General features: G+C 34.1%; 55 protein-coding genes and 3 tRNA genes (1 of these 58 running past the window's edge). 29 read left to right on the forward strand and 29 right to left on the reverse strand.

Annotated elements, in window-relative coordinates; translation table 11 throughout:
• The first annotated feature begins 365 nt into the window (after positions 1–365).
• Positions 366–587 carry a bacteriocin-like protein gene (locus ACNQGX_RS07385; protein WP_417975282.1) on the forward strand — a complete coding sequence of 74 codons (222 nt, stop codon included), beginning with the start codon at positions 366–368 and terminating at the stop codon, positions 585–587.
• Between the two features lie 30 nt (positions 588–617).
• Positions 618–1,475 carry a hypothetical protein gene (locus ACNQGX_RS07390; RefSeq protein WP_417975283.1) on the forward strand — a complete coding sequence of 286 codons (858 nt, stop codon included), beginning with the start codon at positions 618–620 and terminating at the stop codon, positions 1,473–1,475.
• Here ACNQGX_RS07390 and ACNQGX_RS07395 read toward each other — a convergent pair whose 3' ends face one another.
• The 3 genes from ACNQGX_RS07395 to ACNQGX_RS07405 all read right to left on the reverse strand — a co-directional run bounded on the left by ACNQGX_RS07395 (position 1,476) and on the right by ACNQGX_RS07405 (position 3,384).
• A complete protein-coding gene (locus tag ACNQGX_RS07395) occupies positions 1,476–2,183 on the reverse strand; it encodes a tRNA1(Val) (adenine(37)-N6)-methyltransferase (RefSeq protein WP_417975284.1) in 708 nt (235 codons plus the stop codon).
• A 101-nt stretch (positions 2,184–2,284) separates the two neighbouring features.
• Positions 2,285–2,809, reverse strand: a complete 525-nt coding sequence (rimM, locus tag ACNQGX_RS07400) for a ribosome maturation factor RimM (RefSeq protein WP_417975285.1) — start codon at positions 2,807–2,809, stop codon at positions 2,285–2,287.
• A gap of 14 nt (positions 2,810–2,823) precedes the next feature.
• Positions 2,824–3,384 carry a 30S ribosomal protein S16 gene (locus ACNQGX_RS07405; protein ID WP_131915584.1) on the reverse strand — a complete coding sequence of 187 codons (561 nt, stop codon included), beginning with the start codon at positions 3,382–3,384 and terminating at the stop codon, positions 2,824–2,826.
• 201 nt (positions 3,385–3,585) lie between these two features.
• Between ACNQGX_RS07405 and ACNQGX_RS07410 the strand changes: the two genes are divergently transcribed.
• Positions 3,586–4,092, forward strand: a complete 507-nt coding sequence (locus ACNQGX_RS07410; protein WP_417975286.1) for a DUF6252 domain-containing protein — start codon at positions 3,586–3,588, stop codon at positions 4,090–4,092.
• Positions 4,093–4,223: 131 nt separating this feature from the next.
• Entirely contained in the window at positions 4,224–4,586 is a 363-nt protein-coding gene (locus tag ACNQGX_RS07415) for an RNA recognition motif domain-containing protein (protein ID WP_099713722.1), read from the forward strand.
• 114 nt (positions 4,587–4,700) lie between these two features.
• Here ACNQGX_RS07415 and leuB read toward each other — a convergent pair whose 3' ends face one another.
• The 4 genes from leuB to leuC form a co-directional block, all read right to left on the reverse strand.
• The gene (leuB, locus tag ACNQGX_RS07420) at positions 4,701–5,762 is read right to left on the reverse strand and encodes a 3-isopropylmalate dehydrogenase (RefSeq protein WP_417975287.1); all 1,062 of its coding nucleotides are present in this window, start codon (positions 5,760–5,762) and stop codon (positions 4,701–4,703) included.
• 80 nt (positions 5,763–5,842) lie between these two features.
• Entirely contained in the window at positions 5,843–7,450 is a 1,608-nt protein-coding gene (locus ACNQGX_RS07425) for an alpha-isopropylmalate synthase regulatory domain-containing protein (protein ID WP_417975288.1), read from the reverse strand.
• Positions 7,451–7,586: 136 nt separating this feature from the next.
• Entirely contained in the window at positions 7,587–8,183 is a 597-nt protein-coding gene (gene leuD / locus ACNQGX_RS07430; protein WP_417975289.1) for a 3-isopropylmalate dehydratase small subunit, read from the reverse strand.
• A gap of 143 nt (positions 8,184–8,326) precedes the next feature.
• On the reverse strand, positions 8,327–9,721 hold the full coding sequence (gene leuC / locus ACNQGX_RS07435; RefSeq protein WP_417975290.1) for a 3-isopropylmalate dehydratase large subunit: 1,395 nt from the start codon (positions 9,719–9,721) through the stop codon (positions 8,327–8,329).
• Between the two features lie 643 nt (positions 9,722–10,364).
• Here leuC and dnaE point away from each other — a divergent pair.
• The 6 genes from dnaE (at position 10,365) to ACNQGX_RS07465 (ending at position 18,228) form a co-directional block, all read left to right on the forward strand.
• Positions 10,365–14,900, forward strand: a complete 4,536-nt coding sequence (gene dnaE / locus ACNQGX_RS07440; protein WP_417975291.1) for a DNA polymerase III subunit alpha — start codon at positions 10,365–10,367, stop codon at positions 14,898–14,900.
• 179 nt (positions 14,901–15,079) lie between these two features.
• Positions 15,080–15,991 carry an outer membrane beta-barrel protein gene (locus ACNQGX_RS07445; protein ID WP_417975292.1) on the forward strand — a complete coding sequence of 304 codons (912 nt, stop codon included), beginning with the start codon at positions 15,080–15,082 and terminating at the stop codon, positions 15,989–15,991.
• Positions 15,992–16,319: 328 nt separating this feature from the next.
• The gene (gene trxA / locus ACNQGX_RS07450; protein WP_131915574.1) at positions 16,320–16,637 is read left to right on the forward strand and encodes a thioredoxin; all 318 of its coding nucleotides are present in this window, start codon (positions 16,320–16,322) and stop codon (positions 16,635–16,637) included.
• Positions 16,638–16,904: 267 nt separating this feature from the next.
• Positions 16,905–17,831: a DUF58 domain-containing protein gene (locus ACNQGX_RS07455; RefSeq protein WP_417975293.1), complete on the forward strand. Its 927-nt coding sequence runs from the start codon at positions 16,905–16,907 to the stop codon at positions 17,829–17,831.
• An 86-nt stretch (positions 17,832–17,917) separates the two neighbouring features.
• A tRNA-Asp gene (locus tag ACNQGX_RS07460) sits at positions 17,918–17,991 on the forward strand.
• Positions 17,992–18,154: 163 nt separating this feature from the next.
• Positions 18,155–18,228: transfer RNA gene (locus ACNQGX_RS07465), tRNA-Asp, on the forward strand.
• 231 nt (positions 18,229–18,459) lie between these two features.
• Here the strand turns inward: ACNQGX_RS07465 and ACNQGX_RS07470 are convergent.
• A complete protein-coding gene (locus ACNQGX_RS07470; protein WP_417975294.1) occupies positions 18,460–18,960 on the reverse strand; it encodes a DUF456 domain-containing protein in 501 nt (166 codons plus the stop codon).
• Positions 18,961–19,011: 51 nt separating this feature from the next.
• On the opposite strand from ACNQGX_RS07470, the gene ACNQGX_RS07475 reads away from it, so the two are divergent.
• Both ACNQGX_RS07475 and ACNQGX_RS07480 read left to right on the forward strand, forming a co-directional pair.
• Positions 19,012–19,401: a hypothetical protein gene (locus ACNQGX_RS07475; protein WP_417975295.1), complete on the forward strand. Its 390-nt coding sequence runs from the start codon at positions 19,012–19,014 to the stop codon at positions 19,399–19,401.
• Between the two features lie 42 nt (positions 19,402–19,443).
• Positions 19,444–19,920, forward strand: a complete 477-nt coding sequence (locus ACNQGX_RS07480; RefSeq protein WP_417975296.1) for a hypothetical protein — start codon at positions 19,444–19,446, stop codon at positions 19,918–19,920.
• Between the two features lie 116 nt (positions 19,921–20,036).
• On the opposite strand, the gene ACNQGX_RS07485 is transcribed toward ACNQGX_RS07480, so the two are convergent.
• Positions 20,037–21,152, reverse strand: a complete 1,116-nt coding sequence (locus ACNQGX_RS07485) for a glycosyltransferase family 2 protein (protein WP_417975297.1) — start codon at positions 21,150–21,152, stop codon at positions 20,037–20,039.
• A gap of 7 nt (positions 21,153–21,159) precedes the next feature.
• The gene (locus ACNQGX_RS07490; protein WP_417975298.1) at positions 21,160–22,146 is read right to left on the reverse strand and encodes a hypothetical protein; all 987 of its coding nucleotides are present in this window, start codon (positions 22,144–22,146) and stop codon (positions 21,160–21,162) included.
• 23 nt (positions 22,147–22,169) lie between these two features.
• Between ACNQGX_RS07490 and ruvC the strand changes: the two genes are divergently transcribed.
• The 6 genes from ruvC (at position 22,170) to ACNQGX_RS07520 (ending at position 26,330) form a co-directional block, all read left to right on the forward strand.
• Positions 22,170–22,724 (forward strand): crossover junction endodeoxyribonuclease RuvC, encoded by a 555-nt coding sequence (gene ruvC, locus ACNQGX_RS07495; protein ID WP_417975299.1) that lies wholly within the window; start codon positions 22,170–22,172, stop codon positions 22,722–22,724.
• Between the two features lie 60 nt (positions 22,725–22,784).
• Positions 22,785–23,918, forward strand: a complete 1,134-nt coding sequence (hemW, locus tag ACNQGX_RS07500) for a radical SAM family heme chaperone HemW (RefSeq protein WP_417975300.1) — start codon at positions 22,785–22,787, stop codon at positions 23,916–23,918.
• Between the two features lie 92 nt (positions 23,919–24,010).
• Positions 24,011–24,763, forward strand: coding sequence for a cyclase family protein (locus ACNQGX_RS07505; RefSeq protein WP_417975301.1), 753 nt, complete (start codon positions 24,011–24,013; stop codon positions 24,761–24,763).
• Positions 24,760–25,161, forward strand: a complete 402-nt coding sequence (locus ACNQGX_RS07510) for a GNAT family N-acetyltransferase (protein ID WP_417975302.1) — start codon at positions 24,760–24,762, stop codon at positions 25,159–25,161. The genes ACNQGX_RS07505 and ACNQGX_RS07510 overlap by 4 nt, the downstream gene beginning before the upstream one ends.
• A gap of 17 nt (positions 25,162–25,178) precedes the next feature.
• Positions 25,179–25,550: an MmcQ/YjbR family DNA-binding protein gene (locus ACNQGX_RS07515; protein ID WP_417975303.1), complete on the forward strand. Its 372-nt coding sequence runs from the start codon at positions 25,179–25,181 to the stop codon at positions 25,548–25,550.
• Positions 25,551–25,619: 69 nt separating this feature from the next.
• Complete coding sequence (locus ACNQGX_RS07520) at positions 25,620–26,330, forward strand: PH domain-containing protein (RefSeq protein ID WP_417975304.1); 711 nt, start codon at positions 25,620–25,622, stop codon at positions 26,328–26,330.
• Between the two features lie 59 nt (positions 26,331–26,389).
• Here ACNQGX_RS07520 and ACNQGX_RS07525 read toward each other — a convergent pair whose 3' ends face one another.
• Positions 26,390–27,235: an AraC family transcriptional regulator gene (locus ACNQGX_RS07525; protein WP_417975305.1), complete on the reverse strand. Its 846-nt coding sequence runs from the start codon at positions 27,233–27,235 to the stop codon at positions 26,390–26,392.
• 163 nt (positions 27,236–27,398) lie between these two features.
• Here ACNQGX_RS07525 and ACNQGX_RS07530 point away from each other — a divergent pair, with 163 nt between their 5' ends.
• From ACNQGX_RS07530 to ACNQGX_RS07550, 5 genes are all read left to right on the forward strand, one after another.
• Entirely contained in the window at positions 27,399–28,331 is a 933-nt protein-coding gene (locus tag ACNQGX_RS07530; protein ID WP_417975306.1) for a dihydrodipicolinate synthase family protein, read from the forward strand.
• A gap of 321 nt (positions 28,332–28,652) precedes the next feature.
• Positions 28,653–30,266, forward strand: coding sequence for an aldehyde dehydrogenase (NADP(+)) (locus ACNQGX_RS07535; RefSeq protein WP_417975307.1), 1,614 nt, complete (start codon positions 28,653–28,655; stop codon positions 30,264–30,266).
• Positions 30,239–31,249 carry a 4-hydroxyproline epimerase gene (locus ACNQGX_RS07540; protein WP_417975308.1) on the forward strand — a complete coding sequence of 337 codons (1,011 nt, stop codon included), beginning with the start codon at positions 30,239–30,241 and terminating at the stop codon, positions 31,247–31,249. Before ACNQGX_RS07535 ends, ACNQGX_RS07540 begins: the two co-directional genes overlap by 28 nt.
• 209 nt (positions 31,250–31,458) lie before the next feature.
• A complete protein-coding gene (locus tag ACNQGX_RS07545; RefSeq protein ID WP_417975309.1) occupies positions 31,459–32,694 on the forward strand; it encodes an NAD(P)/FAD-dependent oxidoreductase in 1,236 nt (411 codons plus the stop codon).
• Between the two features lie 200 nt (positions 32,695–32,894).
• Positions 32,895–35,054 (forward strand): S9 family peptidase, encoded by a 2,160-nt coding sequence (locus ACNQGX_RS07550; protein WP_417975310.1) that lies wholly within the window; start codon positions 32,895–32,897, stop codon positions 35,052–35,054.
• A 60-nt stretch (positions 35,055–35,114) separates the two neighbouring features.
• Here ACNQGX_RS07550 and ACNQGX_RS07555 read toward each other — a convergent pair whose 3' ends face one another.
• The 5 genes from ACNQGX_RS07555 to ACNQGX_RS07575 all read right to left on the reverse strand — a co-directional run bounded on the left by ACNQGX_RS07555 (position 35,115) and on the right by ACNQGX_RS07575 (position 41,066).
• Positions 35,115–36,335 (reverse strand): M24 family metallopeptidase, encoded by a 1,221-nt coding sequence (locus ACNQGX_RS07555; RefSeq protein WP_417975311.1) that lies wholly within the window; start codon positions 36,333–36,335, stop codon positions 35,115–35,117.
• Positions 36,332–37,324: a bifunctional Delta(1)-pyrroline-2-carboxylate/Delta(1)-piperideine-2-carboxylate reductase gene (gene lhpI, locus ACNQGX_RS07560; RefSeq protein ID WP_417975312.1), complete on the reverse strand. Its 993-nt coding sequence runs from the start codon at positions 37,322–37,324 to the stop codon at positions 36,332–36,334. Before lhpI ends, ACNQGX_RS07555 begins: the two co-directional genes overlap by 4 nt.
• 418 nt (positions 37,325–37,742) lie before the next feature.
• Complete coding sequence (locus ACNQGX_RS07565) at positions 37,743–38,843, reverse strand: DUF4407 domain-containing protein (RefSeq protein WP_417975313.1); 1,101 nt, start codon at positions 38,841–38,843, stop codon at positions 37,743–37,745.
• A gap of 153 nt (positions 38,844–38,996) precedes the next feature.
• A complete protein-coding gene (gene pckA / locus ACNQGX_RS07570) occupies positions 38,997–40,598 on the reverse strand; it encodes a phosphoenolpyruvate carboxykinase (ATP) (protein ID WP_417975314.1) in 1,602 nt (533 codons plus the stop codon).
• A 75-nt stretch (positions 40,599–40,673) separates the two neighbouring features.
• On the reverse strand, positions 40,674–41,066 hold the full coding sequence (locus ACNQGX_RS07575) for a DUF423 domain-containing protein (RefSeq protein WP_417975315.1): 393 nt from the start codon (positions 41,064–41,066) through the stop codon (positions 40,674–40,676).
• A 181-nt stretch (positions 41,067–41,247) separates the two neighbouring features.
• On the opposite strand from ACNQGX_RS07575, the gene ACNQGX_RS07580 reads away from it, so the two are divergent.
• Positions 41,248–42,618, forward strand: a complete 1,371-nt coding sequence (locus tag ACNQGX_RS07580; protein WP_417975316.1) for a saccharopine dehydrogenase family protein — start codon at positions 41,248–41,250, stop codon at positions 42,616–42,618.
• Positions 42,619–42,681: 63 nt separating this feature from the next.
• Here ACNQGX_RS07580 and ACNQGX_RS07585 read toward each other — a convergent pair whose 3' ends face one another.
• The 4 genes from ACNQGX_RS07585 to ACNQGX_RS07600 all read right to left on the reverse strand — a co-directional run bounded on the left by ACNQGX_RS07585 (position 42,682) and on the right by ACNQGX_RS07600 (position 46,867).
• Positions 42,682–44,364, reverse strand: a complete 1,683-nt coding sequence (locus ACNQGX_RS07585; RefSeq protein WP_417975317.1) for an energy transducer TonB — start codon at positions 44,362–44,364, stop codon at positions 42,682–42,684.
• Positions 44,361–44,732, reverse strand: a complete 372-nt coding sequence (locus ACNQGX_RS07590) for a BlaI/MecI/CopY family transcriptional regulator (protein ID WP_417975318.1) — start codon at positions 44,730–44,732, stop codon at positions 44,361–44,363. The genes ACNQGX_RS07585 and ACNQGX_RS07590 overlap by 4 nt, the downstream gene beginning before the upstream one ends.
• A gap of 6 nt (positions 44,733–44,738) precedes the next feature.
• Complete coding sequence (locus ACNQGX_RS07595; protein WP_417975319.1) at positions 44,739–45,089, reverse strand: hypothetical protein; 351 nt, start codon at positions 45,087–45,089, stop codon at positions 44,739–44,741.
• A gap of 389 nt (positions 45,090–45,478) precedes the next feature.
• A complete protein-coding gene (locus ACNQGX_RS07600; RefSeq protein ID WP_417975320.1) occupies positions 45,479–46,867 on the reverse strand; it encodes a dipeptidase in 1,389 nt (462 codons plus the stop codon).
• A gap of 108 nt (positions 46,868–46,975) precedes the next feature.
• On the opposite strand from ACNQGX_RS07600, the gene ACNQGX_RS07605 reads away from it, so the two are divergent.
• The 4 genes from ACNQGX_RS07605 (at position 46,976) to ACNQGX_RS07620 (ending at position 50,826) form a co-directional block, all read left to right on the forward strand.
• Positions 46,976–47,057: transfer RNA gene (locus tag ACNQGX_RS07605), tRNA-Leu, on the forward strand.
• Positions 47,058–47,614: 557 nt separating this feature from the next.
• Entirely contained in the window at positions 47,615–48,856 is a 1,242-nt protein-coding gene (locus tag ACNQGX_RS07610; protein WP_417975321.1) for a hypothetical protein, read from the forward strand.
• Positions 48,857–48,936: 80 nt separating this feature from the next.
• On the forward strand, positions 48,937–49,227 hold the full coding sequence (locus ACNQGX_RS07615) for a helix-turn-helix transcriptional regulator (protein WP_417975322.1): 291 nt from the start codon (positions 48,937–48,939) through the stop codon (positions 49,225–49,227).
• A gap of 114 nt (positions 49,228–49,341) precedes the next feature.
• A complete protein-coding gene (locus tag ACNQGX_RS07620; RefSeq protein WP_417975323.1) occupies positions 49,342–50,826 on the forward strand; it encodes a hypothetical protein in 1,485 nt (494 codons plus the stop codon).
• Between the two features lie 93 nt (positions 50,827–50,919).
• On the opposite strand, the gene ACNQGX_RS07625 is transcribed toward ACNQGX_RS07620, so the two are convergent.
• From ACNQGX_RS07625 to ACNQGX_RS07650, 6 genes are all read right to left on the reverse strand, one after another.
• Positions 50,920–51,795, reverse strand: a complete 876-nt coding sequence (locus ACNQGX_RS07625; protein WP_417975324.1) for a hypothetical protein — start codon at positions 51,793–51,795, stop codon at positions 50,920–50,922.
• Between the two features lie 208 nt (positions 51,796–52,003).
• The gene (locus tag ACNQGX_RS07630) at positions 52,004–52,507 is read right to left on the reverse strand and encodes a hypothetical protein (RefSeq protein WP_417975325.1); all 504 of its coding nucleotides are present in this window, start codon (positions 52,505–52,507) and stop codon (positions 52,004–52,006) included.
• 6 nt (positions 52,508–52,513) lie between these two features.
• On the reverse strand, positions 52,514–52,936 hold the full coding sequence (locus ACNQGX_RS07635) for a tetratricopeptide repeat protein (RefSeq protein ID WP_417975326.1): 423 nt from the start codon (positions 52,934–52,936) through the stop codon (positions 52,514–52,516).
• Positions 52,937–52,945: 9 nt separating this feature from the next.
• Positions 52,946–54,070: a hypothetical protein gene (locus ACNQGX_RS07640; RefSeq protein WP_417975327.1), complete on the reverse strand. Its 1,125-nt coding sequence runs from the start codon at positions 54,068–54,070 to the stop codon at positions 52,946–52,948.
• A gap of 3 nt (positions 54,071–54,073) precedes the next feature.
• Positions 54,074–54,256, reverse strand: a complete 183-nt coding sequence (locus ACNQGX_RS07645) for a hypothetical protein (protein WP_417975328.1) — start codon at positions 54,254–54,256, stop codon at positions 54,074–54,076.
• Positions 54,257–54,297: 41 nt separating this feature from the next.
• On the reverse strand, positions 54,298–54,705 hold the full coding sequence (locus ACNQGX_RS07650) for a hypothetical protein (protein WP_417975329.1): 408 nt from the start codon (positions 54,703–54,705) through the stop codon (positions 54,298–54,300).
• A gap of 159 nt (positions 54,706–54,864) precedes the next feature.
• On the opposite strand from ACNQGX_RS07650, the gene ACNQGX_RS07655 reads away from it, so the two are divergent.
• Entirely contained in the window at positions 54,865–55,083 is a 219-nt protein-coding gene (locus ACNQGX_RS07655) for a helix-turn-helix domain-containing protein (protein WP_417975330.1), read from the forward strand.
• Positions 55,084–55,214: 131 nt separating this feature from the next.
• Here ACNQGX_RS07655 and ACNQGX_RS07660 read toward each other — a convergent pair whose 3' ends face one another.
• The 3 genes from ACNQGX_RS07660 to ACNQGX_RS07670 all read right to left on the reverse strand — a co-directional run.
• Complete coding sequence (locus tag ACNQGX_RS07660; RefSeq protein ID WP_417975331.1) at positions 55,215–56,510, reverse strand: phage integrase SAM-like domain-containing protein; 1,296 nt, start codon at positions 56,508–56,510, stop codon at positions 55,215–55,217.
• Between the two features lie 242 nt (positions 56,511–56,752).
• Positions 56,753–57,466 (reverse strand): hypothetical protein, encoded by a 714-nt coding sequence (locus ACNQGX_RS07665; RefSeq protein ID WP_417975332.1) that lies wholly within the window; start codon positions 57,464–57,466, stop codon positions 56,753–56,755.
• Positions 57,453–57,671: the 3' portion of a DUF885 domain-containing protein gene (locus ACNQGX_RS07670; protein WP_417975333.1), read on the reverse strand. It continues 1,548 nt past the right edge of the window; the window shows 219 of its 1,767 coding nt (coding positions 1,549–1,767); the start codon falls outside the window, past its right edge; it ends in the stop codon at positions 57,453–57,455. Before ACNQGX_RS07670 ends, ACNQGX_RS07665 begins: the two co-directional genes overlap by 14 nt.

Here is a 57,671-nt window from a genome sequence, read left to right on the forward strand (position 1 = left end):
TTCCTTAATCACCAAAATTTTTGCATGTGCCATAATTACTGTTATAATATAGTCCAAATTTACCATAAAAAAACCAATTATCAAAATTGGTCTATATTATATTTTCGTTTGGTATTAGTACGGCTGAAACAATTAAAATGTTACTCCGCTTTAGCTAATAGTGTATCTTGAAATAGGAAAAGTAAACGTGTGAATATTAAATTTTCCTAGGAAATTTATTTTATAATTATTTTCTTATTATAATACTATATATTTGTAAATGTAAAACAATACATACTTTTTTTGAAAAAGTCAGTGCACGGGAAATAATCAAAAGTGGTTTGTATTTGATTTGTACAATATATTTATCATTTTAAATTAAAATCATGATAAATTTTAAAAAACTTTCAAGAGAAGAATTAAAAAATGTCCTGGGTGGTCAAGGTTGCAGTATTGCTGTTCAAGAATCTAATAAATCATGGACAACTAGACAAGGAGAATGTAAACAAGTATTTCAGAATCCAAGAGAGAAGTCAAACCTTGAGATTATGGTAGACTTGCTAAGTACTTTCGGTATAAGAAACGTTGTTATATTTCCTTACGGTTGATAAATGTACTTTTAGAAAAAACATAAAATTATGAGATCATTTCTTTTTACTGCTGTTTTCCTTGCGTTAGTGAGTTTTCTTGCCTCATCCTGTAATGGCTACATTACATATTACAATAAAGCCAACACTATTGATAGAAAATTTAAGGCTAATCATGATACCATTGCTTTTATAAAACGATACAAAAGACTATTTAAAAAATACCATCCACCCAAGAGCAATTTTGCCTTCAGCAAGTATGAAACCTACATTGTTTATGCTGACAAGTACGGCAAAAACTTTGGAGATAAGAAAAGCTTGTATATACTACTTGACTTAGTGGCGCCTTATAACGAACAGTACAAGAGATTGTTTCCTATTTGTGCAAAGTACGGTATAGACAGTTTAAGTGTGGAGCAAAAAATAGATAGGAGTAAAAAAACGATGAATAAACAACTCATCGATTCTTTTTCTGTTGCTTTTGTTCGTGATCAAGGACAAGGACAAGGACGTTCAAATTCTTTGACTATGGTGAAAAATGATAGAATAAATGCTAGACTTCTTAAATGGACGATAGAAAATTATGGGTATCCGTCACCGCAAAAAATTGGTATAACAGGAAATGATGGTGTGTTTATGCCGATGCTGACATTTTTGAGTCATATGGGGGGCAACGTGCCAGAATATTACCCCTATTTTAAAGATACATTATTGAAGTATGTAAAATCTGGAGAATGTTCTCCAAGGGAATATGCAACAATGATAGACCGACATGAACATGTAAATAAACGGGAAATCATCTACGGTGAATACTTGTTTAATTTTTCAGATCTTAAAAAAGTTAACCATAAAAGGAGAAGTATTGGTCTGAAAAGCTTGACCCATAATGTAAATAAGGAAGATAGATAATTAAGTTTTTAAATAAAACTCCTTAGTCAATGAAATATATTCTGGAGTATAAATATGTCGAGCGGTTTCGATGATCAATTCATCAACCATAAAATTGTCATTTTCATTTCGGCTGAAAGCCAATAAACTCCGCTTGATTTCGGTAGTTGGAGTGCCTTTTACCCTGGTTATTTTTAAAGGATATAATTCATATTCTTTGGCTAGAGCCAAGAAATTTTCTTCTTCTTTAAAAGGAATGATTACGGAAAAAATCCCGTTTTCCGAAAGTAACAAGTCGGCCGCTTCAATTAAATCTTCAAAAGGCATTGCGTCAGCAAAACGTGCTAAATCTCTTTGTTCAGTTGCTGATTTAAAATCATCGGTATAAAAAGGAGGATTGGAAACAATTAAATCATATTCGTCTTCAGGTTCTTCCGCAAACTCGTCCAAACCGGCATGAAAACAAAATAAGCGATCACTCCAAGGGGAATTTTCAAAATTATCCACTGCTTGTTCGTACGCTTCTTCGTCGATTTCTAAAGCATCAATTTGTTCGGCGTTGCTTCTTTGTGCCAACATCAAAGCGATTACGCCTGTTCCGGCTCCAATATCTAAAATGCTAAATGGATTATTTTCAATAGGGGTCCAAGCGCCAAGTAAAACGCCGTCGGTTCCAATTTTCATGGCACATCGATCTTGTTGAATTGAGAATTGTTTGAATGAAAACATGAAGAATTTTGATTTCAGATTGTAGATTAACGTCCCGATAGCTATCGGGATTGACTTCAGATTTTGAAATAACCGAAAAACAAATAACCGATTAAACTTTTCTAAAGATACATTTCAATAAGTCCTTCTGGTAAATCCATGATGACTTTTTTGTTTTCCCTGTCAATTTTCACAAGGAAATGGTCAATCATAGGGATAAGAATTTCTACATCGCCGTTTAGAACTTCAAAAAGAGGTTGGGCAGTAGTGTCATTTATGGATTGAATTTTTCCAACAACACCAAGGCGTTTGTCTTCAACTTCAAAATCAATTACTTCATGGAAGTAGAATTTGTTACCGGTAAGTTTTGGCAACATTTTTAAAGGAAGGTACAAGTCGTTACCTATAACGGCATCGGCATCTTCTTCAGTATTCATATCTTCAAAACGAATTCTAAGAAAGTCGTTTTTGTGCAGTGAGCTGCTTTCAATAAAAAAAGGAACCAAGTGTTTGTTGCATTCAACAAACACTGATTCCAAGTTTTCGTATAACTCAGGTTCGTCCGTGTCTAAATAGGCAAGAACTTCCCCTTTGAAACTAAATTTTTTAGCGATTTTACCTAAGTAGAAACAATCTTCTTTACGCATCTTCGCCTTCTAAATTATGCTTCAGTTGTTTCGTTATTTTCTTCTGCAGCTGGAGCTTCTTCAGCTTCAACTTCAGCAACTTCTTCTTCAACAGCAGGAGTTGCAGCAGCAATAGCATCAGCTTCTGCTTGTGCAGCAGCAGCTAAACGTTTTGCGTTTACTTCTTGTTCTGCTTTGAAAGCTTTTGCTTTATCAGCAGCTTGAGCTTTAGTCAAACCTTCTTTTTTAGCATCAACTTTTCCAGCTTTAGCTTCTAACCAAGTAGCTAATTTTGCATCAGCTTGTTCTTGAGTTAGAGCTCCTTTACGAATACCTCCATCAAGGTGGTGTTTCAATAAAGCACCTTTGTAAGAAAGAATTGCTTTAGCAGTATCAGTAGGTTGAGCGCCATTGTGCAACCATTTTACTGCGCTATCAAGGTTTAATTCGATAGTTGCTGGGTTAGTGTTTGGATTGTAAGTACCGATTTTCTCTAAGTATTTACCATCTCTTTTTGAGCGAGCATCTGCTGCTACAACCCAGTAAAAAGGTTTTTGTTTTTTACCGTGTCTTTGTAATCTAATTTTTACTGACATAATCTTGTGATTAAATTTTGAGGTACTCGACCTCGATTAATTAAGGGTGCAAAGATACATTTTTTATCGATAAATACTAATTCGATTGGTGTTTTAATGAATGGTAATGTTTTAGGTATGGCTATTGTTTTTATTTTTTAGTGCAATTTTATTTTTTTAAGGTCTAATGTCATACTTTTGTTTCTCTAAAAGATGCATTTTATGAAAAAATATTTTTTGTTTATTGTCGTGCTTTTTTCTTTAATCTCTTGTGAAGAAGATGTTAGTTTTAATAATCCTTCGCTACAAGGGATGAAGGATAATGTGTTTTGGAGAGGGGTGCAATCCAGAGCAACATTAGCTCCTAATGGGTCTTTGCTTATAGAATCCTTTACAGCAAATGAGACTTTATCCTTGAAAACCACTTCCACTACGGCTCAAACTTATTTTTTAGGAACCAGTGAGTCCAAAAAAGCGACTTATACGATCACTGATGCTACGAATGGTTTGGTTACTTTTTCTACAGGTTTTGGGATAGGAGAGGGGCAAATTGTGATAACAGAATATGACGCTGTAAATAAAACCGTTACTGGGACTTTTAAGTTTAATGCGGAAAATACTGACGATAGTTTATCGGCGAGTCAGATTGTAAATTTCCAACAGGGTGTTTTTTATAAAATTCCCGTAAGTCCAACAGTACTAACGGCTAAGGTAAATTTTGCTCATTAAAGTACTTCTGATTTAATGAAATTATATTTTTATTTTGTCCGTTGTTTAATAATAAAATCATAAATTAGCTAATCTATAGTAGATTAGAGGAAAATTAGAGTACATTTGTTTCATTATTTAAATAAGTACATATGAATATTTTTGTTGGAAGCCTTCCATTCAGTATTGAGGAAGCAGATTTAAGAGAGTCTTTCGAGGCTTACGGAGCAGTTGATTCAGTTAAAATTATTACTGATAAATTTACTGGAAGAAGTAAAGGATTTGGTTTTGTTGAGATGCCAAATGATGACGAAGCTCAAAAAGCAATTGACGAATTGAACGGAGCTACTGTTCAAGGACGTGCAATCGTAGTAAACAAATCTGAGCCTAAACCAGAAGGTGAAAGAAGAAGTTTTAACAATAACAGTCGTGGTGGAGATTCACGCGGTGGTTATGGTGGTGGAAACAGCCGTGGTGGAGATAACCGTGGTGGTGGAAACAGAGGAGGATATTAATATTTTTTTCTACAATATAAAAAAAGGTGTCAATTTATTGACACCTTTTTTGTTACCTATATATTTTTCTGTAGTAGAGATGCACTGTTGTGCATCTCTACAGAATTAATTATTTTACAAATTCGCAACCAACCAATCTCCCACTTCACTGGTTTTATAGGCTTTTGAGTCTTTAGAAGCTAAATCTTCAGTTACAATTCCTTGTTCCAATGATTTGTTAACGACTGCTCTAATAGCTTCTGCTTCTTCTTTTAATCCAAATGCATCTTCAAACATCATCGCAGCAGATAAAACCGTCGCTAATGGATTGGCAATATTTAAACCTGTGGCTTGTGGATACGATCCGTGAATAGGTTCATACAATGAAGTATGTTCTCCTACAGATGCTGATGGCATTAATCCCATAGAACCTGATATTACTGAAGCCTCATCGGTCAAAATATCACCAAATAAGTTTTCTGTAATCAATACGTCATACGAATTAGGCCATTGAACCAAACGCATGGCAACAGCATCAACAAATTCATAACTTACCGTTACTTCTGGATAGTCTTTTTCCATAGCTTGTACTGTTTCTCTCCACAATCGGGAAGTTTCCAATACATTGGCTTTGTCCACACAACACAATTTTTTTGAACGTGTCATAGCTAATTCAAAACCTTTTTTAGCCAAACGTTGTACTTCTGTTCTTGTATAAACACAATTATCAAAGGCAGTTTCGCCGTCGTCTCTTCTTCCTTTTTCTCCAAAATAAATTCCTCCGGTAAGTTCTCTCAAGAAAACCAAATCAGTTCCTTCAATGCGTTCTCTTTTTAAAGGAGAATTGTCAATCAAAGATGGGAATGTAAATGTTGGACGCACATTGGCAAACAAGCCTAATTTTTTACGCATCAATAATAAACCTTGTTCTGGACGAATGGGGGCACTTGGGTCATTATCGTACTTTGGGTGTCCAATGGCTCCAAACAAAACAGCATCTGCTTTCATGCAAATGTCATGTGTTTCGTCAGGATAAGGAACTCCAACGGCATCAATTGCACAAGCTCCAGTAAGTGCAGGTGTCCAAGTGATTTCATGGTTGAATTTTTTTGCAATAGCATCCGAAACTTTTACAGCTTCATTGATTACTTCGGGTCCAATTCCGTCTCCGGCTAAAAGGGCTATGTTAAATTTCATATTAATTGTGTTTTCCTCCCCCCAGCCCCCTCCGAAGGAAGGGGAGACTAGGTGGAATAGGATTGGGTTTATTGTTTGTGTTAAATCTCTTTAATTTTATTTAAAATTTGACGGTCTAATTTCGTCGTGGCTCCCTCCCCTTCGGGGAGTCCCGAAGCTTCGGGAGGGGAGGGGATTACATTCAACATTTTTTGGGTCGCTATGATTGCGGCAACTGTTTGGTCTGAATCCAGTCCTCTGGTTTTGAATTCTTTTTCATTATTCGTCCAGGTAATTATAGTTTCGCATAATGCATCAGAACTACTTCCTGGTGGAATTCGTACTGCATAATCGATCAATTTAGGTAATTCTAAATTTTTGCTTTTATATATTTTTGCCAATGCATTCATAAAGGCATCAAATTGCCCGTCACCTTGTGCATGCTCTTCAATCACTTCTCCGTCTATTTTTAAACACAAAGTGGTTGACGGACGCAATCCTTTGGCATGTGACAGTACGTAAGACTCAACAACAACTTTTTCTTGATAGGTTTGGCTATCCAAAACATCAGAAATGATATACGGCAAATCTTCTTTGGTAACGGTTTCTTTTTTGTCGGCCAGTTCAATGATACGTTGTGTAACTAATTTTAAGTCTTCAGGATTTAATTTTAAACCTAATTCCTGAAGGTTTTTCTCGATATTGGCTTTTCCAGATGTTTTTCCTAAAGCATATTTTCGTTTTCTTCCAAAACGTTCCGGAAGCAAATCATTAAAATATAAATTATTTTTGTTGTCACCATCGGCATGAATACCGGCCGTTTGCGTAAAAACATTGTCACCAACAATAGGTTTGTTAGCAGGAATTCGATAACCGGTAAAAGTCTCCACTAATTTACTCACAGAATATAAAGAAGATTCTTTTACACCGATTTCTATTTGTGGTAAAAAGTCATTGATTACGGCAACAGTGCTTTCAAGCGGGGCATTTCCGGCACGTTCTCCCATTCCGTTTACCGTAACGTGAAGTCCCTGAATACCAGCTTTTACCGCTTCCATTACATTTGCGATGCTTAAATCATAGTCATTATGGGCATGAAAATCAAAATGGGTATCTGGGTATCTCGCTATAATTTTCGAAATGAATTCAAAAGTTTCAGAAGGGATTAAAACGCCTAAAGTGTCCGGTAATAAGATTCTTTTTATAGGTTGTTTGGTCAAAAAATCTAAATATTGGAACACATATTCAGGTGAATTGCGCATTCCGTTACTCCAGTCTTCAAGATAAACATTCGTCTCTATATTATTTTCTTTAGCTAATGCTATTGTTTGTGCAATCTCGGTGAAATGTTGTTCAGGTGTTTTTTTTAATTGATGCGTTAAATGGTTGAGCGATCCTTTGGTTAATAAATTCTGGACTTTAGCTCCAGTTTTTTTCATCCAATCTATTGAAAGTCCACCATCTACAAAGGTTAAAACTTCTATTCTATTAGAATATTCTTTCTCATTAGCCCAAGTCATAATCCCTTTTACACCTTGAAACTCTCCTTCGCTTACACGTGCCGAAGCAATTTCGATTCTATCAATATTTAATTCTTCCAGCAATAATTGCGCAATGGTTAGTTTTTCTGCAGCAGAAAATGATACTCCTGAGGTTTGTTCACCATCACGGAGTGTCGTATCCATTATTTCAATTTTTCTTTTTTTCATTATAAATTTGATGCTAAAAGCGGTTTTGACTTCAGTAATTTGAAATCTTGTCGTTGTGTTTTATAAAAAGGTAAAGCAGTTATCTGGCTTAACAATACTATTGAGCATACGATAACTGCATTTTTATTGTTTGTTTCTAGTAAGGAAGTTGATTGGCAAACCCAACAATTTCTTCTTTGATGTTTTGTAAATAATCAATATCATCAAAACCATTGATCATATTGTCTTTTTTGTATCCAGAGATATCAAAAGATTCTTTTTGACCAGTTGCTTTTAGCGTAATGGTTTGTTCAGGAAGATTAATTTCTAATTCTGTTTTTGGATCCGCTTCAATAGCCTTGAAAATAGTTTCAGCAAATTCAGGACTCACTTGTACCGGTAAAACACCAATGTTTAAGCAATTTCCTTTGAAGATATCAGCAAAGAAACTTGAAACTACAGCACGAAATCCGTAATCGTAAACTGCCCAAGCCGCGTGCTCTCTAGAGGAACCCGAACCAAAGTTTTTTCCTCCTACTAATATTTTCCCACTGTAAGTTGCGTCATTCAATACAAAATCAGCTTTTGTAGTGTCATCTCCGTTGTATCTCCAGTCTCTGAAAAGATTGTCTCCAAAAGCTTCACGTTTGGTAGCTTTCAAGAAACGTGCAGGAATGATTTGATCGGTATCCACATTTTCTATTGGTAGTGGCACTGCACTACTCGTAAGGATGTTAAATTTATCGTATGCCATTTGATTTATGATTTTAGATTTATGATTTTAGATTTCAGATTCCTTGTGTGGAAAACTGAATCTTTTAAATCTTAAAGCTTTTTATTTTTTATTTGTCTTTTTTTGAAATTGGAATTGTCATTGATATTGCTATTGAAATTGACCTACATCAACTCTCTAGGATCTGTCAATACTCCAGTTACAGCAGCAGCAGCAGCCATAATTGGACTTGCCAATAATGTTCTTGAACCTGGACCTTGACGACCCTCGAAGTTTCTGTTTGAAGTACTTACTGCGTATTTTCCTGCAGGTACTTTATCATCATTCATCGCTAAACAAGCTGAACAACCTGGCTGACGCAATACAAAACCAGCTTCCGTAAGAATGTCCAAAAGGCCTTCTTCTTTAATTTGAGCTTCTACAACGTGTGACCCTGGAACTAACCAAGCTGTTACGTTATCTGCTTTTTGTCGCCCTTTTACAATTTCTGTAAAAGCTCTGAAATCTTCAATTCTACCATTGGTACAACTTCCCAAGAAAACAAAATCAATTGGCTTGCCAATCATTACGTCGTTTTCTTCAAAACCCATATAGGCTAAAGATTTTTTGTATGTTTCGGCACCACCTTCCACTTGGTTCGCATTTGGAATATTTTTGGAGATACCAATTCCCATTCCAGGGTTTGTGCCATACGTAATCATTGGTTCAATATCTGCAGCATTGATGTTTAATTCTGCATCAAATACAGCATCAGCATCCGTTTTTAATGTTTTCCAATACGCAACCGCTTTATCCCAAGCTTCGCCTTTTGGAGCGTATAATCTTCCTTCTAGGAAATCAAATGTTTTTTGGTCCGGAGCAATCATGCCACCACGAGCACCCATTTCGATACTCAAGTTACAAACGGTCATACGACCTTCCATAGACATGTTTTCGAAAACGTCTCCTGCATATTCTGCAAAATATCCTGTACCACCAGAAGTAGTTAATTGAGAAATAATATACAATGCAACGTCTTTTGGACCCACACCTTTACTCAATTCACCATTTACGTTGATACGCATTTTCTTTGGTTTCGGTTGCATGATACATTGTGTAGCCATCACCATTTCTACTTCAGAAGTTCCGATACCAAAAGCAATAGCGCCAAAAGCACCATGCGTAGAAGTATGGGAATCTCCACAAACGATAGTGGCGCCTGGCAAAGTAATTCCGTTTTCAGGACCTACTACGTGAACGATACCATTTTTTTGATGACCTAATCCCCAGTGAGAAATACCATATTCTGCTGCGTTGTCTTCTAATGCCTTAAGTTGATTAGCAGATAATGCATCTTGAACCGGTAAATGTTGATTTATGGTTGGTGTGTTGTGATCCGCAGTAGCAAAAGTGCGCTCTGGATATAATACTGAAATTCCTCTTTCTTTTAAACCTAAAAAAGCTACAGGACTAGTAACTTCATGGATGAAATGACGGTCAATAAAAAACACGTCTGGTCCATCTTCAATTTTACGCACAACATGCGAATCCCATACTTTGTCAAATAATGTAGTACTCATTTTAATATGTTTTTAATGTATTTTTTTATAGCCAAATTGGCTAAGATGATAACAATGAAAGCAAAACTAAAAAAAGAATCAGGTCTTTATTTTTTAATATTTCATTATATACGATACCCAAAATCGGATTAGGGTATTTCTTTGTTGATTTTTATCTTTTAGGCTTCTTTTTTATTAGTGCAGTTTTTTATTTATATAAAATAAAAAGTCAATTTCTTGAGGTTTTTGATATTTATAGAATAGTTAGTATCTACTCCTAAAAAGCTCTTATATTTGTGAATATTTAATAAAATGGAATAAAAACCGACTTTTTTTTAATTTTAAATCGACTATTTGAATTTTGTTGAAATTGCTTTTAAATCTGATTTTCTTGGTAAATGGCATATTTTTTAGCCGTATTTCAGTGTTTTTTTTTGATGAAATACTACGACATCCAAAAAATCAATACGTACTCTTTTTATCTTTTTAACAAGGTACTATCAAGATGATTTGTTGAAAGTGATTGTAGTTTTAATAGGAGAATAGTTCTGGAAAATAAATTTATTTTTTGTTGATAACTTACTTCTATTCTACTCTAAAAAAAACTAAATTTGAAATTCATTTTTTGCGATTTTTTTAAATCACAAACACTTCAACTCCAGATATGTACTTAATATTCGATACCGAAACTACAGGATTACCAAAGCGTTGGGGCGCTCCCATTTCAGATACGGATAACTGGCCGCGTTGTATTCAAATCGCTTGGCAGTTGCACGATGATATGGGAAAACTCATCGAGCATCAGGATTATTTGGTCAAGCCCGAAGGTTTTAATATTCCATATGATGCGGAACGAATTCACGGTATTTCTACGGAATTGGCGGAGGCTGAAGGTATTTCTTTGGCGGAAGTTTTAGAAAAATTCAATATTGCATTAGGCAAAGCCAAATTTATTGTTGGTCAGAATTTAGGTTTTGATATCAATATTATGGGTTGCGAGTTTTATAGAATGGGAGTGGAAAGTCAAATGAGTTCGATGCCTATTTTGGATACCTGTACGGAAGTAACCGCTTCTTTATTGAAATTGCCGGGTGGGCGAGGAGGAAAATTCAAATTGCCTACGTTAACGGAATTGCACTCTTATCTTTTTAATAAACCTTTTGGTGAGGCGCACAACGCAACTGCCGATGTGGAGGCCACTACGCGTTGTTTCTTGGAGTTAATTCGTCGTGATGTTTTCACAAAAGAGGAACTCGATGTTCCAGCCAGTTATTTTCAAGACTTTCAAAGTAAGAATCCAAGCGAGATTAAACTCATTGGTTTAAAACATATTAATCTTAAGGAAGCTTCGGATAAAATCCGTCAGCAGTTTGGAGAAAAACAAGCGCCGGCGGTTTCAAAACAAGAACTTTCGGAGAATAAAAAGGTGCTTATTGATGCGCCTTTCGTGCATTTGCACAATCATACGCAGTTCTCGGTGTTGCAATCTACCATTAGTATTGCGGCATTGGTAAAAGCAGCGGCACAACAAAAAATGCCTGCGGTTGCCATGACGGATCATGCGAATTTGATGGGCGCTTTTCATTTTGTTCGCGATATTTTATACCACAATAAAGCGGCTGAAGCCAAAAATAAAGCGGCTATCGAAAATGGGGAAGAACCTACTGAAGTTCCGATGAAACCAATTGTGGGCTGTGAATTTTTTGTTTGTGAAGACCATAAAAATAAGTCGGTTAAAGACAATGGATACCAAATAGTGCTTTTGGCGAAGACCAAAAAAGGCTATCATAATTTGGCTAAAATGTCTTCCATCGCGTATACGGAAGGGTTTTATTATGTGCCTAGAATCGACAGGAAAGTCATTCAGGAATTCAAAGAAGATATTATTGTTTTGTCTGGAAATCTTTATGGTGAAATCCCAAATAAGATTTTAAATATTGGTGAAAACCAAGCCGAAGAAGCCTTGATTTGGTGGAAAAACGAATTCAAAGAAGATTTTTACATTGAGGTGATGCGCCACAATCAAGAAGATGAAAATCGGGTGAATGCGTCTTTGATTTCATTGGCAAGAAAGCATGAGGTCAAGATTATTGCGACAAACAATACCTTTTATATAGACAAAGAAAATTCGAATGCACACGATATTTTGCTTTGTGTGCGGGATGGTGAAAAGCAAACTACACCTATTGGTCGTGGTCGCGGCTATCGTTACGGATTGCCGAATCAGGAATACTATTTCAAGTCGGGAGATGAGATGAAACAGCTTTTTGCGGATTTACCGGAAGCGATTTCGAATCTTTCGGAGATTGTGGATAAAATTGAAATTTTCGATTTAGCACGAGAAGTTTTACTTCCCAAATTTGAAATTCCGGTTGAATTTAATAATCCCGAAGATGAAAAAGATGGCGGAGTACGGGGAGAAAATGCGTATTTAAGACATCTTACTTTTGAAGGAGCTAATCGAAGATATCCTGTAATTACTGAAGAAATTCAGGAACGATTGGACTTTGAATTGTTGACAATTTCGAATTCCGGGTATCCGGGTTATTTCTTGATTGTACAGGATTTAATTGCTGAGGCCAGAAGTATGGGGGTTTCTGTGGGACCTGGTCGTGGTTCTGCGGCAGGCTCGGTGGTGGCGTATTGTTTGAAAATCACCAATATCGACCCATTGATGTACAACTTGCTTTTTGAGCGTTTCCTGAATCCGGATCGTGTGTCACTACCCGATATTGATATCGATTTTGATGATGAAGGACGAAGCAGTGTGATGGATTATGTGATCCGGAAATACGGTTCGAAACAAGTGGCGCAAATTATCACCTATGGTAAAATGGCAACAAAATCGGCTATTCGAGATACGGCTCGTGTGCTGGATTTACCTTTATTCGAGGCGGATAAAATTGCAAAGTTGATTCCGGGCATGATGCCGTCAAAATGGAATTTAGCGCGTTTTTTGAATGAAAAAGAAGATGTAATTAAGAAGGCGGTTCGTCCGGAAGAATACGATAAAATAAAAGAATTAATAGGCCTTGCGAATGAAAGTGATTTAGGTGGAGAGACCATTCAGCAAGCCAAAGTTTTAGAAGGAAATCTAAGAAATACAGGGATTCACGCTTGTGGAGTAATTATTACGCCAAGCGACATTACCAATTTTGTTCCTGTGGCTACCGCCAAAGATTCGGATTTGTACGTGACCCAATTTGATAACTCGGTGGTGGAAAGTGCCGGTTTGTTGAAGATGGACTTCTTGGGTTTGAAAACCCTAACCCTGATAAAAGACACCGTCAAATTAGTAAAATACAGAACGGGAATTGACTTGAATCCCGATGAGTTTCCAATTGATGATTTGAAGACGTATGAGCTTTTTCAGCGTGGAGAAACAGTAGGGATTTTCCAGTATGAGAGTCCGGGAATGCAAAAATACATGAAGGAATTGAAGCCGACGGTTTTCCCCGATTTGATTGCCATGAATGCGTTGTATCGTCCGGGACCGATTGCCTATATCCCGAGTTTCGTTAAGCGAAAAAACGGCGAAGAGGAAATTATTTATGACCTTGAAGCTTGCGAAGAATTACTAAAAGACACGTACGGAATTACCGTTTACCAAGAACAGGTAATGCTTTTGTCCCAAAAACTGGCGGATTTCTCCAAAGGGGATGCCGATGTTTTGCGTAAAGCGATGGGGAAAAAACAAAAGGACGTTCTGGATAAAATGAAGCCTAAATTTATCAGTCAGGCTGCCGCCAAAGGTCATGCCGAAGATAAACTGGAGAAAATATGGAAAGACTGGGAAGCCTTTGCGGAATATGCCTTTAATAAATCACACTCGACTTGTTATGCATGGATTGCGTACCAAACGGCATTTTTGAAAGCCAATTACCCTGCGGAATATATGGCTGCGGTTTTGTCTAATAATATGAGTGACATCAAGCAAGTTTCGTTCTTTATGGAGGAATGCAAGCGCATGGGATTACAAGTTTTAGGACCTGATGTAAATGAGTCGTTTTATAAATTTACAGTAAATGATGATTATGCGGTTCGTTTTGGAATGGGCGCCATAAAAGGTGTTGGTTCTGGAGCTGTGGCAACGATAGTAGAGAATAGAAAAGATGGAAAATACAAATCGGTTTTTGATTTGACCAAGCGCATTGATTTGCGCGCAGCGAATAAAAAGGCGCTTGAGAATTTAATATTAGCAGGTGGATTTGATTCGTTTTTAGGGACAACAAGAGCGCAATATTTTCATGATGATGGCGATGGAATTACCTTTTACGAAAAATCCATACGATATGGATCGAAGTTTCAGGAAAATGAGAATTCATCACAGGTGAGTTTGTTTGGTGACACCAGTGAAGTTCAAATTGCAGAGCCTGTTGTGCCGCCATGCGAGGATTGGAGTACGATGGAAAAATTGGCTAAAGAGAAGGAAGTTGTAGGGATTTATATCTCGGGACATCCGCTGGATGATTACAAATTTGAAATGAAATATTTTTGTAACGCTAAGCTTGAAGCGCTTAAAAACATGGAACTCCATGTTAGTAAAAACTTGACTTTTGGAGGGATTATCAATAATGTACAACATCGTGTGGCCAAAAATGGAAAAGGTTGGGGCATGTTTACATTAGAAGGATATGATGAAAGTTATGAGTTTAGAATTTTTGGGGAAGAGTATTTAAAGTTCCGTCATTTCTTTATTCAAAATAATTTTACGTTCATGAAAGTGTTGGTGAAAGAAGGCTGGACAGACCGTGATACCGGGAAAAAGGGAGAACCAAGATTGCAATTTGTGGAAGTAAAGCAATTGCAAGATGTGTTAGAAACCTTCGCTAGAAAACTAGTTGTGCTTTTGAATATTGCGGATTTAGAAGCTGATTTTATTCATCGATTGAGTCACCTTTTTCAAGAGAATAAAGGAGAAAATACCGTGACATTTGAAATCATGGAATTGGAAAAAATTAAACGAATTGTGGAGAATGAGCCTGTTGTGGTAGAAAATGAAGAGGCTGTTTTTGTTGATGAAAGCGATGATGTTGAAGCATCGGTGCTTGAAGTTCCTGAAATAAATAGTACGACAGAAGTCGAAGAAATAAAAGTGGTGACCAAACTAACCATGGCCAGCAGAAAATTAAAAATCAAAATTTCGAATGAATTGTTAGTGGAACTGGAGAAAATGCAGATTAACTTTAAGTTGAATTGAATTTTTTAAGAGTTAAATTTTAAGTGTAAATTTTATTTTTTAGTTAAATATTTATTATGCACGCATACTTTTAGCTTAAATTCCGAATATTGTAATGATTGTTCTTTTGTGATGCTAAAGCATCTGTGAAATTTATCTTAAATTATTTATGTTTGTATAAATTAATTAAGAATAAAATTATGAAAAAGAACCTGTTTTTATTGGGATTTATGGCTTGTACCATGACTATGGTAGCACAAACTGAAAAAAAAGAAAGTTGGTATTTTAAATTAGGCGGATCTTATTTTGTTCAAACTGCTGCTACTGAATTTCCGACAGTTGGAGGAAATGCAGCTTTAGATAAAGTGTATGTTGGTGGAAAATTAACTTCGGAAGAAAGTGTTACAGGTTCATTTGGTGAGGGTTTTCGTACTGGCGGTACTGTTGGTTACAGATTCAATGCTCGTTTAGGTGTTGAGATGGGTGTTAATTATTATTCTAGTAATGATAAAACAATGGCGCAAACGACTACAGATCAAATATTTATTTCTAATGGGAAACCTGTTTATAATTTCAAATCTGTAGGTCAGATTACCGCTTTTGATTTAGCGCCAGCGTTAGTATTGTTTTTAGGAGAGCATAAAGGTTTTGAGCCTTATACTAAAGTGGGTGTTTTGCTACCTATTCACGGTGATTTAGAAATTACTACAGACGCAGTGGCTCCAACAGGTGTGGCTAACCCAGCAACGGTAGCTGTACATAGTGTAGATAAGGTAAAACCAAATCCAACAGTAGGATTTATGTCTGCTTTAGGGACATCGTATAAATTAGGAAAGAAAATTTCTGCTTTTGCGGAATTGGAATACCGTAATTTTACGGTTCATGGAAAAACTAAAGAAACGACTGAATTTACAAGGAATGGTCAAGATGCATTAGCAGGTAGAAGCCAAGCTCAAATTCATACGAATTATGTAGATCGTTTGGATGTTAATTCAAATAATGCTGCAACAAATCCAAATGGGTTAGATTCAACGAAACCAATGGATGAATTGAGTTCTTATGTTGGAATCAGTGGGTTGGGATTAACTCTTGGTTTGAAATATAGTCTATAATCAAATACAATTGAAATAGAATGAAGACCTTCTGAAAAGAGGGTCTTTTTTTGTGGTCTAAACGTTTTGAAATCCCCAAATGTCATAGCCCTGATGGAAGCGGCATCCTTTTTCTTTTTTCTTTAAAAAGGAAAAGATACAGCGTACAGCAGGAAGTAGCTCCTAATTGTTGTAATTTTGAATGGATTGAAACAGGGTGATAAGAATTGACAATGTATTAATAGTCAAAACTAATTTACGAATAGTGTTTGGTTTGTTTTTAATTTCTAAATTTGTAATCGAGTTTGAGACTTTAAATATTCAAACGATAAACTTTAAATATAAAATTATGGCATTAGCAATAACAGACGCTACTTTTGAAGAAGTAGTTTTGAAATCAACACAACCAGTAATGGTGGATTTTTGGGCAGCATGGTGTGGACCTTGTAGAATGGTTGGGCCAATCATTGACGAACTAAGCAACGAGTACGCAGGGAAAGTAGTGATAGGAAAAGTAGATGTGGATGCAAACCAAGAATTTGCTGCTAAATACGGAGTGAGAAATATCCCAACAGTGTTGGTTTTTCATAACGGAGAAGTAGTAGGGAAACAAGTAGGAGTTGCTCCGAAACAAACTTACGCTGATAGTTTAGACGCTTTGTTGTAATCGGTAGATTATGATTTATATAGAATCTGAAAAGATTCAAATAAAAGGTTTGGCGAAAGTCAAGCCTTTTTTTTGTTTAAAGCCTAAAGCCTAAAGCAGCAAGTCGTAAAGTTTTAAAGTCCTATCTCTATGTCTCTTTGTTTTAAAAAAAAATCTATTTGGTTATCAACAATGAGATTTAGAGATTTAGAGTGAATCAGCGGTTGTGCTATTTTCTTTTCAATCTTTAAATTTTTAAATCGTTCAATCTTTTAATATATTTGGAATATGAAGATCGAATCGCAAATAGAGAAAATTTCCAGTTTTCAGCATCTGGAGTTGCTGGCCAATCAGGTGGTGGAAGGTTTTATTTCAGGAATGCATAAAAGTCCGTTTCATGGATTTTCGGCTGAATTTGCTGAACATAAAGTCTATAATGTAGGGGAAAGCACAAGGCACATTGATTGGAAGTTATTTGCCAAAACGGATCGTTTGTATACCAAACGCTTCGAGGAAGAGACTAATTTGCGGTGTCATATTATTATCGATAATTCCTCATCGATGCATTATCCGAAACTAAAAGACAGTCAGCATTTTTTTGAGAATAAGATTGGCTTTTCGGTTTTGGCTTCGGCGGTTTTAATGAATCTTTTAAAGAAGCAACGCGATGCTGTGGGAATAAGTGTGTTTTCGGATACATACGAGTACTACGCGCCTGAAAAAGGCAGTGATCGTCATCATCGAATGATCTTAAATACGCTTGAAGGACTTTTAGAGAAACCTGTGGTCAAAAAAAGTACCGATACAATTACATTTTTGCATCAAATAGCCGAGAAAATCCACCGCCGTTCAATGATTATCTTATTTACGGATATGTTTCAATCCGGTAATGAAGAAGCGCTGTTTAATGCGCTGCAACATTTAAAACACAATAAGCATAAAGTGGTCTTATTTCATGTTGTTGATAACAAAACAGAGTTGAATTTTGACTTTGATAATGCTCCAAGGAAGTTTGTTGATGTAGAAACGGGAGAAGAAGTAGCTGTTTTTGCCGATAATGTCAAAGAAGAATACGAAAAACAGGTAGAAAATTACTTTAAGAAATTGGCGCTGACCTGTTCTCAAAACCGAATAAAGTACATTCCGGTAAGCGTTGGGGAAAGTTTTGAAAAAATTTTAATGACTTACTTAGTTGAGAAACAAAACTTTGGATAACAGGGTGGAATTTTATTGAATATTTTTTCGAAAAAGGCTTGCGCAAACGGAAATCTATTGTATCTTTGCCACCGCAATAACGCAGAGGTTTGGTAGTTCAGTTGGTTAGAATACATGCCTGTCACGCATGGGGTCGCGGGTTCGAGTCCCGTCCAGACCGCAATATTGGAGAAAGCCTTTCGTAACAGAAAGGCTTTTTTGCCCAATTACGGTATCGAAAGCTAGTTGTGTTGTTTGGTCGGCCTTGTAAGCTGACCGGGTTTAGTAGTTAGACCAATGAAAAGCTTTCCACTTTTGTGGATAGCTTTTTTGATTAAATAGCAGGTTTGGTAGTTCAGTTGGTTAGAATACATGCCTGTCACGCATGGGGTCGCGGGTTCGAGTCCCGTCCAGACCGCTAATCCCGACAGCTATCGGGAGAAGAAAGCCTTTCTGTAACGGAAAGGCTTTTTTATTTTAGGGTAGTTGTAAATTAATAGGTTTGTCGGTAATGTGTCTAATGTTTTAAAAATGGCACGCGGATTAAACGGATTCATTCCTAATTTTTAAGATGTCGTAAAAAAGTACGTTTAATTTTATAATCTGTGACGGAAAAATGAAAATAGGGATTCTTACGAACAAACCTATATTAAAACAATCCGGATCTATTTTGCCATACAATCCAGACAAACAATCCCAAATACATTACGCAAACCACAAACTTCATAAAGCTGGAAGCCAGAAAGCCTACAAAGGAACCTGCGGCTGCTTTCAAAGCCCGATTATGGTCTTTAAAATCATAAATAAGTTCTCCTATTAGCGCACCAACAAAAGGACCGATAATGAAGCCAAAAGGGACAGGAGCAAGAATTCCAACAATCAAACCGATGTTTGTTCCCCAAATACCATACGAGCTTCCGCCAAATCTCTTGGTTCCTTTAGCCGGAATTACATAATCTAAAATCGATATGATTACAGTGACTAACAATGCAATACCTAAAATCCAATAATTAGCCGGAACAGCATTCGTGAAATAAAGCAATGCCAACCCGACCCAACTGATGCCAGGACCGGGTAAAACCGGTAAAAAACTACCAAAAATGCCTAAAATCACACACATAAAACCAAGAACCAAAAGCAGTACATCCATAAATTTATTTTTAGTAATTTTGAAAACACAAAAGCAACACTTAACCAGCTTATGAAAGGGATTAAATTAATCATTTTATTTTCGATTATATTCTTTTTCGTTTTTTCTTTTTGGACTGTAAATGCCCAGGGAAAAATTGCAAATAGCAATGATGCCTTTTTAAAGGAGGCTATTTACAACGAGAATAGAGTAAAAGTATTAAATTTTTCTTTGAAAGAGTTTGATGCGCTTTTTTTTGAGTTTTCCGATAAAAAATCAAATCCAAATTTAGTATTGACAAAGGAGGAATTCTATAAATATACGATTCAGATTGCTATTTTTTCAGACCGATTGGCGGCTTTGTATCCAGATCAAAAAGAAATCGCAGCCGAAAACAAAAAGAAATGGTTTGCTGAAAACTACGAAGATTATTTGCTTTCGAAAGCATCTCAAAAAAAATAATTGTATTTTTATAGAATATTAGTCCAATTCAAAAACAAAACCTTGAAGCAGTATTACCTCTTTTTAGTATTTATATTTTTTAATTCCTGTCAATACTTTGACAAGCAAATCCCTTCGGAAAAGGAATTGTTGCAAAAGGAACTGAAATCCATCAATTGGAAAGAAGTCGATGAATACCCATCGGTAGTAGATTGTGAAAAAATAGAAGATAAAAAACAACGCCAACAATGTTTTTTCGAAGTTTTAACGCAGCTGATTCAGGAGAAATTGAGCATTGACACTCTTTCTATCCTCTATCCTGAACTGGATACGATTGAAGTAAAGGTTACTGTTTTTCCAAATGCAACGATGCAATTCGAACCTCAATTTCCAAAAGATTCTGTTGCCTACGATAAAATCAAAATTGACAGTATTCTTAAAGTCCGTTTGGTTGATTTTCCAAAAATTAACCCAGCCATCAAACGCGGAATTCCAGTAAAAACACAATTTATTCTTCCAGTTATTCTAAAAGTAGAGTAGGTTTTGAAGCTATCCCGATAGCTATCGGGATCAGCTATTCGTTATAATCTTTATGTTTTTGGCAGCAAAAACATAAAGGATTTTCACTGCTATCTGGGCTAGGGCTTTAGTGCAAATTAGAACTTTCTCCCTTTCCATTCGTATTTTCCAAACAACGAATACAAAGCCACGCTTGTACTAAAAAAAGGATAGAACAAACTGCTCAAAATCAAATAACGCATTTTGGTTTTGGTTAAAAAATAATTGGTTTTGTAAATCAAAACAGCATCAACTGAAAATTTCAATACCACTAATAAAAAGATATTTGGAAACGAAATCATACCGAATATCCAAAACCAAACACCCAAAATCAAACACAAATTTCCAGCAAAAACCAGTACTCCCAATCCTTTCCCGAAAGTACTTTGATACGAGCTTGTTTTGGATGCCCAACGAACGCGTTGGTAAAATAATGATTTCCAATCATTCAATGGTTTTGTGATGACAATATTGTTTTGAGATTTTAGATAATGAACTTTATCAGGGGATTTCGCAATCGCTTTTTGCAACAGGAAAACATCATCGCCGCTGGCAATTCCATCGTTTCCTTCGAAACCATTCAGCTCTTGAAAAAAGGATTTGGTATACGCAAAGTTGGCGCCATTGCACATAAATCCTTTGTCAATACCAAAACTCCCAATGGTTGCGCCTTGTAAACTCGCCAAATCCAATTGCTGGAAATGATGCAAAAATGAATTACCACAATCATACGTTACCGCTCCGGCAATCATCGCAACATCATGTAGCTGAATGTAATTATCCAATGTCAATAACCAGTTTGTATTTACAATGCAATCGGCATCGGTGGTAATAATCCAGTCCGTATTTACGATTTGCATCGCGGTTACAATCGCATCTTTCTTGGGCGAATTCGAAATCCGAATGTTCTTTATTATTTGAATATTGTCTCTCGACTGCGCTCGAGATGACAATGGAATTTTAAACGTTTCTTCGGATTCATCATCAACTAAAATCACTTCAAACAATTCCATCGGATAATTCAACTTCGACAAACTCTCTAATAGAATGGGCAAGTTTTCGGCTTCATTCCGGAAAGGAATAATAATCGAGAATTTTGTTTTAGGCTTTACCCCAGTATAATTTATAGTATTTACTTTGGTGAAACCATAAATTAAAAGTCCAATAGAAACTGAATAAATCAAAAGGACTATAAATAAAACAATTGAAATCATAATTATTTTATAAAGTTTCGTCTCCCTCTCCTTTGGAAAGTCCCGAAGTTTCGGGAGGGGAGAGAGTTTTAAAATTCAACACATAATAACTTCCAATCACAACTGGTAAAACGACATTCAGAAACCACATTAGTGTGGTTATAAAAATCACAATCCATTCGTTTACGCCAAGAATTCCAAAGAAATACACAGCCACACTTCCTTTTACGGCAAAGTCCAAAAACTGAAAAGTGGGCAAAGAGGAAGCTAGAAAATAAACGCTTGTAATCGTGGCAATGGCTATTAAATAAGGCAAGTCAACATCAAAAGCCAGGAACAAAAAGTAATATTGGTGCGAAAAAACCAGAAAACGACAAATGCCTAAAAAGATGTTTTTTTGATGAATGGGTTTTGGGATTTCATTAATCTTATGAATCAGTTTTTCGATCGAATAACCTTTGATAGTAATTTTTTTGACCGAAAATAAAACAATGAAAAGAAGTATTAGAAATCCAAAAAGTAGCGCTACCGTTTTTGTGGTAATCACATTGTACTGCGCATTGAAATACAATAAACCTAAAATTCCAAAAATAACGGTCAATATCATTTGGATTCCGTTGCAAATCAGATTCAAGAAAATCACTTTTTTAGTGTTTGATTTGTCAAAAAACAACGCTTTTCCGGCATATTCACCCACGCCGTTTGGCGTAAATAATCCCGCTGTCAATGCTCCTAAAACTTGTTTGGTTGCTGTTCCCAAAGATATTTTATGAATGAATTCAACCAAATTCTGCCATTTTAGGATTTCAAAAAATCGATTCAAAACACTCAATAACAAAATAAAGGCAATTCCGCCAATGGATTGGTTTTTCTGGAATAAAATGATGAATTTCTGCCAATCCAGTTTATCATTATTGGCCAATTGATTGTAAATAAAATAAAACGCACCGCCCACAATCAAAAGTTTGATTAGAAGTACGAGGAATTGCTTAGTTTTGTGTGGAATTGAAATCATTACTGCAAAATAACAAATTAAAATTGGCAAACGAACGCATCATATTAGGAATTGACCCAGGAACGACGATTATGGGTTTTGGATTGATAAAAATTGTCAATAAAAAAATGGAATTTTTGCAATTGAATGAGTTGCAATTGTCCAAATACGACAATCATTATCAAAAATTGAAAATCATTTTCGAACGCACCATTGAGTTAATTGACACACACAATCCAGATGAAATTGCAATTGAAGCGCCTTTCTTTGGTAAAAACGTGCAATCGATGCTGAAGTTAGGAAGAGCGCAAGGCGTGGCCATGGCAGCGGGACTTTCGAGAGATATTCCCATAACCGAATACGAGCCTAAGAAAATAAAAATGGCGATTACCGGAAACGGAAATGCCAGTAAAGAACAGGTTGCCAAAATGCTCCAACAATTATTAGGATTGAAGGAATTGCCTAAAAACCTCGATAGTACGGATGGATTGGCAGCAGCGGTTTGTCATTTTTTCAATTCCGGTAAAGTGATTGGCGAGAAAAGTTATACCGGTTGGGATGCTTTTGTAAAACAAAACGAAGAACGAGTTAAAAAATAGTAGTCAGTTATCAGTTTACAGAACTGACCACTAAAAAAACTGACCACTGAATACTAATAAATGAGCGGAATCTACATACATATTCCTTTTTGCAAGCAGGCGTGTCATTACTGCGACTTCCATTTTTCGACTTCGATGAAGAAGAAAGAAGAAATGGTTTTGGCTATTGCCAAAGAAATTCAAATGCGTAAAAGCGAGTTTGAGAATCAAGAAGTCGAAACCATTTATTTAGGCGGAGGTACGCCAAGTGTTTTAACTTCTGAAGAAATTAATTTTTTAATTGCTGCAGTTTATAGCAATTATTCTGTGATTGAAAATCCCGAAATTACGCTTGAAGCCAATCCTGATGATTTGTCAAGTGTACGAATAATTGAATTGTCTAAAAGTAAAATCAACCGATTAAGCATTGGGATTCAGTCGTTTTTTGAAGAAGATTTACAACTGATGAACCGTGCTCATAATTCGGCGGAAGCCAAAAAATGTTTGGAAGAAGCCACCAAGTATTTCGACAATATTTCCCTTGATTTGATTTACGGAATTCCGGGAATGAGCAATGAGAAATGGAAAGAAAATATTGAAACAGCATTGAGTTTTGGTATTCCGCATATTTCCAGTTATGCGTTGACGGTGGAACCAAAAACGGCATTGAACAAACTCATTCAAACTGGGAAAATTGCAGCGCCTAAAGATGATGTTGCGCAAGAACATTTTGCTATTTTGGTCGAAACGCTCGAAGCAAATGATTTTATTCATTATGAATTATCGAATTTTGGAAAGGAGAATTATTTTTCAAAGAATAATTCTGCGTATTGGTTGGGAAAAAAATACATTGGAGTTGGACCATCGGCGCATAGCTACGACGGAGTTTCCCGAAGTTGGAATGTTTCGAATAATTCCATTTACCTGAAATCAATGCATGAAAATAAACTTCCAAGCGAAAAGGAAGTGCTGTCGATTACCGACCGTTACAACGAATATATTATGACGGGTTTGCGAACGATTTGGGGCGTTTCGTTGGATAGAATTGAGAATGAATTTGGAAGTGATTATTTGGAATATTTAAATAAACAACTGCAGAAATTCCTTGATGATGATTTAGTTTTCATCAAAAACAATATCTTAAAACCAACACCGAAAGGAAAGTTTTTGACAGATGGAATTGCGTCAGATTTATTTTACTTAAATTTGGAATAACATATAACCACTAAGAACACAAAGATGGCGCAAAGTCCACTATGCTTTGTGATCTTGGTGATAATCTTAGTGCCCTTTGTGGTTAAATAATTATGATTGCAACTATTGATAACTTCAAAGTAGATCTATCAAAACCTATTGATATTTCGATTCCATTAACGAATACGGATGAGAATCCAATTGCTTGGTATATCGACAAACCGGTAATTGAACCTGTGGTTTTTGGGGATTGGATAGGAAAAGTTTCGGAAGGAAAATCCTCGACAAATTTTAATAATATTTTTTTCAATCCACACGGACATGGAACTCACACCGAATGTCTGGGGCATATTACACGAGAATTTTACAGTATTAATCAGTCGTTGAAACAGTTTTTCTTTCTGGCTGAATTGATTTCGGTTGTGCCGGAAATACAAGGAGAAGATTTGGTAATAACTAAAAATCAAATTGAAAACAGTTTGGAAGGAAAAACTCCTGAAGCTATAATTATTAGAACTCTTCCTAATTTTAAAATAAAAAGATCTTTAAAGTATTCGAATACGAATCCGCCTTATCTGGATCAAGATGCTGCGTTATTCATTCGCGAAAGCGGAATTCAGCATTTACTGATTGATTTGCCAAGTGTGGACAAAGAACATGACGAGGGAAAGTTATTGGCCCACAAAGCATTTTGGAATGTTACGGATGTCACTAATCTCAATGAAGATGCGAGATTAGAATCGACGATTACCGAAATGATTTTTGTTTCGAATGACGTTCAGGACGGTAGTTATTTGCTGAATTTACAAATCGCATCTTTTGAGAATGATGCCAGTCCGAGTAAACCTGTTTTATATAAAATATGATAACCGTTTCAACCGATAAAAATAAACTGGACGTTCCGTTTATTCAACATTTTCTGAAAGATATTTATTGGGCCGCAGGGCGAACAATGGAAGAAGTTCAAATTACGATTGATAATTCGTTTTGTTTCGGAATTTATTTAAATGATAAGCAAATTGGTTTTGCACGTGTTATTACGGATTATGTGGTTTTTGCCTATTTAATGGATGTTTTTATTACTGAAGAACATCGAGGCAAAGGGTATTCGTCTATTTTAATCGAAAATATGATGAATGAACCTCAATTAAAAGAAGTGAAAATTTGGCGATTGGCAACTTCTGACGCCCATTTTTTATATCAAAAATTTGGTTTTACAGCATTGGAAAATCCTGAAAAAATGATGGAAAAGAAAGTCATTTGAAATTTTATAAATTAAATATGGACTTAGAAAACTACTACGAATATTGCCTTTCGAAAAAAGGGGTTACGGAACATTTTCCTTTTGATGAAGATACATTAGTGTTTAAAGTGGGCGGAAAGATGTTTGCGTTGTCGTCTTTAAGACAATGGGAAAAAGGGGAGCCATCAGTCAATTTGAAATGTGATCCGGAGCGTGCTCAGGAATTACGTGCTGAATACGATGCTATTCAGCCGGGTTTTCACATGAGTAAAATCCATTGGAATACAATTGCTGTAAATGAATCAGTTTCGGATGCGCTTGTCAAAGAGTTGATTGATCATTCCTATGAATTGGTTTTCAAAAGTTTAACAAAGAAATTGCAGAGCGAAATTGAAGAATTAGAAAATTAGGCATTACTTTTGCGAAGAAAATCAGAATAAAAATTATAAATACATACTGAAATAAATTCAGCATATCATATGAAAGAACAATTTAAGAAGTTTTTAAACGAAGAACAAGACCCAAAAGCTATTGAAAAAATCGCTTCAAAATTGAGTGATTTATTGATGAAGAATGAAGAAATCGGATATATTGCTGTTCAAAAAAAACCAGCGATTACCGTTTTGCCGGATAGTATCGTGATGACGAATAAGAGAATTATCATTTGTCAACCAAAAAATCTGGGACTTTCAATGAATTTTATTGATTATACTTGGGACGAGATTGAAGGAACTTTTGTGAAAGAAAATATTTTGGGTTCAGAGTTTTCTTTTACAACCAGAACAAATATGGAAGTTTCCATTGATTATATTCCTAAAATCCAAGCGCGAAAAATTTTCACTTACGCCAAAGAACAATTGGATATATTGAAAGTTGGGTCTGTATTAAACGCAACCATGATGGATGAAGTTCCGGTTGTTCCAATGGAAGAAGTTGAAGTCATTGAAGAAATAGAAACGGAAGAAGTAACTAGTTTCGCTGAAATAATGCCTATTTTACAACCAAATTTCACTGCTGAAAATCAAGAATTCGAAGAAATTGCAATACCATCAAAAGATAAATCTTTAAGCGATTTATCGCAAGATGAACTTTTTGAAAAATTACAGAATTATAAAAAACTCCTTGATAACGGATTGATTTTACAAGGCGAATATGATGCTTTCAAAAAAGAAATTTTGAGTCAAATGTAATAATTTTGAGTCTGATGTAATATTATAGAAGCTGTCAAATTAGATATTTGGCAGCTTTTTTATTTGTATAATTTTCTGTACTGTAAAGGAGAGTTGTGTTTCAATTCTTTGAATTTTCTATTGAAATTAGAAATATTGTTAAAGCCACATAATTCAGCAATCTCTATAACAGAAAGTTCCCGGTTTTTTAATAATAGTTTGCCAGCCCGTTCTATTCGGATATCGATCAAGAACTGAAAAAATGTTTTGTTGGTTCTTAATTTAAAATAGCGGCAAAATGCATTTTTAGTCATATTAGACAAGGAAGCAATTTCTTCCAGAGAAATGTCCCTTTGGTAATTGGTCATCACATAGTCAAAAACCAATTGCATCCTTTTGCCTTCTCTATCGGTAAAGGGTTTGTCATAAATGAAATTGGAAAGTGTTTTTTTCTCGCTGAGACAAATGTTTTTAATTAGTTTAAAGAATATTAAAAAACGATCAAATTCATTGGCCTTTTTTAGCTTCAAGAATTGATTTACTATTTTGTTTGGAACTTCGTCTATTTTAAAACCATTCTTTATGGCAGTAAAAAAGGGTTCAAGTGTTTTGAATTCAGGAAGATCGAAGAAATTGTTGCCGAAAGAATTTGACGTAAAAAACAAGGTCAACATAACCGATGTTTCATTTGTATTGATTTCGCTTCTAAAAACATGGGGCAAATTGCTTCCTATTACAATAATATTTCCTTTTTGATACCCACTGATCGTGTCCCCCACAAGAATAGTTCCTTCGCCATTGGCAATATAACTAATTTGTATTTCCTCATGTTGGTGTAATTTGCCATAAAAAACAACTTCTCGGTCCTCTTGATAAATAAGAGCTTCTTCTTTAGGCTTTGGTATTTTAAAGGGGAATACTTTCATTTTTAGTGGTTTGATGAATTCAAATGTAAAAATAATTTGCATATATTACTCAATATGGGATTATATTTTTAAATAAAAGATAATATAGTATTGATTTTAGGTAATTTATCAAAAGTTTTATCTGCATCAAACATTTAATTTTGAATAAAAAAAATTAGAAATTATGAGTATTCAATGGAAAGGTGTAATACCGGCAGTTACAACCAAGTTTACTGCGGATGATAAATTAGACTTCAACATGTTTGAAGTAAATGTAAAAGCACAGCTTGAAGCGGGTGTTAGCGGAATAATTTTAGGGGGAACTCTTGGAGAAGCCAGTACTTTATTGGAAGAAGAAAAAAGAGAATTGGTTAGAGGCACTGTTGGAATTGTTGGCGGTCAAGTTCCCGTTATCATGAATATCGCCGAACAAACGACTCGTGGTGCTATCGCAGCAGCAAATAAAGCAGAGCAAGATGGAGCAAAAGGGCTGATGATGTTACCTCCGATGCGTTATACTGCCTCGGAATATGAAACGGTTGTTTATTTTTCTGAAGTGGCAAAAAATACTTCATTGCCAATTATGGTATACAATAATCCAGTTGATTATAAAATCGAGGTTACGTTGGATATGTTTGAGGAAATGTTAAAATTCGACAATATTCAAGCGGTAAAAGAATCTACCAGAGATATTTCGAATGTTACAAGGATTATTAATCGTTTTGGAGATCGTTTGAAGATTCTTTCTGGGGTTGATACCTTGGCTTTAGAAAGTATATTGATGGGTTCTCACGGTTGGGTATCCGGTTTGGTAGATGCTTTTCCAGCAGAGACTGTTGCTATTTTCAATTTAGCAAAAGCGGGACGAATTGACGAAGCTTTGGCTATCTATAGATGGTTTTTGCCTTTGTTGGAGTTAGATATTAATGCTTTTTTGGTGCAGAATATCAAATTAGCTGAGGTAGCCACAGGTTTAGGGACAGAATATGTTCGTGCACCTAGATTGCCGCTTCAAGGAGCCGAAAGAGAAAGAGTTTTAGCGATTATTGCTGAAGGTCTTAGAACAAGACCAACATTGCCAGATTACAAAAACTGTAATGGTCAGGTGTTGGCGTAACTATTTTTTTAATTTTTTTCAGATTGTTGGTTAGTGGGGTAGCTCTTTTATAAGTTACCCCTTTAGTAAATGTTTTAAAATAAACCGTGCAATTTGTCTCGTTCTTTTGCCCTTTTTCTTCGTTAAAAAATATTTCAATAGCCCAGCTATTTAAAGATTTTTTGCCTTGAAAAAGACCGAAATAACTTCGCCAAATTTTGTACGCTTTATTTCAAAACCTTTACTTATTCAAAAATTTTGCAGATACAGATATAAATAATGATTTGGGTTTATGTTTCGGAAAAAAGATAAAACAAGTGAATCAAAATTAAATAACGCACAATGATAACAGGTAAAAATTATATAGGAAGCCAGTTAAAGGCTAGTGGGAATAAAACGTTTAAAACGTTTAATCCTCAGTTGAATACAGAAAATCCATGGTTATTTGTTGAGGCAACTCCAGCCGAAATTGAGGAAACTGCTACTTTGGCAAACGAAGCCTATAAAGTGTATAAAAACTGTACGGGGAAGGAAAAAGCTGCTTTTCTAAATGCGATTGCAGATGAGATTTTAGCTATTGGGGATCAATTATTAGATCTTTATTGTGCTGAATCTGGTTTGCCTAGAGGTAGAGCCGAAGGTGAAAGAGGAAGGACTATTTTTCAATTGCGTTCTTTTGCAGATATGCTTATTGAAGGAAGTTGGTTAGAAGCAACATTGGATACTGCAGTTCCGGATAGACAACCTCTTCCTAAAGATGATTTGCGTAAAATGCTTGTGCCAATAGGGCCAATTGTTGTTTTTGGGTCGAGTAATTTCCCATTTGCATTTTCAACAGCTGGAGGAGATACGGCTTCTGCTTTGGCAGCCGGTTGCCCAGTTATTGTAAAGAGCCATTCGATGCATATTGGTACTGGTGAAATGGTTGCTTCGGCAGTTATCAAAGCAGCCCAAAAGACAAACATGCCAGAAGGTGTTTTTTCAAATCTTATTGGTAGTGGAGTTGTTGTAGGAGGTGCTTTAGTAAGTCATCCTCTTGTAAAAGGAGTTGGATTTACAGGAAGCATTAAAGGAGGTAGGGCATTATACGATTTAGCTTCTCAACGTCCTGAACCTATTCCTGTTTTTGCAGAGATGGGAAGTATAAATCCTGTTGTTGTTTTGCCAAAAGCTTTAGAAAACGAAAGCCAAAAATGGGCAACTGTTTATGCGGGTTCAATCACCATGGGAACAGGTCAATTCTGTACTAATCCAGGATTGTTATTGGGTATAAAAGGAGAAGATTTAACTCGTTTTATTTCTGAGTTGTCTACTGAAATTGAAAAAATTGCTCCATCATGTATGTTGCACCCTTCAATTCATGCCGACTTTAATCAAGGAAAAGAGTTGTTGAAATCTCAAACAGGAGTTCATACCGTTGCAGAATATAAAGGGGAAATAGCTCCCAATTTTGCCTCACAAACGTTACTTATGGTAGAAGGAAAAACGTTTTTAGAAAATCCTACTTTAAGTCATGAAGTTTTTGGGCCGTTTTCAATCATCGTTCAATGTGATGATGAAGCCCAATTGACTTCAATTATTGATCAATTAGCGGGACAATTAACGGCTACTATCCTTGCTGAAGGTACTGAAATTGATAATTACACAACGGTTATAGCAGCTTTACAAAATAGAGTGGGTAGAATTATTTTTAATGGAGTTCCAACTGGTGTAGAAGTTTGTCCATCGATGATTCATGGAGGACCTTATCCTGCATCATCTGATTCTAGGTTTACGGCTGTCGGATTAGACGCTGTGAAACGTTGGGTGAGACCATTCAGTTATCAAAATTGGCCAAATGCTTTATTGCCAATTGAATTGCAAGACGAAAATCCATTGGGGATTTTAAGATTAGTAAATAATAAACAAACGTATTCAAATATCGAAAAATGTCAAGAAAAACCTTCTTTTGTGTAGATGCACACACTTGTGGGAATCCCGTGAGAGTTGTTGCTGGTGGAGGACCTAATCTTGTTGGGGCAAACATGAGTGAGAAACGTCAACATTTTCTTTCTGAATTTGATTGGATTCGAAAAGGATTAATGTTTGAGCCCCGCGGTCACGACATGATGAGTGGCAGTATTTTATATCCGCCAAGTAATCCTGAAAATGATTTTGGAATTTTATTTATAGAAACATCAGGCTGTTTGCCTATGTGCGGACACGGAACCATTGGTACCATTACCATTGCCATCGAAGAAGGTTTGGTTACCCCAAAAGTTCCTGGAAAAATCAAGATGGAGGCTCCTGCGGGTTTGGTTGAAATAGAATACCAACAGACAGGTAAAAAAGTGGATTGGGTTCGTTTAACGAATGTAAAATCTTATTTGGCCGCCGAAGGATTAACTATTGATTGCCCAGAATTAGGTGAAATCACATTTGATGTTGCCTATGGTGGAAATTATTATGCTATTATAGATCCTCAGAAAAACTTCTCGGGTGTTCAGGATTTTACAGCTGGTAAGATTGTGCAATACAGTCAAGAAGTTCGCAAACGTATTAACGAAAAATATCCAAATCGTTTTATTCATCCAGAAAATGATACCATTCGTGATGTGAGTCACATGTTATGGACAGGTGAACCATTAGATCCAAATTCTTCGGGCAGAAATGCCGTTTTTTATGGAGATAAAGCCATCGATCGTTCACCATGCGGAACAGGAACCTCTGCAAGATTAGCACAACTTCATGCTAAAGGGAAATTAAAATTGGGAGAAGACTTTATTCATGAAAGTTATATCGGCAGCAAATTCATTGGTAGAGCAGTTGAAGAAACCCTAATTGGAAATATTAAAGCAATAGTGCCAAGCATTCAAGGATGGGCAAAGGTATATGGATACAATAACATCATGATTGATGGCGAAGATGATCCTTATGCGTTTGGTTTTCAGGTAATTTAAGAAGAGAATAGAACAAAGAGAATAGAACAAAGAGAATAGAACAAAGAGAGTAGAACAAAGAGAATAGAGAGAATAGAATAGAGAGAAAAGAAGCTAAATAAATATTAAAAAGACATACTTGTTTACCATTTATTGTCTTGTTTCTTACCTTTTGTTTCTTTATTCTATTCTCTTTATTCTTGTTTCTTCTCTCAAATAATAAAAAATAAATGAAAAAAGTAAGCATAATAGGCGGAGGAATAATTGGGTTGTGTACGGCCTATTATCTAGCAAAAGAAGGATATCAAGTTGTGGTTTTTGATAAATCTGATTTGAATGATGGCTGTTCTTATGGCAATGCCGGAATGATTGTTCCGTCGCATATTATTCCGTTGGCACAACCCGGAATGATAGCGCAAGGAATGAAATGGATGTTTGACAGCCAAAGCCCGTTTTATGTAAAACCCAGATTGAATGCTGATTTAATGAAATGGGGATTACAATTTTATAAACATGCCAATCTTAGGCATGTCGAAAAATCAATGCCTGCATTACGTGATTTATCTCTTCTGAGTAAAGAATTGTATCAAGATTTTGCTCGTGAAAACAATTCATTTTTTTATAAAGAAAAAGGACTCTTAATGCTTTATAAAACCGATAAAGTAGCAGAAGAGATGCATCATGAAGGAAAAGAGGCGGAACGTTTGGGACTGGAGGTGGGTTTTCTTTCAAAAGTAGAGGTGGCAAGCCTAGAGACAGGCACCCGAACTGATGTTATAGGTGGTGTGCACTATAAAAGTGATGCTCATTTATATCCGCAAAAATTCATGCAATTTATAAAAGAAGAGCTAACCCGATTAAACGTTCAAGTTCTGCCGAATACTTTAGTGAAAGATTTTACATTTAATAACAATGCAATTTCTGAAATTATTACAGATAAAGGGGCTTTTACTACTGATGAGGTTGTTTTAGCAGCTGGATCTTGGAGTCCGGAAATTGCCAAAAAATTGAATATCAAACTCAGTATTTTACCAGGTAAAGGCTATAGTTTTACTTTGAAAGACCAAGAAAATAAACCAGCCATTCCCGCTATTTTGTGTGAAGGTAAGGTAGCGGTAACCCCAATGAATGGAGACATTCGTTTTGGTGGAACCATGGAAATAACACACACAAATGACACGAAAATTAATCAAAAAAGACTTCAGGGAATTGTAAATAGCATCAATGAATTTTACCCTGATTTAAAAGTAAACAGACCAATAGAGAAGGACACTTGGTTTGGTTTTAGACCTTGTACTCCATCTGGAATGCCAATAATTGCAAGAGATAAAAAGATAAAAAATTTGATATTAGCAACGGGACATGCTATGATGGGATTAAGTCTTGCTCCAGCTACCGGCAAAGTTATTACCGAAATTATTTCTGGGAAACCAACTTCCGTAAATACTACTATGTTTCAAGTCTAATCATGGGATATCCGGCTATACCAACCTCTTTTATTCGAAGTTAACAGAAGTAATTTTTATGATAAAATGACTTCTAATGCCATTGCTATTCTTTTATCAATTCTATTTTAAAGAAGTAAATAAATTGAGTAAAATTTGGAATGGGGATTTTTGATAAAAAAACACTTGAAACAGTTTAATTTATAAAATTTTTAATAATAATGAAAAAGTTTGTTTTAATTATTTGCCTTTTTGCCCAAGCGATTTTTGCGCAAAATTCTATCAATATTGATAGACTTGATTGGTTGCCAAATTCACACTTGCTTTGGGTAAATGAGCAGGATAACATCACGGTTTATGATGCAAATCAACTTACGGGAAAGAAAGTAGTTTTAAATAAGGAACAACTAAAAGCCGCTGGATTTCAAGGTAAAATTGAGAAATTAGTTTGGAACAAAACTCAGGATAAAGTACTGATTTTCACCAATTCCAAGAAAGTTTGGCGCGCCAATACCAAAGGAGATTATTGGATTTTTGATCTTGTTTCCGGGAAGGGGAGACAAATAGGGAAAAACTTAGATCCATCCTCATTGATGTTTGCCAAGTTTTCAAATGACAGTAAAAATGTAGCCTATGTATACAAACACAATATTTATTTAGAAAATATTGATACGGGCAAAATTAAACAACTTACAAAAGACGGCACGGCCAAAATAATAAACGGAACTTTTGATTGGGTTTACGAGGAAGAATTAAATGCAAGAGACGGTTTTAGATGGAGTCCTGATGGCAACAGCATTGCTTTTTGGCGGGTAGATGCAACGGATACAAAGTATCATTTGATGATGAATAATACCGATTCGCTATATTCGTTTACTGTTCCTGTTGAATACCCAAAGGCGGGAGAGAAACCCTCTTCTGTGAAATTAGGAGTTATAAATATTGCTTCGGATAAAACCAATTGGTTAGATATACCTGGCAAGGCAAGTAATAACTACTTACCAAGGATGGAATGGACAGCCAATAATGAATTGATGGTAATACAATTGAACCGTCATCAAAATGAAGTCAATGTCTATAAATGTGTGGCAAATACAGGAATAGCAAACCGAATTTATCAAGAAAAGAATAATTCTTGGATTGATGTCTTTGACAGTTCCTCTGGCATGTATGATGGTTTTCCGTGTACTATTGTAGATAATGGGAAAGCATTTTTATGGAGTTCGGATGCCGATGGTTGGATGCATGTTTATAAAATTGCGATGGACGGTAAAAGCAAGGAGTTGATTACCAAAGAAAATTTTGACACCTGCTTTTTAGCCTATAATCAAGCTACAAAAACTATTTATACAGCTGCCAGCCCCACCGATGCTACCCAGCGGTATTTATATGAAACTAATTTAGATACCAAAATAACAAAACGTAGTACTCCTAATCAATATGAAGGTACCAATGTTTACCGGTTTTCTCCTGATGCTGCTTTTGCGAAGCATACCAATTCTAATATTAATCGCAATTGGAATTCACGTTTGATTTCATTACAAAATCACGAGAAGATCTATCCAAATGATGCTGATTCATTTTCTGCTCCAAAAAGAGATTATACTTTAGAGAAATTTAAAGTAAAGACTATAGATAATGTAGAATTGGACGGTATTATGGCTAAACCACTTGATTTTGATGCATCCAAAAAATACCCGTTGTTCTTTTTCGTTTATGGCGAGCCAATGTCCGCAGTTGCTAACGATGTGCCTTATTTTAATTCTTTTATTACGGCTTTAATCCCAAAAGGATACATAGGAATTGCATTAGACAATCGAGGTACTCCAGTATTCAAGGGAACTGAATGGCGCAAATCAATCTATAAAAATATTGGGATCATTAATACCCGTGATCAAGTCATGGCTGCCAAAGAAATATTGAAATGGAATTTTATAGATACGGATCGAGTAGCAGTGCATGGTTGGAGTGGAGGTGGAGCCGTAACGCTAAATCTAATGTTTCAATATCCAGAAATTTATAAAACAGGAATTGCAATTGCAGCAGTAACCGATCAGCATTTTTATGATAACATATATACGGAGCGATATATGGGCTTGCCTACTGAAAACGAAGCGGCCTATATTCAGGCATCACCAATTACCTATGCCAAAAATCTAAAAGGGAACCTATTGTACATTCACGGTACAGGAGATGATAATGTGCATTATAAAAACGCAGAAGTTTTGATAAATGAGTTGGTGAAATATGACAAAATGTTTGATTTAATGATTTACCCTAATCGTACGCATGGTATTAATGAAGGGGAAGGGACAAGTCAACATTTGGCTAATACCTTTATGAAGTTTATTTTGAAATATTCTCCTCCCGGAGCAAAATAAAAAGCAGTATTGAAAATATAAACAAGAGGATGTTATAACGGCATCCTCTTGTTATTTTGTTTAATTTTCATTGTATCCAAAGGGGTTGTCAATACTTTGCATAGGGGTTGTAAACCATTTTGGGCCGTTTTTGGTCATGTAAAAATGATCTTCATGACGAATTCCAAATTCACCTGGAATACATATCATGGGTTCATTACTGACAACCATACCTTCTTGAAGGGTAATGGTATTTCCTCTAACCAGATAAGGATGTTCATGAATGTCTAAACCGGTACCGTGTCCCACACGATGAGGCAGACCCGGTAACTGGTAATCGCCACTCAATCCGGCTACCGCAAGATCTTTGCGTGCCGCATCATCAACAGAACCACAAGTTGCACCAATTTGAGCTGCCTCAAATGCTGCTTGTTGTACTTTTTTTTCAAGATTCCAGATTTCTCTGTGTCTTTCGGTTGGTGTTCCATACACATAGGTTCTGGTAATATCCGAAATATAGCCTTCTAACTGGCAACCGGTATCTACTAAAACAATGTCGTTTTCTTTTAAATTCTGAGGAACGGTTACACCATGTGGATATTGTGAATCGTCTGAAAACAAAACGATACAAAAGTAAGATCCTGAAGGAATACTGGCTTTTATATGAGCGTTATTTATAAATTCAGTTACTTCTTTTACACTAATGCCTGGTCGTAGGATGCGAGCTGTGGCACGCTGTACTTCCATGGTAATGTCTTTGGCTCTTTGGATGATTGCAATTTCATTTGCCGATTTTTGAATTCGGCATCCTGTTGTAATCGGTTGTGCATTGATAAATGTGTAAGAAGGGTTTGCTTTAGAAACTCCGTCTACCAAAAAGTAAGCTGCTGATTCATCAACTGCGATGGCGCCATTGGTAATGTTTTTATTTTTCAATAATTCTCCCAGTAAAGCATAAGGAGATTCATGTTCTTCCCAACAGTTTATTGAGGCATCAATGGTCATGTATTTTTTGAAGGTACCCTCTTCAAATTTTGGTGCGATGTATTCCAGACTTGCGTCAGCATATAATAAGGCACCGACCATTCTTTCAGAGGCATTCCATCTTGTTCCCGTAAAATAATACAAGTTGGTTCCAGCATTGAGATAAACGGCTTTAATGTTTAAGTTTAACATTAATTGGGCTGCCTTTTTTATACGCTCTTGGTATTCTTCCAATTGTATGGGTTGGATTCCTTGGGTTCGGTCTGTTATTTTGTCTAATTCGATTTGTGCAGTAGAACCGCCAATTCCATTATTCATATCTGTATCTTTAAAAGAGGGTTAATTATTTTTTTGGAAATAAATTCATTATAAAAATAGGAGGCTGCAACCAGATCTTCTAATGCATGTCCAACCGATTTAAAATAGGTAATTTCTTTTTCTGAAGTTCTTCCTTTTTTGGAGCCGCTACACAATTCGAATAAATCTGCTTTTATAGCTTCTTTGGTTAAAGAGCCGTTATTTAATGGAATCAAAATATCTCCGCTTTCTTTTAATCCTCCCTGATAAGTGTCTATAAATACAGATGATTTCCTGACAGCTTCGTCATCAGCTTCTCGGGTGTCTTTTTTATAAGCACCCACTAAGTCAAGATGTTGTCCTGCTTGCAATGATTTTCCAAAAACCAATGGAGTAGGAGACAAAGTAGCGCAGGATATTATGTCAACTTCTGAAATTTTATCATCTATGTTTGCGATAGCGGTACAGCTATAAGGGGAGTCTGCAAGCGCATCGCATACGGCCTGGGCTTTTTTCTGACTTCTTCCCCATACATAAACTTTTGTAATAGGTCTGACACTGGCGTGGGCCTGGATTAAATTTTTTGCCAAAGCTCCGGTACCTATCATTAATAGAGAAGAAGAGTCCTTTCTGGAAAGGTAACTGCTGGCTAAGGCTGAGGTACAAGCGGTACGTTTAGCGGTTAAGGATTTGGCATCCAGAATGGCTTTTATACTTCCTTTATGGGCATCCATGTAAATATAAGTTCCTTGAATAGCCGGGAGGTTATATTTACCATTATTTGGGCTTACCGTTACAATTTTTACACCGGCATCTATACCGGTATTAAAAGCAGGCATCAGTAATAATGTTGAATCCTTGTCTTCCGGAGGGTTAGAAAAATCGTGATGATGACGCATCGGTACTTGTATGGATGACGTAGAGAACCCTTCTTTTAAGTGTTTAATAAGCTGTTTGAAATTACAATTGTTTTCTATAAACGAATCGGGAATAAGTTGCATGCTTTTCATTTTTGGAATAGATTTTTATAAAATTAAACTATTTTTTTATCTGTTCATATTTCAACTGAAAACAGGATAAAATAAGTCAATACTAGGTTAATATAATATTATTTTTTAGGACTGTCCATGAATAGTACCACAGCGATAAAATTAGCCACAGATTAAAAATGATTCAAAAAGATGCATTTTACATGATTTTTAGATTTATTTTATTCAATGTAATCTCATGTGTTTGCCCTGGGAGGATATGATACGAAGGGTGTGCTCCAACTCCAAAATCTTGTATATATGCATTGAAAATGGTTCTTCCAGACGGAAGCCACGGCACGAGAGTGAAAAATTCCCCTAAGGAAGATCAGGATAAAATAATAGAAACTTTAAACAGAAGAGAACATTATAAAAAAAGAGGCAAAAACGCCCCTTTTTTTTATAATGTTCTCTTTTGCTTTTCTATAAAATTATTAGATTGTAATTCTAATAAATCGGTTGCATTTTTTCGTTGCAAATCATACAATCTCTTATCGTCCGCAATATCTCCATAGACTTTGTCGTGCATAGCGGCACTTGTTTTTACCAGCAAACCACGTTGGTATTTGTCTTGTTCGATTGTTGCTTTTAGCGCCGTTTCTAAATCTTCCAATTTATAGTCGTATTCTCCTTTTGGAGATAATAGTTTGGCAATAATTGGAGACGTTTCAATGGCTAAAAACAACAACATGATGAAAAATGAAGGCAGCCAAGGCAATTTATTTAATGCATTGATTCGTGCCATTAAACCGTCAAATCCATCAATAATAGGTTGGGTTTCGGTAACTTTTTTGTCTAAATCGGTTTGGAGGGTTTTGGTGTTTTTCTCCATTTCAGCAATTTTAACCAAGTTGGTTTTTTGTAAGGTGTCCAGTTCTTTCTTTACCAAATCATGTTTGGCAATTTTTTCTTTAAAAACAGGGCCTTTGCCTAGTTTTTTGGTTCCGGCAGTTCCTTCAGCCTCTGTGATGTAGGTTTCGTAAAGGGTATTGACTTCTTTTTCTTTCTTGGTAATTTCTGATTTCAAATTGGCTATTTCGGCTTTGTTCTTGTCCAAATCCGATTTGAAATAATTCGCCACTTCCTTTTTGTTATTCAAAGCCATGGCATTTTTCTCTTTCAATAAAACCGTATTGATTTCTTTTTCGAAGATTTTAATCTCCAATGGTTTTGAAATCACTATCGCAATGATTATTGCCAAAATAATTCGGGGAGTTGCCTGTAGAAATTCACTTCCAAATTGGTCTCTTTTTCGAATAGTGGAAACAATAAAACGATCCAAATTGAAAATAAGCAAACTCCAAACTATACCAAACGCGATTGCGGGATAAATGCTGTCAAAAACGGTAAACAGCGCATAAGCACTGGCAATAAAAGCCATGACGGCAGTGAAGAAAACGGTGGCGCCAATACCAACATATTTGGTTTGTTCGCCTTCGGAGCAGCCTTCAAGAAGGTCTTTGTCAGCTCCGGAACAAAGGATAAAAAATTGTTTTAACATGATTGATTTTTTTGATTGATTGATGGGTGCAAATTTAACGCCAAAAAATGAATATTGGTATAAATAGTTGATATGTTTTTAATTAGCCTTTTGTATATAAAAAAAGAGCCGCTCTTTACGAACGGCTCTATTGGTTTTTGAATTAATATTAACTTAAGCTAATGGTGCTCCTGCCATAATTTCGGCATTGGCAAATTCTTCAAACTTGGCGAAGTTAGCTTTAAATTTTTGAGCTAATTCCACCGCTTTTTTATCGTATAATTCGGGATCTTCCCACGTGTTTCTAGGATTTAATATTTCACTAGGAACATTTGGACAGGTTTGCGGTTTAGCAATCCCAAATACTTTGTGATTTTCATACGCTACATCGTCCAATTCTCCGTTTAAAGCAGCGGTAATCATGGCACGCGTGTATTTTAATTTCATTCGACTTCCTATTCCGTAAGGTCCACCAGTCCAACCGGTATTGATTAACCAAACTTTTACATTGGCATCCTTCATTTTTTTACTCAACATTTCAGCATATTTTGTTGGGTGCAATGGCATAAAAGGTGCGCCAAAACAAGCAGAAAAATTAGGCTGAGGTTCTGTAATTCCAGCTTCTGTACCCGCAACTTTTGCCGTATAACCAGAAATGAAATGATACGCAGCCTGCCCAGGAGTCAGTTTAGAAATTGGAGGTAATATTCCGAAAGAATCGGCAGTTAAGAAAAAGATGTTTTTAGGATTTTTCCCAATAGAACCTGGCTGAATGTTATCAATATGATAAATAGGATAACTTACTCGAGTGTTTTGAGTGATAGAAACATCATCAAAATCAACCTCATTGGTATCTTTGTTAAGTACTACATTCTCAAGGATTGCGCCTTTCTTTATAGCTCTAAAAATGTCTGGTTCGTTTTCTTCAGAAAGGTTTATGACTTTTGCATAACAACCGCCTTCAAAATTAAAAACAGTGTTTTCATTGGTCCAGCCGTGCTCATCATCACCAATTAATTTTCTGTTTGGATCTGCAGATAACGTTGTTTTTCCAGTTCCTGATAATCCAAAGAAAATGGCAGTGTCACCGTCTTTTCCAACATTGGCACTACAGTGCATTGGTAACGTGTTTTTGAAAACTGGCAAAATGAAATTCAAAGCAGAAAATATACCTTTTTTCATTTCTCCTGTATACCCGGTTCCGCCTATCAAAACTACTTTTCGAGTAAAGTCTAGAATCGCAAAATTGCTTTGACGAGTTCCGTCAACTGCAGGGTCTGCCATAAAGCTAGGCACGCAAAGTAAAGTCCATTCTGGGCTAAATTTTGCTAATTCTTCCTGTTCAGGTCTTAAAAACATATTGTAACAAAATAAATTTGCCCAAGGTGTTTCTGTAATTACGCGAACATTCAATCTATAATTTGGATCAGAGCATACATAAGAGTCTCTAACGAAAATTTCTTTGTTGGATAAATAAGAAGTGACCTTATTGTATAGTGCTTCAAAAGCAGTTGGCTCAAAAGGAATGTTTACTTTCCCCCACCAAACTTGATTTTCACTGATGCTGTCTTTTACTATATATCGGTCTTGCGGTGAACGGCCTGTGTACTCTCCTGTATTTACAGCTAATGCTCCAGTAGAACTTTCAATTCCTTGACCTGATTTTATTGTTATGTCGTGTAATTCTTCAGGGGATAACTGGTAATGAATTTTTGCATTTTCAATTCCTAATTCTTTTAACGAAATCGATTGCGAGAAAAGCGTGTTACTGTCCATAAATTTATTGTTGTGTAGTTTCTTTTTTATAGACTGCAAAAGTAGAAATTATATTTCAGATAGCCTTTGATTCTTCTAATTTTGTGATTTTTTATTCATAATATTCATCAATAAAACGCCCCAGGCCAGTATTAATAGGAGTCCGCCAATAGGAGTCACGAATCCTATAATTTTAAAATCAAAAGAAGTAAGATTGTTTGTCGCTAATAGATAAATTGATCCAGAGAATAAAATTACGCCAAAAAGAACCAAAAAATAGATTGCTTTTTTTGCTTTTTGAGGGATGTCTTTCATTAGTCCAATAAACAATAAAAACAAGGCATGGTACATTTGGTAACGCACACCGGTTTCAAAAGTAGCTAATTGTTCCATAGGCAGTACTTTTTTTAGGGCATGTGCGCCAAAAGCACCAAGAATTATTGCAATCATTCCCAAAATAGCTCCTGTTGAAATTATCTTTTTGTCCATGTTGATTTTGTTTTATTACAAAAGTATCTCATCTATATTTAAATTAAAAATGTTTTATGAGATACTTTTAATAGGGATTGATTTAGCTGGTGTTGAATTTTTTGCCATTTATGGAAAATTTTAACAACGCTATTTGTTATAAATACAACAATTTTGTATGTTTGTGTTATAATTATAAAAAATGAGAACAATTTTAATCATTGGAGCAGGAAGATCAGCTTCGTCTTTGATACAGTATCTTCTAAATAAATCTGAAAAAGAGAATCTGCATGTTGTTATTGGTGATTTGTCATTGGCATTAGCTCAAAAAAAGACAAATAACCATCCCAATGCAACGGCGATTGCCTTAGATATTTTTGATGAAAATCAAAGAAAAGAAGCGATTCAGAAAGCTAATATTGTTATTTCAATGTTGCCGGCTCATTTGCATATTGAAGTGGCTAAGGATTGTATTGTTTACAAAAAACATTTGGTTACCGCTTCTTACGTGAGTGATGCCATGCAGGAATTAGATGCTGCGGCCAAAGAGAATAATCTGATTTTCATGAATGAAATTGGGCTTGATCCTGGGATTGACCACATGAGTGCGATGAAAGTGATTGATGAAATAAAAGACAAAGGAGGTAAAATGCTTCTTTTTGAATCTTTTTGCGGTGGACTTGTTGCTCCGGAATCAGATACGAATCTTTGGAATTATAAATTTACCTGGGCACCTCGTAATGTAGTTCTTGCCGGTCAGGGTGGAGCAGCCAAATTTATTCAGGAAGGAACATACAAGTACATTCCGTATTGTAATTTATTCCGCAGAACGGAGTTTCTGGAAGTGGAAGGGTATGGACGATTTGAAGCGTATTCGAATCGGGATTCCCTAAAATACAGAAGTGTGTATGGTTTAGATAATGTGCTTACTTTATATAGAGGAACAATTCGGAGAGTTGGTTTTTCTAAAGCTTGGAATATGTTTGTGCAATTAGGAATGACGGATGACAGTTACATCATGGAAGATTCAGAGACCATGAGTTACAGAGAATTTGTGAACTCATTTTTGCCGTATCACCCAACGGATTCAGTAGAAATTAAAACGCGTTTGATTCTGAAGATTGACCAAGATGACATCATGTGGGACAAACTTTTAGAATTGGACTTGTTCAATCGTACTAAAATAGTAGGCTTGAAGAATGCTACTCCTGCTCAAATATTGGAGAAAATCCTCAGTGACAGTTGGACACTTCAACCTAAAGATAAAGATATGATTGTCATGTATCACAAGTTTGGATACGAATTAAATGGCAAAAAAGAACAAATAGATTCAAAAATGGTTTGTATTGGCGACGATCAAACGTATACAGCCATGGCTAAAACTGTAGGTTTGCCGGTTGCAATGGCGACTTTATTAATACTTAATGGTACCATTACGACTCCGGGAGTTCAATTGCCTATCCGTAAAGAAGTGTATGTGCCTATTTTGAAAGAGTTAGAAGAATATGGCGTTGTTTTCAAGGAACAATCCATGTCGTATTTAGGATATAATCCTGATAAAGAGCTTAGTTAGTAGTTTTTTAGATTTTTAGTTTGATAAATCCGCTCCTTTATGAAGCGGATTTGTTTTTTACTATTATGCTTTACTAGAGCGAATGGTAATAGGTAAACTATACATTACTCTAACGGGTTTATTGTTGATTTTTGCAGGAATCCATTTTGGGGATAATTTTAAAACACGAACCGCTTCTGCTCCAGTTCCATAACCCATATCTTTTATGATTTTAATGTCAGAAAGTGTTCCGTCCATTTCAACTATAAAAGTTAAATACACTTTTCCTTTTATCTTATTTTTTTCAACTTCTTCAGGGATATTGAAATTTTTTCCCACAAATTGATAAAATTTCTCTATCCCTCCTGGGTATTTAGGTTTTGGATTGTAGTAAATGCTCGTTGTTTTGTTTTTTTGTACATCTCTTGTGATTACTGGTTTTGCAACGGTACCTTCTTTTATTGTTTTCTCTATTACTTTAAAAGAAAATTTTTTGTCTTTGTTTTTTATTTTTTTTTCAAAATGGGGATTGCTTAATAACAGGTAATGGTTTAGATCAGTTTCATAAGGTTTTCCATTTTTAGTAGGGTTGTAATATCTTGAGTAATATGCAATATAATTGGCGCTATATTTTTTTAAATCGATATTGTTAATTTTTTTACCATCTAATAATCCTGAAAATTTAGTATCGTTTATCCAGCTTTCAAATTCTTTTTGCGTTGGACTTTTCTTTTTGATTGGTGCAGGAGCATTTCCAATATACAATCTCTTTTCACTTAAAGTAAGGTCTTCATATTTTTTATCAATTAAGACTTTTTTACGGTTGTCTTTCACAATTAACCGAACACCTTTGTAATAGTCGTCTCTTTTTTTATCTTCGGATAGAGAAGTCTCGTTTTTATTATTGGCGGGTTGCGCAACTGTTTGTACGCATAAAAAGCTTATTAGTCCAGTAAAAAGCGGAATCAAAACGATTTTCTTTACAATTGATTTAGTTCTTGATGTGGTTTTTGTCATCATGAGTAGTCTTTTTTTAGTTATTAAATAATTCAAATTACTGGCCAAGTAAAAAGTTTGGTTCTCGTTAGCTTTCGATAGTAATAAAGATTGATAGAACGGAACGTTGTTATAGGATGTCACTACTTTCTCGTCGGCAAGAAATTCGTGATTGAGTTGTATGGCTTTTTTATAAAAAATAAAAATAGGGTTGAACCAAAAAACGGTTTTTAAGATTTCGATGAATAAAATATCCAAAGTGTGTTTTTGGGATACATGTGTGAGTTCATGCGTATATAATTCGGCTTCAATTTCACGGTTATTGTATTCCGTTTCATTGATGAAAATAGTGTTTAGAAAAGTATGCGGCAGTGTTTTTTCGGGGACCAAAATCAATTTGGCATTTTTATAATCAATAGGGGTATTCGATTTTATTTTAGATGAAATCTTGATGATATTATTGATAAAACGTATCGCCAAAATGAGCGTTACTACTGCATATAAACTCCACAATCCAATTTCCAAATAGTTTGTTTCTTCAAATACTACTGCACTTCCTTGTAGTATTTGGATGTTTCCTGGATTGACTGTAGGTTGTGCTATTTCCTCTATGACTTCAATAGTTATAAATGGAATTACCATCGAAAAAGCAAGGCTGAACAGCAAGTAGAGCCTATTGAATAGATGTATTTTTTCTTTTTCTAAAAACAAATAATACACTGCCAGTAACACGAATAAAGTAATTGTCGATTTGATCAGAAAGTCGCTCATTTTTTCTTTTTTTGAATTTCACTATCTATTATTTTCTTGAGTTCTTCCAGTTCCGTTTGGGATAAATTGGTTTCGGTGGTAAAGAAAGAAGCAAATTGCGAAGCCGAATTGTTGAAGAAATTGCTAATCAATCCGTTGACGTGTTTCGAGAAATAATCGGTTTTTTTGACCAAAGGATAATATTCCCGGGAGTTCCCAAATTCAGTGTAGGCTACAAATTGTTTGTCAATCATTCTTTTCAGTAAAGTAGCCACTGTTGTGGTAGCCGGTTTTGGTTTTGGATACGCTTCAAGCAAGTCTTTCATGAAGGCTTTTTCCAGTTTCCAAAGGTGTTCCATTAATTGTTCTTCTGAATTGGATAGTTGCATGATGTTTTATTTAATTTCTATTTCGGAAAGTGATTCTCCGTTATTGTATTTTTTTATTGTTGTTAGTTTTCCATCTTCATTAAAGAAGTTCCAGTCGCCAAAATAAAACCAATGTACGTACTTGCCGCTGGTTTCCATTTTTGTTTTCCCTTTGGACTGTATTTTTCCATTTTCATGATAAAAAGTAGTGATGCAAATGTTGTTTTTGTATTTTTCTCTTTTGATGATTTTATCATTCAAGTAATAACTCCATTTTTTTACGGGATCCCCTTTTCGGTATTTTCCAACCGATTTATAATGAGAACTATCCTGTGTGTATTGTTCAATCCAAAGTCCTTCTCTATGTTTATTCTTCATCTGATTGGTTTTACAACCAAAAACCAAAAATAGCAAGCCGATTACAATAATTGTTTGTCGCATAAAATGATTTTGTTCTACGAAAATAGAGCTTACTCTACAAATGTAGAATATAAATTCAAATAAACAAATTTTAAATAAAAAATATTTTGGTTTTCAGGATGTTGCGTTAAGGAGTGAAGTGAAAATCCTTTTTATTTTTTTTCTTTAAAAAATAAAAAGATTGAGAACGGAAAGCCTGCCCCGCTTTTTTGGCGGGAAACGCCAAAAAAAATCCGCTCATTACTGAACGGATTAATAGTTGTAAAAAGGTTCTCGATACTTTTTTGTTCCGTTTCTCTTTGCAAAATCCCGAAGCGTCGGGACGAACTGACGGTATCTAAAAAATATTATTTCGACAACTCCACAAAATATTTATAAAACAACGGAATGGTTTCAATTCCTTTCAGGTAATTAAAAATTCCAAAATGTTCATTTGGCGAGTGAATGGCATCGCTATCCAGACCAAATCCCATCAGAATGGTTTTACTCTTCAATTCTTTTTCGAACAAAGCAACGATAGGAATACTGCCTCCTGAGCGCACAGGAATGGCAGGAACGCCAAAGGTTTCAGTATACGCCATGTTTGCGGCTTTGTAGCCAATGCTGTCTATTGGGGTTACATAACCTTGTCCGCCATGATGTGGTTTTACTTTTACGGTAACGCCGGCAGGAGCAAGGCTTGTGAAATGTTTAGTGAAAAGTTCGGTGATTTGTTCCCAATCTTGATTAGGAACCAAACGCATGGATATTTTAGCGAAAGCTTTGCTCGCAATCACAGTTTTAGCACCTTCTCCGGTGTATCCACCCCAAATTCCGTTGACATCCAGTGTAGGACGAATAGAGTTTCTTTCGTTAGTTACATAGCCTTTTTCGCCATAAACGTCATTTAAGTCCAATGCTTTTTTGTAGTTTTCTAAATTGAAAGGTGCTTTGGCCATTTCAGCTCTTTCTTCCAGCGATAGTTCTGCTACATTATCATAGAAACCGGGAATGGTAATGTGATTGTTTTCATCATGAAGTGAAGCAATCATTTTGGCTAAAACGTTTATCGGGTTGGCAACAGCACCACCATATAATCCAGAATGTAAATCACGGTTTGGCCCCGTAACTTCCACTTCTACATAGCTTAATCCACGTAATCCTGTAGTGATTGACGGTTGCTGATTAGAAATCATTCCGGTGTCCGAAATTAAAATCACGTCATTCTTTAGTTTTTCCTGATTGCGTTCCACAAACCAACTCAAGCTTTTAGAACCGATTTCCTCTTCACCTTCAATCATGAATTTCACATTACAAGGCAAAGTTTTCGATTGAACCATGTATTCCAATGCTTTGACGTGCATGTACATTTGGCCTTTGTCATCACAAGATCCACGTGCAAAAATAGCGCCTTCGGGATGAATTTCGGTTTTCTTGATTACGGGTTCAAAGGGTGGAGAAGTCCATAATTCCATTGGGTCTGGTGGTTGAACATCATAATGTCCGTACACTAAAACGGTTGGTAATGATTTGTCTATGATTTTTTCACCGTAGACAATTGGATAACCCGGAGTATCACAAATTTCAACAAAATCACAGCCTGCTTTTTCTAAACTGGCTTTTACGGCATCAGCTGTTTCAAAAACATCATGGGAATAAGCGGTGTCAGCACTTACGGATGGGATTTTTAATAATTCGATTAACTCATTGATAAAGCGGTCTTTGTGTTCTTGAACGTATGCTTTAATATTTTCCATTATTTGAATTTTGTTTATATTTCAAAAGTACAAAAAAGAGTATGAATATTTTTTGTCAAATTTACTTTGAAAATTGGAAGTTATGTTTATCTTTGCACCCACAATTGCGCGGATATGGTGAAATTGGTAGACATGCCAGACTTAGGATCTGGTGCCGCAAGGCGTGTAGGTTCGAGTCCTATTATCCGCACAAATATTAAGTCTTAATCTGTTGTAGATCAATAGTTTAAGGCTTTTTTATTTTGTATATTCCCCCAATAACACCCCCATTTCATATTGTGGAGCTAAAATGAATCTATTTTAATGTGATTGAATTAGATTAATGTAATAAGTTAAAAATTGTTAAACAGTATCTTTAAAACATCGTTTATCTGTTTCTATAGTATTAACTTGGAATAATAAAAGTTTCGCAGTTTGGTTTTTTGTCCTTAAATAAATGTCTTTGTTTCGTTTTCTGTGTAAATCATTTTATTATGTTGGTTTCTATTCTCGAATAAAAAATGGGGAGTACACTCAAAAAAACGTTTTGCCACGCTAGGTTTTCTTTCTGGTGGTTTTGGTGGGGGGTATAAATTAATTTTTTCAAGAAATTGTATTTTTAAAATCCCTACAATATTAAAATAAGTTTTCTAACTTTGTGAATCAATCACATATATGAATGATAGAAATTTTCCTTTGCAACCTTATACTACGTTAGCAAAACGTGTTAGCAAAACCGCAAAACCTAACATTGCTTTTAATTAAAATATGAATAAAGAAAAAACGGTTCTTGATTTTGCAATTTATGCATTAATGGACGTTGAAGAATTATGTGATTATATCACATATTTTTTTGGGGAAAAAGATAAACTCGACCCTTTTTCTGATAAAAATTTTTTAGAATATGAAGAGTTTATTAAGGGAGGTATTGATATAAATCAAATAATTATAACCTCGAATTGCAATCCTGAATTAAAATCAATTTCTGATTTGCTTAATAATGAAGAAATAAATAATTTATTGAACTATTTAAATGAAAACTTTACAGAGGGTTACCCTGATGGAGACGGTTTTGGAGCACCTACAAGTTTAGAATTTAAAACTACTGATTTACATAGATTATTTTATGAATATTTTGAATTAAGAAAACACAATCAAAATGTATTCATTACTTATTATATACAAATGTTTGATATTGTAGTACATGAGTGTATGAAATTAATTATAACAGAAAAGTTGAAAATAATTAATATCGAGAAAGCAAAAGATTTATTAAATCTTGATTTGTCTTCTGAATATTTGGATTTTAAAAAAAAAGAATACAAAACTAAGCTCTTTAAAAGTGTTGAAAATAATAATTTTCAGTTAAAAGGATTTTCAGATAGTAAAGGACTTCACATAAATTATGACAAGTCTTTAACAGATTATTTAGAATTTTTAAATAAACAAGATTGCTCAAAGATTGTTTATTCTGTTTACTTCGAAAAGTTAGAAAATTCAATAGATTATTTATTGTACCAATATTTAGAAGATAGATTGTTTAACACTAGTAATTTAGTCAATATCAACTATAACGAGTTGGAAAAAGAATTGTATGAAGATTTAATATCATTAAAAAAGAGAAACAAAAAACTAGTTACTTATTTGAGTAATAAAAAATTTACCGAAGCTGAAATAGAGGATGTTCTGAATGTTCTATGTAATAACAAGTACAGTGAGCTAAAAAAGAGAAATATTTCAAAGATTAATCAAATTGAATTTTATAATTTTTGTAATTTGTTTTACATATTAGATTATTTCACAGAAAACGAACAAACTGATTTCTCAAAACTAAAGAATTTTGATTGTGTTTTAAATTTCGACGAAAATAAAATTTTAAATTACAGTAAAACTGATTATCAAAAATATTTCAAAGGAATTGATTCATCTGTCAAAAGTATAGATACATTGTATAAAAAAATAGAAACAGACCTTCAAATTAATAAAGCTAGATTAAAAGCAATTCAATAATTTTTCCCCTTTTTTAAATCCCTTTTTTTTCCCTTTTTCCCTTTTTTAATCTTTGTAGAATAAATTTAAAACCACTACAAATGACTGAAAAAAGCGTACAATTAATTCAAATGAATATTTCTGAACTTACAGAAATTATTTCTGCCTGCGTAAAAGCAGAACTTCAAAAAATCAATAATGTTATTCAGCTGAACCCAAAAGCTGAATCAGATGGATTATTATCAAGGAAGCAAGCTAGTGAATTACTAGGGGTTTCTTATACAACCTTATTTCATTGGAATAATGATAAGACCTTGCCCGCACAAAAAATGGGTGGTAGGGTTTATTATCAAAAATGCGCAATCATGGATAGATTAAACCATGTTGCATAATCCTTAATCTTCACTTACAGGCAAATCTGCCATAAATAAATCAATTTAACACAAAGACAATTAGCGATGTTCTTACACGTCAGGGCTTCGCTATGTCTTTTTTAACCAAAGATAATGACAAAATACACTATATTAAAACTAAAAAATATAAACATAGAAGAACGACTGAAACAGTTCACGCCACAACAAGGAAACCTTACAATTAAAGATTTCAATATAGATTTTGCTTACTTAATCCTCCACTTTGTATTGCAACAAATGGCAAACAGAATCGAGAAAGATGGACATGCTAACTTATATGATGAATATAATCGTTTATCTTCGATAAAGCTTGAAAGTTATAATAAAAATTACCGTTTTCATATTCGTTATTTATGTGAAAATTTCCCAAATATTGGTAATATTTTGGCTAGGGCTAACTATTCAGAAAACAAATGTTACGGTTATCGTTTGCGCTATTTTTATTATTGGGAACAGTTAGAGCCGTATGTAATTACTGATAGATTATTGGTTAAAAAATTGAATAATGAAAATAGGTTGGTACTTAAACCCGAAGTAGAAAAAAACTTTGAATTTTTGACGGAATATTTTAACCCCAAAAGACTAACAATTCAATTTCAAGAGGCGTTAAACCATAATTCCGATATATTGGAAGAAAAAGGAAATATGAAAAATTATTTAGTCAATGCGTTTAAGATTCTGAAAATACAAAATGGAACTTATTATATGAGCCATAACCCCAAAACAGACGGGCGATTTCATTCTAATATTACAGGATTTTCAAAAGAATTCAGACCGTTTTTGCGATTTGACGGCGAGATAATTTCAGAAATCGATATTTCTGCTTCAGTTCCTACTTTTCTATTTTATCTTATTAGTAATTATAAGAATTCTAATTCTCAATTAGATAAAGTAATTAATAGTACTAAATCTTTCTATATTCATTATATGTTCTCAAAAGAAGCTATAAGCATTGATAATAAAGAGATTCAAGATTTTGGAAACAGTATTTTGTCGGGAGAGTTTTACTCTAGTTTTATTCCTAAATTAGAAGAGTTTTACAAAGCAGAATATACCTATACCAGTTTCATTCCGATATTAGATGAATTTGGTAAACCACATTATACGTGTAATAATTCAAATTATATGAATGCTTATAATCAATGGCAATTCGAGGAATATTATTTTCCACAGGACAGTTACAAGAATTACTATAAAAAGCCTTATCCAAAAACAGTAACAAAAGAGTATGCTAAAGATATAATCTTGAAAATGTTGAATGCAAAAAATAAAACGTTCCTATATGAAGAAATGGCTTTCAAAAGTTTGTATCCAACTATTTTTGAATTTATAAGTAAAATTAAAGAAAAGCATCACGAACATTTTTCACATTTGATGTTACAAATAGAATCTTATTTTATGTTGAAAATTGTTGCCCGAAGACTGAAAAACAAGTTTAAAAAAGTACCGTTTTTTACGCTACACGATTGTATTTGTACAACTGAATCAAATCTAAATCTTGTAAATGAGTTTATGAAAAACACTTTGACAACAGAGTTAGGATTTACGCCTGTTATTAAGATGAAACATTGGATTTAAGCATTGTTTTAGGCTATGGGAGCAAATTGTAGAGTTGGATAATGTGTTTATGTTGATTTGGATTTTAGGGTCTTGAAATGACTTATAATTATTTTATTTACGCAAGTACATTAAATAATATTCATTTGAAATAGCGTTTAAAAATTTTATCACATTACCAGCTCCTTTAATTTCAACTTGTACATAACTAGTATTACCGCTAACAATGTACTGTTCGAATTCTGTTCCTTTAATTGTTTCATAAAGAACACTTCGTTTTAAGGTGTATAAATCATCATTATTTGAAGTAATATTATGCAAAGTCTCGTAATATTCACGGTCTATTTCGCTCTTTTTTAAATCATATTCATTAGATGTAACTTTGTCTTTAAGTTGCTCGTTTTCGTCTTCTAAATCAGAAATTCTGTTATTGAGTTCTTCTATTTGTTCCGTTAAATCGTTATTATAATCTATATAATTCTGTTTGTCTAAATATGTGGTTATAAATAGCACAATTAGTACAAGAATAACGCCTGAATAACCTAAATGGATTTTGTTTGAGTTGTTTTTAGCATCAACAATATATCGCTTAATTTCACTGAAATAAACTAATATTAAAAATAAAAATATTACCGCTAAACCAATCCATAAAATGTATTTTTTATCAGCAATTGTCCCTTTTAAATAAAATTCTGATTTGTTAGAATAATTATCAAAATCGGATTTATAATTAACATCTGATGCAGTCCATTTTCCGCCATCAATTTCAACTTTATTTTTAAAATAAGTATCAAAATAAAAAATTCTAATTTTAGTATCCGCTGGAATATATTCTTGAAAACTGATTTTTCCATCTGCACGTGGAGGAGAAGTATAATCATAAAGAAAACTGATTTTTCCCAAATGATTTAATCCATAGACTAAAATAGATGCAAAAAGAAAACTGAAAAAAGTAATTTTGATAATTGTAGTTGTATTCTTTTCTTTCATTTTTTTTGTAAATTTTTATTTATCAATATCTTTTTCCATACTTACATATCTGTATAAACTAGTCAAATCAATTACGAGTTTATCAAATATTCCATTTTTGTTTAAGCTCTGAAATATGCTTAATATTATCATAACGGGAAGTATTAATAAGAAAGCTAATAAAAATCGTAAAATTATATAAATTACATCAACGATATTTTTCATTTGCTTAAATTTTTATTTTTTCTTTAAAACGATACCAAACAGGCGAATAAAAATTAGAATCATTATATAAACAGGTTAATGTTATAGTGTATAGTAAATTACCTTTTTTTAATTGATATGTTTTAGAATACAATTTAGGTTCTTCGCTTGTATAGTCATACCAAAATGCAGGTAAATTATTTAATAATGTTTTCCCTGATTTAATGAATTTTGGTTTTTTCATATACTCCTTTGCCCCATCTTCCCAAGAAGAGCCAAAACCTTTTAATTCTCCCAATATTTCCCAAATTGTTAATTTATTAACTTCTTTAGGCAATGAAATTACTACTATTACAATAGAGGCAATTCCGTTGTTTGCTTTAAAATCTACATTTATTCCAACTGATGTGGATTTAGTAAAGCCTTTTGGAATCTCAATACTATATCCATATTTTGGACTTTTCCATATAGTTTGTGCATCTGTATTTATAAAAATTAATGTATACAGAAAAAGTAAAGTGTATTTCATATTTATCTATTTGCAAAACCTACTAAATCCCGTACAACCATCATTATTGCCATTTTCACAAGCCATATTCAAGTATTTACAACAATTTACCATATCGTTCATTTTTCCGTAAACTATTGCGCATTTTAACATCGCTTCTGTGTTCTGTGGATTTATTTGTATTGATTTTTTATAACAAGATAATGCTACTTTATAATTTAATTGCTTTTGATAAATAACACCTTTTGTATAATGAGCATTTGAATTGTTTGGTTCTATACTTATTGACTTATTGATGTTTATTATTGCATTATCTAAATCCCCAGTTTGAAATAAACTAACGGCGGATTTATAATAAGTTTCAGCATTAGTTTTTTGATTTGTTTGGGAATAAATATTTGTTGATAAGAATATTATCAATAAGTAAATTAATTTTTTTAAGTTTTTCATTTTATCTATTTAGTTTTTTTTTTCGAGGAATATCATTTTTATCCAACCTTTACTATTTAAACCTTTTGAATTTGTAAAATTTACATAACCAAAATCATTTACTATTTCCTCAACATAAACTATGTCTCCACTAGTTAAATATCCTTTTCTTTTATATAATTCATCGGGTTTATTATAAAAATATACTCTTTCATTGATGTATTCTATGATATTATAATTTCCTAATTCTGTGTTTTGATTAACTTCACTAGTTTGTTGATTATTTTGCGTATTTTCAAAATCAAATGATTTTTTTATTCTTTCAAAATCAATTTTGAATTTTAAACTATCTTTAGGATACGCATAAGTTATATTGTAGTAAGAGGAATCAGAAATTAAGTTGTAATTTGTTACCAACATTTCAATGTTCTTTCCAGAAACTTTAGTGGAAGTTTGTTCAATCTTAATCGCTTTTAAATTACCTAACGGTTCAATTTTATAATCTATCAGTCTAAAATCATCAAAATTTAATTTATTATTGTCATTTATAGAAATTGCAAAAGCTGTAATATTTTGAGAAATATCATCTATGCTTTTAAATTCTGCATCATCAGGAATTATTCCTCTTGCTACATTAAATGATAAATTGGAATTAATATCTACATAAATCTTTGTGTTTTTATTTGACATTTCTTCCTGTAAAATAAAATTTTCTGGAAGTTTAAAATTAAAATTTGACAAATTTTCATTTGACCAAACTATTTCTTTTTTTAGTTTTTCATTTGAAATTGTATCTTGAATTATTATTTCAGGTTCTTCAATTTCAGTTTTATTATTATTTTCCTGTTCATTATACGTATTTCTTTGAGATTTGAAAATTGATGATACAATGACTCCAATTATAATTATGACAATAATTAGATAATATTTAGATTTATTATCTTCAATGTGGTTTGGACTTTCTTTAATTTCAGTTTGTTCATACAATTTTTTTTGTTTAGATTTTTGAATTAAATCTAAAACCCAAATAACGAATGCAATTAGTAAAACAATTATTAAAGGTATATATTGACCATCAAAGGCTATTTTTATAGAATAAACTACAAATCCAATAACTCCAATAATACTGTAACAACCGTCATCTCTTCTTGACATATTTTATTTTTTTTTATTTTTTTGTATTCCACTATAGATGAGCCAACCAGCGAATCCACCTAATATTAAAAAACCAGTTACCGCTCCCGCTAAACCTGCGCCTTGCTCTTCTCCAGCCATTGTTATAATTACATTTATTGCTGCAATTGCTAAAATAACTCCGAAAATAATTTTTAATGTTTGCATAATTTTTGTTTTTTAGTTTTTAATAAAGGATATTTAAGATATTATTGTTTAATAAAAACAGAACCACTAACAGCCATATACTCAATGCTAGTATTGGATAATTTTCTAAATGAATATGTTACGGACTGACCACCATAATAGGTTATTTTAGCAGTATAAGAAGTACTTGTAATAGTTTCATTAACTGTTACTGCTTGACCACTCTTACGAATTAAGTCAATAAGTCCTTTTTGGCATTGTTCTGTTGTTAAAAGTAAGGTGCATAAATCACTAGAACTGAAACTGAACCCATTATTAATTGAAGCAGTGCTTCCTTCCTGTATCCAAGTTCCCTGAATCCAAGCAGGCGGATGGAAATCTGAATTTGACGAATTACTACCATTATCATCATCGGAATTAGAACAAGAAAACAGTAAAAAAGCTGTAAAAGCAAAAAGTAATTTTTTCATAATATTTTAAGTTTAAATTTTTACAAGTATATAACGGTCTATTTTATATTCCTTACGGTTTTACGTAAAAGCCTATTTTTTTTACAAATATTAGAAAAAATCTTCTTAAGACACAAATATGTGTCAAGTAAATTTTAAAGGAATGTGCAATTTTAAACTGTGATAGAAAATGACGAAATTGAATTAGTAAAATCAGTGGGAGATAAAATCAGAATGAGAAGATTGGAAATAAATCTATCTCAAGAAACATTATCCTATGATGCCAATATACCTAGAAATCAAGTCGGAAGAATTGAACGAGGAGAAATAAGCACTTCTATCACAACACTACATAAAATCTGCAAAGCTCTTAAAATTGAGATAAGAGATTTATTCTAATACCATACTAAAAATACTGTTATTGATTGTAGTATTATATTAGTACCGCAATGCTTTGATTGAATATTCATTAACTCGCAAACTAAACTGTTTGAATTTTGCGCTTTTATGTTGTGGTTGTTGGTTTGGGTTTACAAACTGTTATTTTTCCAAAAAGCTTTGAGTTTTTCAGCATATTCTTTGGGGGTTATTTTAATATATTCTAAGAAAATTTTTTCACTCTGATGCCCAGTTATTTTCATAATAGTAAGAGTGTCTATTTTGCCATATAAATTTGTAGCAAAACTTCTTCTGCAAGCATGAGAACTAACTAATTCATATTTAGGATAACTTCCAAATTTTTTTCTACTAATTTTTTTCTTTTTTCCATCTTTAGTGATTTCTTTCGTCACCATCTTAGCTCCCTCTGTCAGTTCTGTTAATCCAGCAATTTCAGCCACTTCTTTCACATATTTATTAAATTTTTGGTCGCTTATTTTTCTTGGAAACTCGCCGTTTCTCTTGTCTAAAATTTCTTGTACCTGTTCGTGAATAGGAATTATAACAGGAAATTCAGTTTTGAATGTTTCTTTATAAATGAATCCATCGTCTAAGTTATCTTTTTCTAACTGTAAAAAATCTGAAATTCGAAAACCAGTTCTCGCTCCAATGATAAACCAGTCTTTAGTATTTTCAAGATAATCTTGTTCAAATTTTGTATTGTAAATTAAATTTATCTCTGAATCTTTTAAGTAAATATCTTTAGTTTTATTTGAAGGAGAATAAAATTCAGTTAATTTATAATCTTTGCAAACATTCAGTTCTTTTTTACTTGCATTTCCGCAAAACAGCTTTATTGTATCAATAAAACCCCCTATTGTGTTTTCGTTTAAGATTTCCTCTGTTTCTAGATAGTTTATAAATTTTTCATGAAAATTTAAATCAATTTCGGAAAGTTTCAATTTAATGCCTATAAAAGTCTCAAAAGCAGTTATCTTATTTAAAGTAGTGTTATAATACTGGATTGTTCTTGGCTTCACGGGTGTGCCTCTCTTAGTTCTTTTAGTTTTAGCTTCTTCAATAAATGATTCTATAAAATTTGCTAAAAATAGCTTTTCGTTGGTTTTTTTATTTTCAGTTTCGCGATTAAAAAAAATATCGATCTTTTCTTTAAGCCATTTGCTATTTATTAATATAGATTCATTAGCAAGCTTGCTGTTTTCAAATTCTTTACTAATGTATGCTTCAAATTCTTTAAGTTTTACATTTATATCTTTGTAATTGACTTCTTTTGTGGTTAGGATTTCTTGTTTCGCATCGCTCCATCTTCCTTTAGGTGCTTTGATGCCCATTGAGGTCTCAATGTCGAATTGTTTTCCTTGTTTGAATCTGAAAAAAATGGTGTTCCAATCATTATTAGTATTCAATCTAAATTTACCAGATGCCATAATTTATCTTTTTATCAAAGATAAGAATAATATTTCATTCCCCTAATAACTACCCTAAATTTAGTTAATGAATGTTTATATTGTGGAATTAATTTAAATTAACTTTGTTGTAAAGTGTTGTATTTATGGGTGTTGTGTTGATTTTTTAAATCTTGGTTAATCTAATGAAACGTAGGGTGTGACTCCTATTATCCGCACAAAAAAAAGCTTCTCAATTGAGAAGCTTTTTTTATACTAGAGAATTAAAATTTAGATATGAATTTTGCAATTTCAATAATACTCTTTTTATCTTTTAAAGAGAATTTGTTATCCTTAAGGTAAATTGCAATTTCTTCTTTTTTCATTGGAAAGAGATCTTGAAGTTCTTTCTTGTTTTTTGGCATTACTATAGCGTTTTCATTTTTTAAACTCAAAAAGTATTCGTCATTTGTTTTAACATATCTTGCGGGTGTGGCAACTGTATATGAATTAATAGCTTCTTTTTCCTTTTGAAGGCTAATTCTATCTCTTCTGTATAATGCAACTTCGTTTTGATTAAATAATTCTACTAAATATCCATTTGCTTCTCCCTCTTTAGTTTTGTAATTTAAAAGCTTGATTTTATCGGTGAAAGGAATAATAGTTATGGTGTTGAAAGGATCCTTTTTCGTTAGTGAGAAAAGCTCTTTTTTATCATTCTGAACTTCTATAATATCTGTCAACGCATTGTAGCGAACCATTATTTTTTGTGAAATACCTGAAACTTCGGCTAATCTAAATTCTTCAACAAAGTATTTAGAGCCTTCTGTTTTAGTCAAGTCTTTCTTGTTTAAAACAGAATTCCTAAGTAAAGCACCTGAGAAGGTAGGGTCAATTACGTCTAGAATTCCTTGTGCGTTGCCATTAAATACTGCGAAAAACAGCAATAGTGTGTTAATCAATAGTTTTTTCATAGTCTTTAATTTATCTAGATTCATTTATCCAAGCATTAATTTTGTTTTCCAGTAATGCTAATGGCATTACTCCGGATTCCAATACTTTCTCGTGGAATTTCTTAATGTCAAATTTCGCACCCATTTTAACTTCCGCTTTTTTACGAAGTTCTATAATCTTTAATTGTCCTATTTTATAAGACAAAGCTTGTCCTGGAATAGCCATATAGCGCTCTATTTCCGGAATGAT

It is taken from the genome of Flavobacterium glycogeni (assembly GCF_048286775.1).
GTDB lineage: Bacteria > Bacteroidota > Bacteroidia > Flavobacteriales > Flavobacteriaceae > Flavobacterium.

Bases quoted from the DNA above. Each gene is read 5' to 3' on its own strand.
- ACNQGX_RS07385 (WP_417975282.1), top strand. From the start codon at position 366: ATGATAAATTTTAAAAAACTTTCAAGAGAAGAATTAAAAAATGTCCTG.
- ACNQGX_RS07390 (WP_417975283.1), top strand. From the start codon at position 618: ATGAGATCATTTCTTTTTACTGCTGTTTTCCTTGCGTTAGTGAGTTTT.
- ACNQGX_RS07395 (WP_417975284.1), bottom strand. From the start codon at position 2,183: ATGTTTTCATTCAAACAATTCTCAATTCAACAAGATCGATGTGCCATG.
- rimM (WP_417975285.1), bottom strand. From the start codon at position 2,809: ATGCGTAAAGAAGATTGTTTCTACTTAGGTAAAATCGCTAAAAAATTT.
- ACNQGX_RS07405 (WP_131915584.1), bottom strand. From the start codon at position 3,384: ATGTCAGTAAAAATTAGATTACAAAGACACGGTAAAAAACAAAAACCT.
- ACNQGX_RS07410 (WP_417975286.1), top strand. From the start codon at position 3,586: ATGAAAAAATATTTTTTGTTTATTGTCGTGCTTTTTTCTTTAATCTCT.
- ACNQGX_RS07415 (WP_099713722.1), top strand. From the start codon at position 4,224: ATGAATATTTTTGTTGGAAGCCTTCCATTCAGTATTGAGGAAGCAGAT.
- leuB (WP_417975287.1), bottom strand. From the start codon at position 5,762: ATGAAATTTAACATAGCCCTTTTAGCCGGAGACGGAATTGGACCCGAA.
- ACNQGX_RS07425 (WP_417975288.1), bottom strand. From the start codon at position 7,450: ATGAAAAAAAGAAAAATTGAAATAATGGATACGACACTCCGTGATGGT.
- leuD (WP_417975289.1), bottom strand. From the start codon at position 8,183: ATGGCATACGATAAATTTAACATCCTTACGAGTAGTGCAGTGCCACTA.
- leuC (WP_417975290.1), bottom strand. From the start codon at position 9,721: ATGAGTACTACATTATTTGACAAAGTATGGGATTCGCATGTTGTGCGT.
- dnaE (WP_417975291.1), top strand. From the start codon at position 10,365: ATGTACTTAATATTCGATACCGAAACTACAGGATTACCAAAGCGTTGG.
- ACNQGX_RS07445 (WP_417975292.1), top strand. From the start codon at position 15,080: ATGAAAAAGAACCTGTTTTTATTGGGATTTATGGCTTGTACCATGACT.
- trxA (WP_131915574.1), top strand. From the start codon at position 16,320: ATGGCATTAGCAATAACAGACGCTACTTTTGAAGAAGTAGTTTTGAAA.
- ACNQGX_RS07455 (WP_417975293.1), top strand. From the start codon at position 16,905: ATGAAGATCGAATCGCAAATAGAGAAAATTTCCAGTTTTCAGCATCTG.
- ACNQGX_RS07470 (WP_417975294.1), bottom strand. From the start codon at position 18,960: ATGGATGTACTGCTTTTGGTTCTTGGTTTTATGTGTGTGATTTTAGGC.
- ACNQGX_RS07475 (WP_417975295.1), top strand. From the start codon at position 19,012: ATGAAAGGGATTAAATTAATCATTTTATTTTCGATTATATTCTTTTTC.
- ACNQGX_RS07485 (WP_417975297.1), bottom strand. From the start codon at position 21,152: ATGATTTCAATTGTTTTATTTATAGTCCTTTTGATTTATTCAGTTTCT.
- ACNQGX_RS07490 (WP_417975298.1), bottom strand. From the start codon at position 22,146: ATGATTTCAATTCCACACAAAACTAAGCAATTCCTCGTACTTCTAATC.
- hemW (WP_417975300.1), top strand. From the start codon at position 22,785: ATGAGCGGAATCTACATACATATTCCTTTTTGCAAGCAGGCGTGTCAT.
- ACNQGX_RS07505 (WP_417975301.1), top strand. From the start codon at position 24,011: ATGATTGCAACTATTGATAACTTCAAAGTAGATCTATCAAAACCTATT.
- ACNQGX_RS07510 (WP_417975302.1), top strand. From the start codon at position 24,760: ATGATAACCGTTTCAACCGATAAAAATAAACTGGACGTTCCGTTTATT.
- ACNQGX_RS07515 (WP_417975303.1), top strand. From the start codon at position 25,179: ATGGACTTAGAAAACTACTACGAATATTGCCTTTCGAAAAAAGGGGTT.
- ACNQGX_RS07520 (WP_417975304.1), top strand. From the start codon at position 25,620: ATGAAAGAACAATTTAAGAAGTTTTTAAACGAAGAACAAGACCCAAAA.
- ACNQGX_RS07525 (WP_417975305.1), bottom strand. From the start codon at position 27,235: ATGAAAGTATTCCCCTTTAAAATACCAAAGCCTAAAGAAGAAGCTCTT.
- ACNQGX_RS07530 (WP_417975306.1), top strand. From the start codon at position 27,399: ATGAGTATTCAATGGAAAGGTGTAATACCGGCAGTTACAACCAAGTTT.
- ACNQGX_RS07535 (WP_417975307.1), top strand. From the start codon at position 28,653: ATGATAACAGGTAAAAATTATATAGGAAGCCAGTTAAAGGCTAGTGGG.
- ACNQGX_RS07540 (WP_417975308.1), top strand. From the start codon at position 30,239: ATGTCAAGAAAAACCTTCTTTTGTGTAGATGCACACACTTGTGGGAAT.
- ACNQGX_RS07545 (WP_417975309.1), top strand. From the start codon at position 31,459: ATGAAAAAAGTAAGCATAATAGGCGGAGGAATAATTGGGTTGTGTACG.
- ACNQGX_RS07550 (WP_417975310.1), top strand. From the start codon at position 32,895: ATGAAAAAGTTTGTTTTAATTATTTGCCTTTTTGCCCAAGCGATTTTT.
- ACNQGX_RS07555 (WP_417975311.1), bottom strand. From the start codon at position 36,335: ATGAATAATGGAATTGGCGGTTCTACTGCACAAATCGAATTAGACAAA.
- lhpI (WP_417975312.1), bottom strand. From the start codon at position 37,324: ATGAAAAGCATGCAACTTATTCCCGATTCGTTTATAGAAAACAATTGT.
- ACNQGX_RS07565 (WP_417975313.1), bottom strand. From the start codon at position 38,843: ATGTTAAAACAATTTTTTATCCTTTGTTCCGGAGCTGACAAAGACCTT.
- pckA (WP_417975314.1), bottom strand. From the start codon at position 40,598: ATGGACAGTAACACGCTTTTCTCGCAATCGATTTCGTTAAAAGAATTA.
- ACNQGX_RS07575 (WP_417975315.1), bottom strand. From the start codon at position 41,066: ATGGACAAAAAGATAATTTCAACAGGAGCTATTTTGGGAATGATTGCA.
- ACNQGX_RS07580 (WP_417975316.1), top strand. From the start codon at position 41,248: ATGAGAACAATTTTAATCATTGGAGCAGGAAGATCAGCTTCGTCTTTG.
- ACNQGX_RS07585 (WP_417975317.1), bottom strand. From the start codon at position 44,364: ATGAGCGACTTTCTGATCAAATCGACAATTACTTTATTCGTGTTACTG.
- ACNQGX_RS07590 (WP_417975318.1), bottom strand. From the start codon at position 44,732: ATGCAACTATCCAATTCAGAAGAACAATTAATGGAACACCTTTGGAAA.
- ACNQGX_RS07595 (WP_417975319.1), bottom strand. From the start codon at position 45,089: ATGAAGAATAAACATAGAGAAGGACTTTGGATTGAACAATACACACAG.
- ACNQGX_RS07600 (WP_417975320.1), bottom strand. From the start codon at position 46,867: ATGGAAAATATTAAAGCATACGTTCAAGAACACAAAGACCGCTTTATC.
- ACNQGX_RS07610 (WP_417975321.1), top strand. From the start codon at position 47,615: ATGAATAAAGAAAAAACGGTTCTTGATTTTGCAATTTATGCATTAATG.
- ACNQGX_RS07615 (WP_417975322.1), top strand. From the start codon at position 48,937: ATGACTGAAAAAAGCGTACAATTAATTCAAATGAATATTTCTGAACTT.
- ACNQGX_RS07620 (WP_417975323.1), top strand. From the start codon at position 49,342: ATGACAAAATACACTATATTAAAACTAAAAAATATAAACATAGAAGAA.
- ACNQGX_RS07625 (WP_417975324.1), bottom strand. From the start codon at position 51,795: ATGAAAGAAAAGAATACAACTACAATTATCAAAATTACTTTTTTCAGT.
- ACNQGX_RS07630 (WP_417975325.1), bottom strand. From the start codon at position 52,507: ATGAAATACACTTTACTTTTTCTGTATACATTAATTTTTATAAATACA.
- ACNQGX_RS07635 (WP_417975326.1), bottom strand. From the start codon at position 52,936: ATGAAAAACTTAAAAAAATTAATTTACTTATTGATAATATTCTTATCA.
- ACNQGX_RS07640 (WP_417975327.1), bottom strand. From the start codon at position 54,070: ATGTCAAGAAGAGATGACGGTTGTTACAGTATTATTGGAGTTATTGGA.
- ACNQGX_RS07645 (WP_417975328.1), bottom strand. From the start codon at position 54,256: ATGCAAACATTAAAAATTATTTTCGGAGTTATTTTAGCAATTGCAGCA.
- ACNQGX_RS07650 (WP_417975329.1), bottom strand. From the start codon at position 54,705: ATGAAAAAATTACTTTTTGCTTTTACAGCTTTTTTACTGTTTTCTTGT.
- ACNQGX_RS07660 (WP_417975331.1), bottom strand. From the start codon at position 56,510: ATGGCATCTGGTAAATTTAGATTGAATACTAATAATGATTGGAACACC.
- ACNQGX_RS07665 (WP_417975332.1), bottom strand. From the start codon at position 57,466: ATGAATCTAGATAAATTAAAGACTATGAAAAAACTATTGATTAACACA.